Raw genomic sequence first — 55,285 nt, forward strand, 5'->3', positions numbered from 1 at the left:
GGTATCAATTATTTTAATTAAAAATAATTCTTCATTGCGTTGGTTGCACTTTGCTTTTTTTTATTACATGACGTAAACTCTTTTAGGTAAGAATGTTAGTTATCGAAGAGGACCGTTTTGTGTTAATATCGCCATTAAAAAAGAGACCATATTTGTCAAAGTGCTTTCTAGCACTTTTTATTATTCTATCGATTATGCTGCGCTTCAATAGTGGTTTTTTGGAGTTAATGGATACTGTTTTGGCCATTGTTGCCCAAGAAATTGCTAGTCATTTCTTATTTTTAGCAGGACCTGCGAATTTGTTGGGAAGCTTGTGGTTCATTTGGTTAATCAATATTTTTTGGGCGTTTTTTATTCGATCTTTGGGCTTTAAAATTGGCTCTTGGTGGGTGCTGAACGTGACTACGATTTTCTTTATCACTATGATTATTTGGTCGGCGCTGGTCTTTTTGACCTGGAATCATGGGTTGACCTTAGATCAAACGATGCCTGATTTATCATTGGCAATGTGGGCCTTGTTTTTCTTTGAATTTGATAATATCCTGGTTCGTCGATTTCATGTGGCTCACTGGGTCAAGACAGCCATTCAAACCGTCTTTGTGTTGACATGGATTGTGTTAGCTGGGAATAAAATGGTGGGCAGTGATTTGTCCTTTACCACTGTGCTGGGTGCTTTCTTATTGGCCTATACCTACTTCCGTTTAGCTGCTAGAGTTTACTTAAAGCACGTTAAAAGTTGGTTAGCTATTTTTGCAGTTGACGGTGATATTTAGGTTGTGTTAAGGTAAGAACAACAAACAAAGAGGTCGCAACGAAAATCAGTAACCCTGGGGAGTCTGGCCAAGACGAAGAATGAGGGTGAAAGGTGCTGTTGCCGAAAGGAAATTTTTGGGCCAAAGATTCTCCTTGGGCCGGTGAAGAAGATTCATCGGACTGTCGTTTTTAACGGTGCGCTTTGCTAATCATTGCTATCATTATTGAACGAATTTACCGCCTGTTTTGTTTTGTGACAAAACAGGTTTTTTATTGTTTGAAATTAATATGAAGGAGTCATGCAAATGGCTGAACAAGATCAAAATGCCATCCAGCAGGAATTGAAGACACGTCATGTCTCCATGATTGCCTTGGGTGGATCAATTGGAACGGGGCTCTTTTTGGCCTCTGGAGCAACGGTATCGCAAGCCGGGCCAATGGGGGCAATCACTGCCTACCTGGTGATGGGTGTCATGGTTTACTTCCTGATGACTTCCCTTGGTGAAATGGCAACCTATATGCCAACTACTGGTTCGTTTTCGGAATATGGAAACCGTTTTATTGAACCAGCGATGGGTTTTGCCCTCGGGTGGAATTATTGGTTTAACTGGGCGATTACCATTGCGGCTGAAGTCTCAGCAGTTGGTTTGGTTGCACAGTTTTGGTTGCCCCACGTACCGGCTTGGGTTTTCTCAGCGATTGTGTTGGCGTTGATTTTCTTGATTAATCTCTTTTCTGTTTCGACTTTTGGTGAAACAGAATTCTGGTTATCAACAATTAAGGTTGTGACCATTGTCTTCTTCTTGGCTGTCGGTGTCTTGACCATTTTTGGGGTCATTCACTCCAATCAAAACGTGATGCATAACCTGTCTGTTGGGAACCATGGTTTTGTTGGTGGTTTCCAAGGGGTCTTATCAGTATTCTTAGTTGCTGGTTTTTCATTTCAGGGAACGGAAATGGTGGGAATTACTGCCGGTGAAGCAAAGGACCCGTCAAAATCAGTACCAAAGGCGATTAACTCAGTCTTTTGGCGAATCTTGTTGTTCTATATCGGAGCGATTTTTGTGATTTCTGCTTTGGTTTATTACAAGGATCCCAATTTGTTGTCAGCTGCTAATAACAATGACATCACAGTTTCACCATTTACGATTGTCTTTAAGAATGCTGGCATTGCCTTTGCAGCTTCATTGATGAATGCGGTTATCTTGACATCGATTATTTCAGCTGCTAATTCAGCTACTTATGCTGCCAACCGGACTTTATATGCCTTGGCCAAGAAGGGCCAGGCACCAAAGGTATTTTCTAAGTTGTCAAAGTTTGGTGTCCCTTGGGCATCCCTATTGTTGACGGTTTTTGTTGGCATGTTTGCTTTCTTGTCAGACATTAAGGGCGGTAGTGAAGCCTACACTTGGTTGGTTGCTGCCTCAGGTTTGTCAGGTTTTATAGCTTGGTTAGGCATTGCCTTAGCACATTTGCGCTTCCGCCGTGCTTATGTTCGCCAGGGTAAGGATTTGAACAAGTTGGTTTACAAGGCTCGCTGGTTCCCATTTGGTCCGGTTTTAGCAATTGTTTTGTCAATCGTGGTGATTGTTTTGCAAGATCCATCTTCCTTTATTCACTTTGATTGGGAAAAGATTGGCATGACTTATTTGTCGGTGCCAATTGTCGTGATTCCATATATTGTCTATAAGATTGTTAAGAAGTCAAAGTTGATTCCGTTGGATGAGATTGATTTGGACTCAAAGGCGGAACATTAATAATCGGTTATTCGGCCGGACTTCGCTTGGGTAAGTTGTGTTTGTTAATTAATAAAAGAGCTTCCACTTTAAAGTGGAAGCTCTTTTTGTGAAAGTTCACGGCTTAGTCGCTCATTTCGGCTAAATCAAGGATAGAATTTGAGAAAAGATAGATAAAACGTTTAGCAAAAATGTCGGGTTTAACGGGTTCTTCTTGAGTAAGCCAGATGCTGATGGCGGCCATGACTTGGTTAATCGTGAGCTCGGCAAGGGTTTTTGAGGTTAGCTCGTGCTGGTTACCATTGGCACCATCAAAGTAGGGGATGAGCATGTCGATGTACTGTTGGTTTAAGTAGGGGCGCCAGGCTGGGTCTGCGACTTTTGAATAAAAAACACCGAGAAATTCATGTTTTTCATAGAGTGATGGGATAACGTTTTGAGCGAAAAAATTTAGTAATTCTTTGAAAGAACGGTTTTTGTCATGAAAGGCAAAACACTTTAACTGTTGGTATGGTTTATTATCAACGTAATAATGCAGTGATTGCGTTAGTTCTTCAATATTTTGAAAATGATTTTTGTAGATAGCTTGTCTGGAGACACCTAATTCTTCAGCGATTTTGGCTAATGAAATATCTTTTGTACTCTCAGCGACTCGGGCGACCTTCAGGTATGCGTAAAAAATGCGTTCGGTTGTCACGGGTTGGGGATTTTCCATGGTGTCCTTTCGGGTAAGTGAAAATTAATATTGTGGATTATTGAACATTATACCATCTCAGTGACCACCAAAATGGTCTTTTTCAACATAGTTTGATGGGTGAGGTTAACACCTGACAACCAAAATCCCTTGAAAAAAGAGGACAAAACTCGGTAAAATGTAACTGTTGTGACACTGCTATGTCTTTTGTTTTAGAGCAAAGAGGAGAGACTTTGCCAAGAGACAGAGCGGTCCGCGTGATGTCCGTGCGTCGTTTCACTTAATCTGCATTGGTGAGAGATGAAAGGTCCGGTTGGGGCAACGATAAAACTCCCTGGTCCTTTTAAGGTGAATAACTTTGTTGATTAGCAAGTCAGTAATTGGTGAACTGCAAGTATACATAGGTTTGGAAGTCCACAACAAAATATTTTTCAAGAATAAGATTGGTCGAAGATGAGAGCGGCCAATCTTATTCTTTTTGTTGTCTTGGGGACAAGCTTATCGAGCAATCAGTTTCAATATTTATCTTTTTTGATTTATTGAAAATACGGATTGAGGCGGATTTAACTTTTTTAATAACAATTCTGGCTGTTCCTTAAAGAAGGTGGTCTTGACGCTAATTGACAGAAACGGCCACTTTTCGTATAGCGGGTGTTTCGTAAAAACCTTAACAAGCTTGGTGAAGTAATGATAGTCCACCGGTTTCAAACAGAACGGGGTCTATCACTCGAACGCTGACAGTGGCTTTAGTTGATCATTGGATTATCCATGCAGAATATGCTGAAAGAGCTAATCGCGACGCTCACTACCTTTAAAAGCAGAGGCGAACTCGATTTGAGGCAAGTTTGGGTCTTGCTTTTTTCTTTGATAGTGGGTACAATAGTAATCAGAAACACTGTAAATAAATATGGCAGTTGGTGATCTCTTGTCCACTCAACGCCCTTATATCAGGCAATGCCCGCTCTTGGCGACAAAAACGTGGCTTGCTTTTTTTGTGCCTTATTGGCCGAAATAAGGGCTTGATTTCGCAAATTGTAATCAAATTGTAATATTTTCCCTAGTAAACAGTGAATAACAGACGAGGTGATACTGTGGCAGGACATTTAGTAAATTATGGTAAATATCGTACCCGCCGGTCATATGCCAGCATTAAAGAAGTGCTGGATCTTCCAAATTTGATCGAGGTACAACTGGCATCCTACCAATGGTTCTTAGATGAAGGAATCAAGGAGATGTTTAACGACATCATGCCAATCGAAGACTTCCAGGGTAACTTGTCTTTGGAGTACGTGGACTATCAATTGATGGAACCAAAGTACAACATCGATGAAGCTCGTGAACACGATGCGAACTACTCAGCACCATTGCACGTGACGTTGCGTTTGACAAACCATGAAACCGGTGAAATCAAGTCACAAGACGTCTTCTTTGGTGACTTTCCATTGATGACTGAACAGGGAACGTTCATCATTAACGGTGCCGAACGAGTAATTGTTTCACAATTGGTTCGCTCACCTGGAATTTATTACAACCAAGAAGCTGACAAGAATGGTCGCCCACACTTCGGGACAACAGTTATCCCCAACCGTGGTGCTTGGTTGGAATACGAAACAGACGCAAAGGGAATTGCCAACGTTCGTATCGACCGGACGCGTAAGTTGTTGATGACGGAATTGGTTCGTGCCCTTGGCTTTGGTTCAGATTCGGATATTATTGATATCTTCTCAGACGGTTACGACGCCTTGAACATGACTTTGGAAAAGGATGTTCACAAGAACATGTCTGATTCCCGTGTTGAAGAATCATTGAAGGACATTTACGAGCGTTTGCGTCCAGGCGAACCAAAGACGGCCGACTCATCACGTGCTTTGTTGGTTGCTCGTTTCTTTGATCCAAAACGTTATGATTTGGCACCAGTTGGTCGCTACAAGATCAACAAGAAGTTGTCATTGAAGACACGCTTGCTTAACCAGACTTTGGCTGAAACATTGGCCGACCCTGATTCTGGTGAAATTATTGCTGAAAAGGGAACGCTTGTTGATAAGGCTGTGATGGCCAAGTTGGCACCATTCTTGGATCGGGAAGACTTTAAGACAGTTACTTATACACCATCTGGTGATGCTGTCTTACAAGACGAAGTGGTTTTGCAAAAGATTAAGATTGAATCACCCGAAAATCCAGACAAGACTTTGCTTTTGATTGGCAACGGTCACTTGCCTGAAGACGAGCATAATGTTCGCCCAGCTGACATCTTGGCAGGAATGAACTACTTCATGAACTTGCAAGAAGGGGTTGGTCAAGTTGATGACATCGATCACTTGGGAAACCGTCGCATTCGTTCTGTTGGGGAATTGTTGCAAAATCAGTTCCGTATTGGTTTGACGCGAATGGAACGAGTTGTTCGCGAACGGATGTCAATTCAAGATGCTGCGACTGTTACGCCACAGCAATTGATTAACATTCGTCCAGTTGTTGCAGCAGTGAAGGAATTCTTCGGTTCATCACAGTTGTCACAGTTCATGGATCAGACGAACCCATTGGGTGAAATGAACCACAAGCGTCGTTTGTCAGCCCTTGGTCCTGGTGGATTGACTCGTGATCGTGCCGGTGTCGAAGTTCGAGATGTTCACTATACACACTATGGTCGAATTGACCCAATTGAAACGCCCGAAGGTCCTAACATTGGTTTGATCAACTCTTTGGCCACTTATGGTCGAATCAACAAGTATGGCTTTATTGAAACGCCATACCGCCGTGTTGATTGGGGAACTCATAAGGTTACCGAAAAGATTGATTATTTGACGGCCGATGAAGAAGATAACTATATCGTTGCCCAAGCCAACACGGAATTGGAAGACGATGGCTCATTTGTTCATAAGACTGCCATGGCCCGTTACGGTGAAGAAAACATCGAAACGCCAATCGAAAAGATTGACTATGTCGATGTTTCGCCAAAGCAGGTTGTTTCAGTCGGAACGTCGGTTATTCCTTTCTTGGAAAACGATGATTCCAACCGTGCTTTGATGGGTGCCAACATGCAGCGTCAGGCCGTGCCTTTGCTTGACCCACATGCGCCAATCGTTGGTACTGGTGTTGAATATAAGGCTGCCCACGATTCTGGTGCTGCCATTATCTCAACTGCAGCAGGTGAAGTTGAATATGTTGATGCCAAGGAAATCCGTGTCCGTCGTGAAGATGGTCAATTGGATACCTACGAGTTGATGAAGTTCCGCCGTTCAAACGGTGGTAAGAACTATAACCAAAAGCCAATTGTTAAGGTCGGGGAACAAATCGATGATGACCAGATTTTGGCAGATGGTCCATCAATGGAAAAGGGTGAACTGGCCCTTGGACAAAACCCAGTGATTGCCTTTATGACTTGGCATGGTTATAACTTCGAAGATGCCATTGTCTTGAACGAACGTTTGGTTCGTGAAGACGTTTATACATCAATTCACATCGAAGAATATGATTCAGAGGCTCGTGATACGAAGCTCGGCCCTGAAGAAATCACACGTGAAATTCCTAATACTGGTGAAGAACAGTTGAAGGACTTGGACGAAAACGGAATTATCCGTGTTGGTGCCGAGGTTAAGGATGGTGACATCCTGGTTGGTAAGGTAACACCAAAGGGTGTGACTGATTTGTCAGCCGAAGAACGTTTGCTACATGCTATCTTTGGAGAAAAGGCCCGCGAAGTTCGCGATACTTCTTTGAAGGTTCCCCACGGTGGTGGCGGAGTGGTTCAATCCGTTCGTATCTACACACCTGAAAATGGTGATGAATTGGCTCCAGGTGTTAACATGATGGTTCGTGTTTACATCGCTCAGAAGCGTAAGATTCAAGTCGGTGACAAGATGGCCGGTCGTCACGGAAACAAGGGTACTGTTTCAGTCGTTGTTCCTGAAGAAGACATGCCTTACTTGCCTGATGGAACACCAATCGACATCTTGTTGTCACCCATGGGTGTGCCATCACGTATGAACATTGGGCAGGTTTTGGAACTGCACTTGGGATTTGCCGCTAAGAAGTTGGGCATCCACGTTGCTTCCCCTGTCTTCGATGGTGCTTCAGACGATGAAATCGAAGAAGCATTGGCTGAAGCTGGTTTGCCACAAGATGGTAAGTCTGTTGTTTATGACGGACAAACTGGTGAAGCCTTTGATAAGCGTGTTGCCGTTGGTGTTATGCACTATATGAAGTTGGCCCACATGGTCGACGACAAGATTCACGCCCGTTCAATCGGCCCTTACTCTCTTGTTACGCAACAGCCATTGGGTGGAAAAGCCCAATTTGGTGGACAGCGTTTCGGAGAAATGGAAGTTTGGGCTTTGGAAGCCTATGGTGCTGCCTACACCTTGCAAGAAATCTTGACTTACAAGTCGGATGATGTTGCTGGTCGTGTAAAGGTTTATGAATCAATCATCAAGGGTGACGCAATCCCTAAGCCTGGTGTGCCAGAATCATTCCGTGTCCTGGTGAAGGAATTGCAAGCCTTAGGTCTGGATATGCGTGTCTTGGACCAAGAAGGTGAAGCCGTTCAATTGAAGCAGATGGATGAAGACGATTCAGTCTTACCAGTTGATGCTTTGGAAAAGTTGGCCCGTACGAACCCTGATTTGCTTAACCGCGATGATGAAGAAGTTAAGGTAGCCTTTGATAAGGTAGAAGAAGACGCTGGTCAAAACTCTACTGATGAACAAGAATAATTAAAAGAAAGGTGACCGAATAGATGGCAATCGATGTTAATAAATTCGAGAGTATGCAAATCGGTCTGGCCTCACCTGATCAAATCCATGACTGGTCTCATGGGGAAGTCAAGAAGCCAGAAACGATTAACTATCGTACTCTTAAGCCTGAAAAAGATGGTTTGTTCGATGAACGAATCTTTGGCCCAACAAAGGATTACGAATGTGCTTGTGGAAAGTATAAGCGGATCCGTTATAAGGGAATCGTTTGTGACCGCTGTGGTGTTGAAGTTACTTCTGCCAAGGTTCGTCGTGAACGCATGGGTCACATTGAATTAGCTGCCCCAGTTACCCATATCTGGTACTTCAAGGGAATTCCATCACGAATGGGATTGGTCTTGGACATGTCACCACGATCATTGGAAGAAGTGATCTATTTTGCTTCTTATGTCGTTGTTGACCCAGGGGATGCTCCTGTTGAAAAGAAGCAATTGCTTACTGAACGTGAGTACCGTGATTACAAGAAGGAATTCGGTGCAAACTTTAAGGCTGGCATGGGTGCTGAAGCTGTCAAGGAACTGTTGGCCAGTGTTGATTTGGCCGGTGAAGCTGATGCCTTGAAGCATGAATTACAAGAAGCAACAGGCCAAAAGCGTGTGCGCGCGGTTCGTCGTTTGGACATTATTGAAGCCTTCTTGCAATCAGACAACAAGCCAGAGTGGATGGTGATGGATGTTATCCCGGTTATCCCACCTGACTTGCGTCCGATGGTTCAATTGGAAGGTGGCCGTTTTGCCACATCTGATTTGAACGATTTGTATCGTCGTGTTATCAACCGTAACAACCGTTTGAAGCGTTTGTTTGACTTGCATGCTCCAGGAATCATTGTTCAAAATGAAAAGCGGATGTTGCAAGAAGCTGTTGATGCCTTGATGGATAACGGTCGTCGTGGCCGTCCCGTTTCTGGTCCTGGTAACCGTCCTTTGAAGTCTTTGTCTCACATGTTGAAGGGAAAGCAAGGCCGGTTCCGTCAGAACTTGTTGGGTAAGCGTGTTGATTACTCAGGACGTTCTGTTATCGATGTTGGTCCGTTCTTGAAGATGAACCAAATGGGATTGCCACGTCCAATGGCAATTGAATTGTTCCGTCCATTTATCATGCGCGAATTGACAAAGCGTGGCCTTGCTGGCAACGTTAAATCAGCTAAGCGTAAGATTGATAAGGCCGACGAAGACGTCATGGACGTTTTGGAAGACGTTATCAAGGAACACCCAGTGCTTTTGAACCGAGCACCGACATTGCACCGTCTTGGAATTCAGGCCTTTGAACCGGTTTTGGTTTCAGGAAAGGCGATGCGTTTGCACCCATTGATCTGTGAAGCGTATAATGCCGACTTCGATGGTGATCAGATGGCCATTCACGTGCCTTTGTCTGATGAAGCGCAAGCGGAAGCCCGGTTGTTGATGTTGGCTGCTGGTCACATCTTGGCACCCAAGGACGGAAAGCCAATCGTTGCTCCTTCACAGGATATGGTGATTGGTAACTATTACTTGACGACTGAAGAAGCTGGTCGTGAAGGTGAAGGCATGATTTTCTCATCGATTGATGAAGCTCGGATTGCTTTTGCTAACAAGCTAGTGCACTACCAAACTCGTGTTGGTATTCAAACTTCTTCATTTTCAGAAAAGAAGCCATTTACTGATGACCAACGGTCAAAGATCATGGTCACCTCAGTTGGTAAATTGATTTTCAATGAAATCTTGCCAGTTGAATTCCCATTCATCAATGAACCATCTGATGATAATTTCCAGGGAGTTTCCGATGACTTCTTTATGGAACCAGGGGAAAACATTCACGAATTTTTAGCTGACCGTGAAATCATTAAGCCATTCAAGAAGGGCTTCTTGTCTGATATCATCGCTGAAGTCTACAAGCGTTACAAGGTGACGGAAACGTCATTGCTTTTGGATCGCATGAAGGACTTGGGCTATGACATTTCAACGCAATCTGGTTTGACGGTTGCGATGACCGATGTAACTGAATTGGCTGACAAGCCAAAGATTTTGGCTGATGCACACGCCGAAGTTGAACAAGTAACGAAGCAATTCCGTCGTGGTTTGATTACAGATTCAGAACGTTACCAACGTGTTATTGATATCTGGTCAAAGGCTAAGGATGTTATCCAAGACGAATTGATGGCTACTTTCGACACTCGTAACCCAATCTACATGATGCAGGATTCAGGTGCTCGTGGTAACATCTCGAACTTCGTTCAGTTGGCTGGAATGCGTGGTTTGATGGCCGGGCCTGGTGGTAAGATTATCGAATTGCCAGTTACCTCAAACTTCCGTGATGGTTTGACTGTGATGGAAATGTTTATCTCAACCCACGGTGCTCGTAAGGGTATGTCTGATACGGCCTTGAAGACGGCCAACTCAGGTTACTTGACTCGTCGTTTGGTTGATGTTGCTCAGGACGTTATTGTTCGTGAATACGACAACGGTTCTGATCGTGGTGTGGCTGTTAAGGCAATCGTTGATGGTAGCTCAGTGGTTGAACCATTGTACGACCGAATTCTTGGTCGCTATGCTATGAAGACTGTCTTTGACCCAGAAACTGGTGAAAAGATTGTTGCTCGCAACGAAATGATTGATGAAGATGCCGCTAAGAAGATTGATGCTGCCGGTATTGAAGAAGTCACGATTCGCTCTGTCTTTACATCAACGACGGAACACGGCGTTTCTGTCTTGGATTATGGCCGGAACTTGGCTACTGGTGAAGAAGTCGAAGTTGGTGAAGCCGTTGGTACTGTTGCCGCTCAATCAATCGGAGAACCTGGTACGCAGTTGACCATGCGTAACTTCCACACGGGTGGTGTTGCCGGTGGAAACGATATTACACAAGGTTTGCCTCGTGTGCAGGAAATTGTTGAAGCTCGTATTCCTAAGGGACGTGCTGAAATTTCTGAAGTAACTGGTAAGGTTACCACGATTGAGGAAAACCCAGCCGAACGTACAAAGGAAGTCACAATTGAAGGTGAGACGGATACCCGGACTTACACCTTGCCTTTGGCTGCTCGGATGCGCTTTGGTGAAGGCGACATGATTAACCGTGGTGATGCGATTAATGAAGGACCAATTGATCCAAAGGAATTATTGGCCGTAACAGATACGTTGACTGCTGAATCATACATGTTGTCAGAAATCCAAAAGGTTTATCGTTTGCAGGGAATTGAAGTTTCTGATAAGCACATCGAAGTGATGATTCGTCAGATGTTGCGTAAGGTACGTGTCATGGATCCAGGTCAGACGGATTTGTTGCCTGGAACTTTGATGGATATTGCGGACTTCAAGCGGGCTAACGAACCAGCTTTGTTTGCTGGTAAGGTTCCCGCAACTGCTCGTCCTGTTTTGCTTGGAATTACAAAGGCTGCCTTGGAGACTAACTCATTCTTGTCAGCTGCCTCATTCCAAGAAACAACGCGTGTCTTGACGGATGCTGCTATCCGTGGCAAGAACGATCCACTTGTCGGTTTGAAGGAGAATGTTATCATTGGTAAGATTATCCCTGCCGGTACTGGAATGGCTGAATATCGTAAGATTAAGCCAGAAGTTGTTGGTGAAGTTGTTGACCAACCCGAAGAAAAAGACATTCAATCTTTGGACCAGGTTGCCCAAACAATTGATGGTCAAGACTAAAAGAATCAAGGGAAAACCAGCGAAAGCTGGTTTTTTTATTGTTCAAAGTCCCTGAGTAGGGTAGACTAGGAGTAGATTTAAAAACGAGGCGACCATGAAAAAAGTAAAGATTGACTGGATTGATTGGATCCAAAAGCTGAATAAAAAACAACTTTGGGCAATGGTGATCATCCCGACAGTGCTCCTATTAGTTTTGTTGTTGGTCCGCATTAAAACTGGGAACGAAGCCTATAATCAAAATTGGTTTGTTTATTTTTTTGCGGTCCTTTACGTTGTCGCATTTAGTCCAATTGGTGAACAAATCCAATTTCGTTTGTTTCCACAATCGATTCCTCATAACCAATACCAGGTGACCACTTGGTCGCAATGGAAACAGGCCATGATTACGGCTACTGTTTTGATGATTATTTCGCTTTTATTTTGGCCAATTCAAAAGCAAGGTGAAATTGCGACTCATTTGATTGCGGCCATCATCGTTGGTTTTTTGTCCATGTGGACGATTCGAATGGTGCAGGGAATGCGGCGAGAAAAGAATAGGCGCTAAGTCAATCACTCGTTATCAGTCAGCGAATTTTCGACTGAGGCGAGTGTTTTGCCTTTTGCAAGAAATGTTATTGAGGCCTTAATTTTGTAAAATCAGGACAAGATTAGCCTGATTACTTGTTGAGAGCTAACAAAATTGGTACTGTCTAGGTGTCGCTAGCCTAGTTGAGCCAAAACTGAAAGAGATATTGAATGGAACAACTTGACTATAAACAGATGAATGGGCTGTCTTTAGCTTACATCGGTGATGCGATTTATGAATTAACAGTCCGCAATCACCTGGTTGCCATGGGATTAACGAAAGTGAACGACTTACAAAAAAAGTCACGGCACTATGTCTCGGCCAAAGCGCACGCCGCCTTGTACCAATTGATGGAAGATGATCAATTGCTCAGTGAGAATGAGTTAACTTATTTTAAGCGTGGTCGCAATGCCAAGTCATATACCAAGGCTAAAAATACCAATGTTGTGGCATACCGGATTTCAACTGGTGTGGAAGCAATGATTGGTTACTTGTACTTGTCTAATCAAGAAGAGCGTTTACAAACGATGATGGAATGGATTTTCGACCAAGTGGAAAGCGGGAGAACGAACAATGTCTAATGAGCAAGCACCAGCCTTTATTTACGGTCACCATGCCGTTGTTGAGGCTTTAAAACAGAAAACAGCAATCAACAAGCTGTGGTTACAGCCTGGTTTGCAGCCAAAAGTAGAGCGGGAAGTGAGCCAATTAGCTAAGCAACAGGGCATTGTTATCCAACAAGCGCCCAAGGCAAAGTTGGATGAGTTAGCCGATGGGGGTAATCACCAGGGCTTGGTTTTGTCAGTGGCTGCCTTTACTTATGCTAGTCTAGATGACTTGTTTGACAAGGCTCAGAGTAAAAATGAGGATCCTTTTTTCCTGATTTTGGATGAAATTGAGGATCCCCATAACTTAGGATCAATTTTGCGAACGGCTGATGCTGCTGGTGTTCATGGTGTCATTATCCCCAAGCGTCGAGCAGTGCAACTGACGGGAACGGTGGCGAAAAGTTCTACAGGTGCAATTGAGCACGTCCCGGTTTGTCGCGTGACGAATTTGGTGCAAACAGTTAAGACATTGAAAGAACGTGGCGTTTGGATCTTTGGTACTGACATGGCCGGACAAGATTATCGGACATGGGATGCCAAAGGTGCTACGGCCCTGGTTATTGGAAATGAAGGGAAAGGAATTTCACCCTTACTGAAAAAACAGGTTGATGGTATGTTAACCATTCCAATGATTGGTCATGTTCAATCGTTGAATGCCAGTGTGGCTGCTAGTTTATTGATCTATCAAGGATATAGTTCAAGGCACCCTCTTTAAGGGGCCTTGTGTTCACAAAGCCCCCCGCTAAAGGAGGCTTTTTTGATGGAAAGAAGACCATTACGGGAAGGGAGCCACGAAGTGCTCCTAGCGCAACAGGGTGATGAAGAGGCTTTTGTGACCCTCTATCGTCGTCATGTGGGCATGGTATGGCTGGTCTACGGTAACTATTTGACGAATGTTTGTCGCGCAGATGATTGGGAAGCGGATGCTCTCGAAGCCATGTTGCACTGCCTAAGACGTTATGATGTGCAAAAGGCTCGGGCAAAGTTTTCAACATACTTAATGGCTGCTTTACGTAATCGGGCGATTGACTATATTCGGAAGCAAAATACAAAGCAGGAGCAGTTTAACCGTGCGATGACACGTTTTGATGCCAGCCAGGATTTGCCTGTTGTGGTTGCTGAACCGACGGGAACCCCGGAACAACAATGTATTGCCCGTGAAACTCTAGCGGAAGTTTTAAACTTTCGCAAAGGTGAAGTTGCTCATATTATTAGTTTTCTGATTGGTGATGGGCGAATTTTATTGCAACCACATGAATCGAGTCATCAAGTTACTAGGGTGCAATACCGGTTGAAGCAGGCTTATTTGCGGCGGCTCTATGAGTGAATGTTGAAAAGCAGGCCTAAAGATGCTATGATGCTAGTTAGTGAGGTAACTTTATGCCAAGTCAAAAAGCATCATTGGCCTGTGAGGTCTGTGGATCAAGAAATTATACCGTTACCCTGGCAAAGGGGCGGGTAGAGCGCTTGAGCGTCAAAAAGTTTTGTCCCCATTGCAAAAAGCATACGCTCCACCGAGAAACAAAGTGAGGTAGTGAACCATGATTACATACTTTAAAAATGTCGCTGCAGAAATGCGCAAAGTTTCTTGGTTGTCAATGGAACAAACAACAAAAGAAACGGTTGCTGTTATTAGTATCTCAATCGTTTTTGCCGTCATTATTGGTGCATCAGATTGGCTTTTGCAACAAGGTGTCAATTTGTTCTTGGCACGATAAGTCGGAATATAGTATACTAAAGGCAGTTAGAAGAGTCAGCGGACTCTTTTTTATTTGCAATTCAAGGAGGAAGGGCATTTGCCCGAAATAACCATGACTGAAGAAATCGAAAAAGCTTGGTTCGTTGTCCACACATATTCAGGTTACGAACACAAGGTTCAAGCAAACTTGGAATCACGAACACAAACAATGGGAATGGCCAATCAAATTTTCCGGATTTTGGTGCCAGAACAAGAAGTTTCGACTGTTCAAGATGGTGAAGTGAAGACTTCCATCGAAAATGATTTCCCTGGCTATGTCTTGGTTGAAATGGCCACTCCACAAGATGGTAATATGACTGATGAAGCTTGGTATGTTGTTCGTAACACGCCAGGTGTTACCGGATTCTTGGGTTCTCACGGAGCCGGATCAAAGCCAAACTCTTTGTTGCCTGAAGAAGTTGAATTGTTGATGAAGCGCATGGGAATGACTGGTCAAGCCACTGTTGATTTGGATATCGAAGTTGGTCAAACAATCAAGATTGTTGCTGGTCCATTTAACGGGATGGAAGGAATTGTCCGTGCCATTGACAATGAAAAGCAAGAAGTTGAAGCAACAGTTGAGGTCTTTGGTCGTGAAACGCCAACAGAACTTGGCTTCAACGATATCGATACAAATTTTTAATTAGAGTTTAGACCGAGTACAAATGCCTTTGTTGTTGGGTTTAAAGAAAAAACGTCCTTTACTTGGGACGTTTTTTTTGATATACTAATCTGGTATGTCAAAGACATGCGTGGAAGCAGCACTGAAGCTGCGCTCTACCACAACACGAGGAGGAAATATATCGTGGCTAAAAAAGTTATCAATGTTGTGAAACTGCAAATTGCCGCTGCCAAAGCAACTCCAGCTCCACCAGTTGGACCTGCCTTGGGACAAGCCGGTATTAACATCGCACAGTTCACTAAGGAATTTAACGCACGGACTGCTGACCAAGCTGGTTCAACAATCCCTGTCGAAATCTCAGTTTTCGATGATCGATCATTCGAATTCGTTACTAAGACTCCACCAGCAGCTGACCAATTGCGGAAGATTGTTGGTAAGGGTTCTGGTGAACCTAACCGTACTAAGGCCGGTAACGTAACCTTGGACCAAATTCGTGCAATTGCTGAAAACAAGATGGCAGATTTGAATGCCAACGACGTAACAGCAGCCATGAAGATGATCGAAGGAACAGCCCGTTCAATGGGTGTTACGGTCGACGGTGTGGACTTGACTGTTGAAGGAACAGCAATCAAGGAGGACGCAGAATAATGACACAAAAGCATGGTAAGAAGTATTTAGAAGCTGCTGCTAAGGTTGAAGCTGAAAAGGCTTACGCATTGGCAGACGGAATTTCTTTGTTAAAGGAAGTTTCATACGCAAAGTTCGACGCTTCAGTTGAAGTTACTTTCAAGTTGAACGTTGACACTCGTCAAGCTGATCAACAACTCCGTGGTGCTGTTGTTTTGCCTAACGGTTCTGGTAAGGACAAGACAGTTGTTGTCTTTGCTCAAGGCGACAAGGCAAAGGAAGCCGAAGCTGCCGGTGCTGACGTTGTTGGTGCTGCTGACTTGGTTCAACGCATCCAAGACGGTTGGTTAGACTTTGACGTTGCTGTGGCAACTCCTGACATGATGGCACAAGTTGGTCGCGTTGGTCGCGCATTGGGTCCTAAGGGATTGATGCCAAACCCAAAGACTGGAACTGTAACCATGGATGTTACCAAGGCTGTTTCAGATGCTAAGGGTGGTCAAGTGACTTATCGTACTGACCGTGACGGAAACGTTGCCGTTACTGTTGGTCGTGTATCATTTGACGATGCAAAGTTGGCTGAAAACATTAAGTCAATTGCTGAGACTGTTTTGAAGGCTCGTCCTGCAGCTGTTAAGGGAACTTACGTTTCAAACGTTGCTTTGTCTTCAACAATGAGTCCTGCAGTTACCTTGGACTTGGCTTCTCTTTAATTGACAGTCTAGCTGAAAACTGCTAAGATAAATAAGTAAATAAAATCAATTTTGCCTAAGACTCAGGTGGTGCTTGCACCTTAATATCCTGCCGAGGAAGTTAATCAATTAACTTTACCCGTCTGTCTTTTGCAGGCGGGTTTCTTTTGCAAAAAAATCTTTGAAAGGAGAATTTCATATGAGTGAACAAGCTATTGCAATCAAAGCACAGAAGGTTTCAGAAGTTGCCGATCAATTTAAGGCTGCTTCAGCCGCTGTTGTTGTCAACCCACGTGGTTTGACTGTTGCCGAATCAACCGACTTGCGTTCACAGTTGCGTGAAGAAGGCGTTGTCTTGGAAGTTATCAAGAACAAGGTTTTGGAACGTGCTGCTAAGGAAGCTGGTTTCGAAGAACTGAACGATTTGTTTGCTGGCCCATCAGCCGTTGCCTTTTCAAACGACGATGCTGTTGCCCCAGCTCGCATTTTGAAGAAGTTTGCTGACGAAAATGACAAGCTCGTTATTAAGGGTGGTGTTGTTGACGGAAGTATTGCTGGTGTTGATGAAATTAACAAGTACGCTTCATTGCCTTCTCACGAAGGTTTGCTTGGTCAGTTGATGGCCGAATTCCAGTTCCCTATCCGTTCCTTCGCTTATGCTGTTAAGGCATTGCAGGAAAAGAAGGAAGCTGAAGAAGCTACTCCAGCTGCTGAATAAGCATAACTATAAATTACAAACTATTTAAAAACTAATTGGAGGAATTAATCATGGCTTTTGATAAAGACGCGATTATCGCATCATTGAAGGATGCAACAATTTTGGACTTGGCTGACTTGGTTTCAGCTATCGAAGAAGAATTTGACGTTTCAGCTGCTGCTCCTGTAGCCGCTGCTGGTGCTGCTGGTGCCGATGGCGCAGCTGCCAAGTCAGACTTCGACGTAGAATTGACTTCAGCAGGTACTGCTAAGGTTAAGGTTATCAAGGCAGTTCGTGAAGCTACTGGTCTTGGCTTGAAGGAAGCTAAGGACATGGTTGACAACGCACCTTCTGTTATTAAGGAAGGCGTTGCTGAAGCCGATGCTAACGAATTGAAGGAAGCTTTGGAAGCAGCTGGCGCATCAGTTACTTTGAAGTAATCCTAGAAAAAGGGCCTTTAGAGGCTCTTTTTTTGTACATATTTTAGTAAAATAAGAACAGAGGACAACAACGCATGACGGAAAAAATTTCAGGTGAACAATACTTTACGGCACAACCAGATGCAGCTCATGATTATCAAGATTTTGATTTTGAACTTTTAGGTAATAATTTGCATTTCACGACCGATGCTGGTGTTTTTTCCAAAAGAACGGTTGATTTTGGGACACGGACGATGCTTGCTGTCGCGGCCAAAACTGATTTTCCAGCTGGTCGTATCTTGGATTTGGGCACCGGTTACGGTCCAGTGGGGATTGCTATTGCTAAGGCGCTGAACAAAAATGTTGATATGGTCGACGTCAATCAGCGAGCCCTTGATTTGGCCCAAAAGAATGCCAACAAAAACGGAGTGGGTAGCCAAGTGAAAGTTTTTCAGTCCAATATTTATGAGGGTGTTCAGGATCAATATGCGTTAATTTTGGTCAATCCGCCAATTCGCGCTGGTAAGCCAGTGGTGACAGCAATGCTCCAGGAAGCCAAAAACTATCTACTACCAGGTGGTAAGCTCCTAGCCGTTTTGCAAAAAAAGCAGGGCGCACCATCTGCTCAAAAGAATCTCGAAGCTGTTTTTGATAACGTTTCGATTGTAGGTAAAAATAAGGGCTACTATGTCTTGGAGGCGGTGCATGGCTGAAATTCCAACTTTAAGCTCTGAACAAGTGGCTTATTTTATGGATATTGCCATAGCAGAGGCGAAACAGGCTGGTGAAATTGGTGAGGTACCGATTGGTGCTGTAATTGTCAAAGATGGACAGGTGATTGCGACCGGTTCAAACCGGCGGGAAATCGACCAAGAAGCCAGTAGCCATGCTGAATTATTGGCCATCAACCGGGCAAATCAGGAGCTCGGTACGTGGCGGCTCGAAAATACAGCACTTTTTGTGACCTTAGAGCCCTGCCTGATGTGCGCGGGAGCCATCATTAATGCTCGGATTCCATTGGTCTATTATGGTGCCCAGGATCAAAAGGCTGGTGCTGTATCATCTTTATATAATGTCTTTGAGGACAAGCGGTTAAACCATCAAGTAAAAACTTATGTTGGTGTGAAGGCTGATCAATCCAAGGCTTTATTGAAGGCCTTTTTTCAAGAAATTCGACAAAAGCAAAAAGCGAAAAAACGGGCTGCCAAAACATTGAAAAAGTTGGCTGAAAGTGAGTAACCGTCAGGTTTTTAGACTGATTTTTCTTCTTGGAAATGCTTGCTAAAAACCTGATATTTCGCTATAATAACAGTGCAGGCAAGGGTTGCCTTTCGAACCGAGTCAGGACAGAAATGTAGCAGCTCTAAGATTGATTAACCTTGTGCTTGTGTACATAGCAAAACCGCCAAACGGCGGCTTTTTTTGTAAGGGAGGGGACCACCATGGCATATCAAGCACTTTACCGGGTGTACCGGCCAAGGACTTTTGAGCAAATGGTCGGCCAAGAAGTGATTACCAAGACGCTCGAGAACGCCATTGAGCAGAAACAAACAGGTCACGCATACCTATTCTCGGGTCCACGCGGAACGGGAAAGACCTCAGCGGCTAAGATTTTCGCCCGCGAAGTCAATGGCATTAGCCAGGACCAGGCAAATGAGTCCCACCCCGACATTATTGAAATTGATGCGGCTTCGAATAACGGAGTTGATGAAATCCGATCTATTCGAGATTCGGCTAATTACGCCCCAATCGAAGCACCATTTAAGATTTATATTATTGATGAGGCCCACATGCTATCGACGGGCGCCTTTAATGCACTTTTGAAGACTTTAGAGGAGCCACCGGCTCAAGTAAAGTTTATTTTGGCGACGACTGAAGTGCAAAAAATGCCTGCCACCATTTTGTCGCGGACACAGCGCTTTGAGTTTAAGCGGCTTTCTAACGAAACGATTAAGAACCGCATGATTGAAATTTTGCACCAGGAAGAGCAGCCATTTGAAGACCAGGCTTTAGAGGTTGTGGCCACTGCTGCGGAAGGTGGGATGCGCGATGCTTTGTCAATTTTAGATCAGGTAATTGCCTATGGTCCAGATAAAATTTCGCTCGAAAACGCCCTGACGGTAACCGGATCGGTCAAAATCGATCAGTTACTGACTTACTTAAATCAAATATTAGACCGCGACACGGCAGCTGCTTTAGCAACTTTGTCTGCAATTTTGTTAGCAGGAAAGGACGCTAATCGCTTTTTAGCTGACTTGATGGCTACCCTGCGAGATGTGATGCTCGTTGACTTAGCGCCGGATCTGGTGCAGGCAACTAGTAAGATAAAAGAGCTAAAAGCCTTTAAAGCCAAAATTTCCCAAGACCAATTGCAACAAATGCTTGTCGTTATCGATGATGTGAAGACCCAATTGGCTGCCTCATTGCAAAGCGATATTTACCTTGAAATCTTGACGGTTAAGCTAACATTAGCAGACGCAGATCAAAGTCAGTCAGCTTCCCGAGTTAATCAAGGAAAGTTGCATGAAGAACCTTTTACACGCAGGGAAAACACAAAAGAAGTAAAAATAGCTGCTAAGCCAGTTGATACAGACCAGACTAAGCCGGCTATTGTTGAGGCTGCGGCAACCAAACAAGCTGCAGTGACTGAGGACAAGGTCACTGAAAGAATTCAAGGAGAACCAGCTGCTAAAGAGGCAGCGGGTCGACAGGCTCAATCAGAGCAAAGACCACTGACAGGGTTAGAGCAGGATAATGATTTGTTAGGGGATACTGATTTTGCTGGTGAAGAGCGGCCTTCACCAATTGACCCGGCGGCAAATCAATCAACGGGAAAGTCACAGAACGACGCGTCTTACGCTCAAGTACAAGCAGCGCCAGCCAAAGAATCAGTTTCGCGAGAATTACCAACTGTTTATATCGGTCAAGAGCCCGTTCAAGCAGTTCTGTCTCAGGCAAAGCGAGATTGGCTGACAAAGGCGCAAAACGTCTGGCCTGACCTAGTCAAGGATTTTGCAGTTAAAGACCAAGCAGTCTTACAGACGGTCGAACCAATGGCTGCTTCCGACCGGGCCTTGATTTTAGCCTTTGATTTTCCAGCAATTATGGACGCTAGTATACAAAATACCGCTTTGTTGGCTAATTTGGCAGCTGCACTGCGCAAAAATCAGTTACCAGAAATTCTAGTCATCCGGAGCAAGGACGAATGGCAAAATGACCGAGCAGCTTACGTGACAGCCTTGCGGTCAGGGAAAAAAATCGAGATTGCTCTTGATGACTTGACTCCACTGGTCTTAGAACCAAAGTACGACCAGTCAGCGGCAGTGACTGAGACGGCCAACCAAGAAAAAGTTGACCAGGGTCCTGATTTAGTACAAGAAGCCAAAGCCCTCTTTGGGGACGATTTGGTCGTTGTGACCCAAACAGATGATGAAGGAAAATAGGACATGCAATATCCAGAACCAATTGCAAAATTAATCGATTCATATTCAAAGTTACCGGGAATTGGGGCAAAAACTGCCAGCCGATTAGCTTTTTACACATTGGGGATGGACCGAGAGGATGTCAATTCCTTTGCCAATGCCTTGGCAACAGCGAAAGAATCGGTTACATTTTGCGAAATTTGCGGTAATATAACAACAAAGGATCAAAATCCTTGTGCTATTTGTTCCGATGCTAGCCGTGATCAGAGTACAGTTTTGGTCTTACAAAACCCAAAGGATGTGATGGCAATGGAGCAGACTGGGGAATATCACGGACTTTATCATGTTTTAAATGGTGTGATTTCTCCTAGTGCCGGAACAGGGCCAGAGGATATTAATCTGCCATCTTTAATTAAGCGTCTTTCAAAGGATGAGCAGATTCAAGAAGTGATTGTTGGGACGAACGCCAATACCGATGGTGAAGCCACCGCGATGTACTTGGCCCGCCTTTTGAAGCCGGCTAATATTAAAGTGACTCGACTAGCAACCGGCTTAGCGGTTGGGGCCGATATTGATTATGCGGATCAATTGACTTTGATTAAGTCCATCGAAGGCAGAAATGAGCTCTAATGTTTAATAAAAAGAAAAAAGTGAATACTGGTTTCCTCAAAGAAAAATTTGATGCATTACTTTTAAGTCAAATTAATCAAGCACGTTTAGAATACCACCAAGCGCAAGAGTCCGAAACGGCATTGGTCGATTCGCGGGTTAACGGTCATATGATTCAAGCCCGAACGGCAGTCGACAAGGTGAAGTTCTCCTACCTTTACAATGAGGCTCGACGTCGCAAGGCAGTGGCGAAGCAACCGCTGATTTTCAAGCAACCACAGGAATAGGAGCTGCCCATGAGTGAAATGCATTTTTTGTCATTTGAGGGTCCGGAGGGGGCAGGAAAAACCACGGTGATTGAGGCGGTGCGTCCGTACTTAGCAGAACTGGCTCAGGCAGATGTCTTAGTAACTAGAGAACCAGGTGGAACACCGATTGCTGAAGGAATTCGAACGCTGCTCCAAGAAAAAACGGAGCCGGCAATGGATTCTTGGACGGAAGCATTGCTCTATGCCGCTTCTCGACGTGAGCACCTAGTCCAAACCGTTCAGCCGGCAATTGCTGCCGGAAAGGTGGTTTTGTCAGACCGGTACCTTGATTCATCATTGGCTTACCAAGGTGGTGGGCGTCAACTTGGGGTGAACCGGATTGCCGAACTAAACGCCTTTGCCACGCAGGGACGACTACCAGATTTAACGATTTATTTGGATTTGCCGGTCGAGATTGGGTTGAAGAGGATTTTTGCCAATCGAAAGGGTAAGATTGACCGACTGGATGAAGAGGAACTTTCTTTTCATCAGACAGTCCGTCAAACTTATTTGGAATTGGTGGAAAAAAGCCCAGAACGAATCAAGCTGGTCAATGCCAACCAAGATGTTCAAGCTGTAATTGAAGAAGTCAAGCAGGTCCTAGCGACCTATTGGAGGTAAGAAGATGAAATTAGTCAATGCCATTGTTCAAGATAAAGATGCAACAAAGTTAGCTAACGCCTTCGTGAAGGCCAAGATTCAAGCAACCCGTCTTGCCACATCAGGTGGCTTCTTGCGGTCCGGCAATACGACCTTTATCATTGCCATTGATGAGGACCGAGTTGAGGAAGTTCTGCAAATTATTAAAGATGTTTCACAGAAGCGTAAGCAGTTTATGGTGCCGCCAATTAGTGTTGAAGGAGAGCGGACGGGGGCTTTCCCAGTCGAAGTTGAAGTAGGTGGGGCCACTGTCTTCACGCAGACGATTGATGATTTCTACCAGTTCTAATTTTTAATGGCTAAAAGAAATAGTAACAAGGGTCAAACAGCCCAAAATACTGCAGCACCAGCTCTTGTTGACCAAGATTTTCAGGCAATGGCAGCAGCGGCCTATCCGGCTAATTACCGCCAGCTTGAGCAAGCGGTGGCTGAAGACCGTCTTTCACACCTCTATTTGTTAGCTGGTGTGGGCAATGCTGAAAAAATTGCCTTGGCGCAGTCGTTGGCTTCTTTTGTACTTGGTCAAGATGAGCTAACGAAGCAGCGACTGGCCGCTTTTGATCACCCAGATTTTGTGACCGTTTTACCCGAAAAGCCGGGAGCGGCGATTAAAATTGCACAAATCAGGGCCTTGGTCCCAGAACTGACAACAACTGCCTTGGAAGGACAGCGAAAAATTTTCGTGATTGACCAGGCGGATACGTTGACGACAGCAGCGGCTAATTCACTGTTGAAATTTATCGAGGAGCCGGTGGGTCCACAATTAATTTTGCTTTTAGCAAATCAGACCAGCGATGTGTTGGCAACGATTCGGTCGCGCGCCCAGTTAGTGAGCCTCCAGGCATCCGACCAAGTAAACCTTGGTAGTCAGGTTGCTCAAGAAGCTTTCGCCAAGGAGGCCCAACCGAAGGTTTTTAAGTGGTTTGAACTGGCGATGACAGAGGATGTGGCTTTAATGGCATACCTACAGGGACAACTTTTGCCCATGGTGACCGTCAAGGACCAGGAAAATCAGGTTCTATCCTGGCTTCAGTTGCTTGGTCGCGACTTAGCTGTTTATTCTTATGTTGACCAAGACCAATTGGCTTTTCCTCAGTTGCTTGGTTTTTATCAGGGAATGGTTAAGCGTTATCAGCCTGACCAGTTATTAGCGGTTGGGAAGCTGATTTTACAAACCGACCAGTTGAAGAATGTTAATATTTCTTGGCAAAGTCGGTTAGAAAAACTGGGACTCGAAATCACAATGGCCTTGGGATAGGATGATATGCAGGTACAAAAAAGTTTTGCAGAACAAACAACGGGGACACTCTACCTCGTTGCCACACCGATCGGTAACCTTCAGGATATGTCAAAGCGAGCCATTGAGGTGTTATCGACCGTAGATTTGATTGCAGCTGAAGACACAAGACACACACAGTTATTACTGAACTACTTTGATATTCATAACAAAAAGACGGCCCTTCATGAGCATAACTGGCAGGAAAAGGCTCCACTGATTGTTCAAGATTTGTTGGCAGGACAGTCGGTTGCCCAGGTTTCTGATGCGGGCTTGCCTTCCATCTCAGATCCGGGGAAAGAATTAGTAGCCCAAGCAATTGCTGCTGGAATTCCAGTTGTGCCTGTGCCAGGGGCCTCAGCCGGTATCACGGCGTTAATTGCCTCTGGCCTTGTGCCACAACCATTCTATTTTCATGGCTTCTTGCCACGAAAGAAGGGAGATCAGCAGAACGTTTTGGCGGACCTTGCTCGTCGACCCGAGACACTAATTTTTTATGAGGCCCCGCACCGCTTGAAGGCAACAATGGAAAATTTGCTTACTGTGTGTGGCCCTAGTCGACCAGTCGTCTTGGCCCGGGAGCTAACAAAGCGTTACGAGGAATTTTTGCGTGGGACCACGAAGGAGTTGGTCGACTGGCTAACTGAAAATCAGGCCCGTGGAGAATTTGTTGTGATGGTTGCCGGCGCTAGCACAGAAGACCTCAAAGAAATGGCCGAGCCACAGCAGGGGGATGCTAAGATTTTGGCTGAAACGGCTGACCTCCCTCTTGACCAAGCGGTGGCCAAGTTAGTCACGGCCGGTCAAAAGCCGAATCAAGCGATTAAGCAGGTCGCCAAAGAACGGGGATTGAACCGGCAAGAGGTTTATAAAATTTATCATCAAATCGAGGAAGATCATGGCTGATATTTTTTCAATTACACGACCTGTTGAGTATTATCAGGTTGATCTGACACGCAAGCTTTCCTTACCAATGGTCTTGAACCTGGCCATCCTATGCTCCAGGCTCCAGGGGGAACACTTGAACGTTGGTTATACTGAAACCGATAAGCGTGGTTTGGGTTGGGTTATTTTACAATATGATTTAAAGATTACCCGCCGGCCAAAATTAGGTGAGAAGATCACAATTGAGACCAAGGCTGGGGAGTGGTCTTCTTATTTTGCCATGCGTGGCTTTTACTTTAAGGACGAACATGGTGAAATAATTATTGACATTGATTCCCTTTGGGCCTTGATTGACTTAGAGACGAGGCGAATGAAGCGCCTACCTGAAGACCTTGTTGTTCCTTATGGTGGCCAAGAGGTGCGTCGTTTAGACAAGATGGTCAAGGTTGATAAAATCAAAGATGCAGATGTTCAGGTTAGGCGGCCCTATCAGGTACGTTTCTTGGACATTGATGGAAACCGCCACGTCAACAATTCTAAGTACTTGGAGTGGATGTTGGATGTGTTGCCCCTTGATTTTTTGAAAGGGCATGAGGCGGCTGAGCTGACCATTCGTTATGAAAACGAAGTCCATTATGGTCACCGAGTTGAATCACAAGCAATTTTAACAGATAATAAATCAAGACACCGGGTTGTCAAAGAAGATGGAATTTCGGCAGAGGCCGTGATTAATTGGATGGACCGGCCCAAACAAAAAAGTGAGGAAAAGTAGATGTCTGTATTAGTATTAGGTGGCGCTGGCTATATTGGTTCACATATGGTGCGGCGGTTGTTAGACCAAGGACAAGATGTTGTTGTTGTTGATAATTTAGTAAAGGGGCACCGAGCAGCGGTGGCACCGGAAGCTAAGTTTTATCAAGTCGACATTCGCGACAAGCAAGCCTTGTCTGAAGTTTTTGAAAAGGAAAACATCGATGCTGTCGTTCATTTTGCGGCTTTCTCAATTGTGCCAGAATCCGTTGCTGAACCATTGATGTACTTTGATAACAACACGGCGGGAATGGTGACTTTGCTGGAAGTGATGAAAGACTTTGATGTGAAGAAGATTGTCTTTTCATCAACGGCCGCTACTTACGGTAACCCAGTGAACATTCCAATCAAGGAAACAGACCCACAAAACCCAATCAACCCTTATGGGGAATCGAAGTTGATGATGGAAAAGATGATGGCTTGGGCCGATTCGGCTTATGACATCAAGTGGGTAGCCTTGCGCTACTTCAACGTGGCCGGTGCTATTGAAGATGGTTCAATTGGTGAAGACCATGGTCCAGAAACGCACTTGGTCCCCATCATCTTACAGGCGGCAGCCGGTCAACGCGAATACATCGAAATGTTTGGGGATGATTATAAGACGCCAGATGGTTTCAACGTTCGGGATTACGTCCACGTTGTGGACTTGGCAGATGCCCATATTTTAGCCTTGGATTACTTGGCCAAGGGTAACAAATCAGCTCAATTTAACTTAGGATCTGCCACTGGTTTCTCGGTTAAGGAAATGGTTGAGGCAGCCCGTGAAGCAACTGGCGTGAATATTGAGGCCAAGGTTGGGCCACGTCGTCCTGGTGACCCAGATATCTTGGTTGCAGATTCAACGCAAGCTCGAGAAGTTTTGGGTTGGCAACCAAAGTTTGATAATGTGAAGGACATCATCAAAACAGCTTGGAATTGGAAAGAAAAGCATCCAAATGGCTATGATGACCGCAAATAAAGTTTAAAAGGCCAAAGAGGCCTTTTTTTAGTATGATTTTGCAATATAATTAATAAAAAAGCAAAAAAAGTGTTGTTTGTTTGTCTGTAAGCGTTTACAATAAAGATAAGGAAACGTGTTGAATAGAATCAACCTCCGGTTCAAAACAAAGCGGAAAGGATGTTCGCCATGGCACTATTAGGAGCAATTGAAGGCGGCGGTACGAAGTTTGTTTTAGCTGTCTGTGATGAGGATATGAAGATTGTTGACCGTCAGTCGATTCCGACTGAAGACGGTGAAAAGACACTTGATGCGGTGATTGCCTACTTTGATCAGTTTGAGGATATCAAGGCAATGGGGATTGCGATGTTTGGACCGATTGATATTAATCCAGAGTCCAAAACTTATGGTCGCGTCTTAGATACACCAAAGCGTGGTTGGTCAGGTTATGATTTCATGGGTCGAATGAAGGCCTGGCGTGATATTCCTTACTACTGGACCACTGACGTCAATGGTGCGGCATGGGCTGAGTATAAGACGGGAGCCGTGAAAGAAAATCAATCGTTGGTTTATCTGACGATTGGAACGGGTGTTGGTGCAGGTATTATCAACCGTGGCCACTTTTTGGCAGGCTACGGCCACCCCGAGGCAGGCCACATTATGATTCAAAAGCATCCAAAGGATGACTATCGGGGCCATTGTCCATTCCATCAAGACCACTGCTTGGAAGGCTTGGCATCTGGACCGGCCATGGCTGAACGTTGGGGGATGACAGCTAAGGAATTACCTGATGACCATATCGCTTGGGAAATTGAAGCTGATTATTTGGCCCAAGCCGCAGTTGACTTTACGGTCATTCTCCGCCCCGACAAAATTATCTTTGGTGGCGGGGTTCCACACCGCGAGAACTTATTACCAATGATTCGTAAGGCTTTTGCCGATAAGTTCCGTAATTATTTGGCAACACCCGATTTTGAGGATTACATTGTCCCTGTTTCTACTGGCGATAACGCTGGTATCATTGGCTGCTTTTATTTAGCCCAAGCTAAGTTAGCGGAAGAAAAATAAATTAGAAAATTCCGCTTTTTTGGTAAAAAAGCTTGCCGACTGTTGCTATATATGTTATGATATCTTTTGTTGTGAAAGATATTCATGGTTAGTTAGCTCAGTTGGTAGAGCAACGGACTCTTAATCCGTGGGTCCAGGGTTCGAGCCCCTGACTGACCATCATAAAATAAAAGACTGGAATTTATTCCGGTCTTTTTTTGTATCGTAGGGTCATAGGGGGTTGCTAATGACAAATAAAAAACGAATCATAGTGTTGATTGTTGGCTTGATTTTACTAGTGATGATTACCTTTTTAGCATTGGGATTACACGGGCGAAACCAGGGCCATAAGACGAGCCGGTCACAGACAAAGGTAACTACCTCAAGCCTGCCAAAGGGTGTCAAGAGCACAGACTGGGATCTTGTCTTGATTAATAAGCAACATCCAGAAAATCAGGAAATTAGTTTTACCCAAGCTCAGGTTGGTGATAAGGTCGTTAACCAAAAGATTCAGCAGAGTGTCATTGATTTTATGGCTGGGGCCAAAGCAGCTGGTTACGAGACGACCTTGGTTTCGGGCTACCGTTCAATCGAATATCAGAAGGAAGTCTTTGCGAATGTTTTAGCAAACAACGAAAATAACGGAGAATCAGAGGAAAAGGCACTGGCTGAAACCAAGAAGGTTGTGCAAACACCAGGTTCATCGGAACATCAAACCGGTTTGGCTATTGATCTGGCTGGAAATGATGCTTTAGCAAAGTATCCAGGCTTGACTGGTGAGATGGACCAGTTTGCTTCGCAGCGTTGGTTGATTGACCATGCGCCTGAATATGGTTTCATTCTTCGGTACCCAAAGGACGAGGCGTCAATTAAGGAGACAGGCATCGATTATGAGTCTTGGCATTTCAGGTATGTTGGGGTTAAAAACGCACAGTATATAACGAAACATCATTTAACCCTCGAGGCCTATTTGAAGGCTCTGAAGGCGCGAGAGGCGTCTTAAAAATGAAGGTGGATAATTGGGAATTATGTTCCTAGTTATCCGCTTTTTTTGTGGTCATGATTTAGTAGATTGTACCTTAATTGAAATGCTGGCATGAATTTAAAAAATAACTGAAAAATAATATTTCAATCAATAAAATTATCGACTATACCAATTTTAGAATGTCTGTTCGGTTGATTTGCGGTAAAATGAATAGTCGAGTGACAAAATAGCTTTTAAATTCGACTTTTCTGAAGGAAAAGGCGATATGCAGCGCTTTAGCATAAGGACAACTTTAGACTATGGGATAAAAAGACGAATATTCACATGAACGCGAGGGGAACAGATGTGCTTTTTTGTTCGTAAAAAGGGGAATGGGGAAAAATTTGGATAAGTTTTCCAAAACCCCAGTCTGATGGCTTTTCTCTTTTTGGAAAAGTAACACCCAAAACCTGTGGATAAGTGGTGCGTTTGGGGATAAATCACTAGAAATTGGTCTATATTGGCTGATTTTTTGGGTATAAGTCTGGGGAATAGTGGATAAAAGAGTGGATAAGTTGAATGAAAGGGACTAAGTTTTGTTTTTAGACCAAAACAAGTGGTGAAATTAAAATGAAAATTAAAGTATTAACAGTTGGAAAATTAAAAGAAGATTATCTGAAAAAGGGAATCGCGGAATACGCCAAGCGGTTGAATCGCTTTGGTACCGTCGAAATGGTGGAAGTTTCTGATGAAAAAACGCCTGAAAAAGCGTCAGCAGCTGAAAATCAACAAATTATGGTGAAGGAAGCGGAGCGAATTCAGAGTAAAATTGGTGAACGCGACTTTGTCGTTGTTTTAGCGATTGAAGGACAGGAGCTGGCCTCAGAAGACTTCGCGGAAAAATTGGAAGCTGCCAAGAACACGGGTCATGGTACCTTAACCTTTATTATTGGTGGATCACTGGGACTGGATCCCGTCGTTAAAAAGCGGGCCAACCTTTTACTCTCTTTTGGAAGATTGACACTACCACACCAGCTGATGCGTTTGGTGCTGGTTGAACAGATATATCGAGCAATGATGATTTCAGCGGGATCTACTTATCATAAATAAGCAGTAGTCAAATGCGACAAAAAAAGCCAAACTCCATGGAGTTTGGCTTTTTCATATTAGCACCAGTATAACTGGTCACTGTTACTGTTTATTAATTGAAAACTGAAAGTCATCCGGGACAACAATCCCAATTTCTTTGACTAGCACCTGTCCAGCAGACTTTTTTCCTGGATTTTTGGTGACACCGACTTTAGTAAAGCCAAAGGAAATCGTTGTCTTGGCCTTTAGGGCAGCCCCCATGATTTGGCCAGTGGTACCATTCACGCCAGTGGGCAGATCAAGTGCAACAACGGTACTTTCGATGTGATTAGCTGCCTTGACCATCTTTTGCAGGCCCTCGGGTAAATCTTTATTTAATCCGGTACCAAAGATGGCATCGATGATTAATGAGGCTTGCTTGAAGTCTGATTTTTCAGAACGTGGAACCCCGCAGGCTTCGGCAATTTGCAGTTGGTGCTTGACCGCGGGCTTGGCCTTATTGGCATTACCGACAAACTGTAATGAAACGGGAATGTGCAGCTGATGCAATAGGCGTGCCAGAGCGATCCCATCGGCACCATTGTTGCCCAAGCCCACTAAGACCAAAACGTTGGAGAGGTCATAGGCTCCGGCGCCAAGGACGTCTAGAGCGGCCAAAGCGGCACGTTCAATCAAAACCTCTTCTGACAAGCCAATGGTTGCCATCGTGTATTGGTCTAGTTCCTGCATTTCTTCTGTTGTCACGAGTTGTGTCATTCAAATCACCTTAGTATAATAGATATATTCAATTATAATATAGAACAGCAAAAAAGAGTAATGAAAGGCGGCCACAAAATGGATAACATGGAAGTTGCTGATGATTATCAACAGGTAAAGGACCAGGTGGCGATTTTGAATGCCCGCGGGGAAACAGTCACGGAAGAAGAAATGATTGAGCGGACTCTTTTGCGTGGCTTGGAAGAAATTTTGGACTACCGGATGGATGGAACCTTTTACACGGTTAAGTGGAACGATCAGAAAGAATTGGAGCTTTATGATGTCTATCATGAGCTTTCCGCAACTATCAAGGCCAAGGGTAGCTCTTTGATTGAAGATTTTAAGCAAGATGACCAAGGATTGTGGGACAACTTTAATTTGTCTGTAATGGCAATCGAGAACCGTTAAAAATGCTTGCTGTAACAAACATTATCTGTTATGATATTATCTGTTACGGAGAAGTACTCAAGAGGCTGAAGAGGCGCCCTTGCTAAGGGTGTAGACGTGTTAAAGCGTGCGAGGGTTCGAATCCCTTCTTCTCCATGAGTACCATCAGGGAACGTCAAGAGGCGTCACAAATCCCAGTCTTAAGCGATTTTGATTTTTTGAGTAATCAAGAGAAGTCAAGAGTAAATTACAAAAATGGTACTTTTTTGGCACAAGAAAAGTACGGCTAAAGGACAAAAAAGCTTACGATTTTAAATCGTAAGCTTTTTATTGAATCTTTATTACGGTTGAAATCCAACATTGTCTTTAACAATCTCGATAATTAAAGCTTTTTCGTCATGTTATACCAAGTCTCACCAGCATGTTGAGAATTAGAAATGCCGTCGACTTGATAACCGTTTCTTTCATAAAATGGAACCAATTTTTCTAAACATGTTAGGGTTATTAACTGTCGTCCTTGTTGCTCAGCAACTATGGCCAACTGTTGCAATAATTGACTTGCAATGCCCATTTTTTGTTTGTCTGGTGATACTACCAAACTAAGAATTGTTTGATAAGGTGCATGCACTGAATTTGGAACTGAAGTTTCAAATAGGTTGTCTGTAATATAACGTTCCGTCGAAGCCGGACCGACAATATAACCTGCAGGATCTTCCTGTTCATCATAGGCAACAATAAAAGTATCTGGGATAACTTTTATTCGTTCTAACATGCTGTTTGCAGTAGCCGCTTCAGCTTCAGAAAACCCTGAATGTTCAATATTCATAATTTTATCTAGATCATTTTTATTTGGTTTACCAAAAGTAATTGCCATACGTAGTCTCCTGTACTGGGCCGTGACATGGATTGTCACTGATTAAGTAGTTTGGTTAAAAAATGTTCGTAAAGGGCCACAACCCGAATTAGAGTAGTGGGCATTTAATATCATCGATTCAATCTTTTTATTGCTGACTGGCAAACCAGTCTTCTTGAAAAATAACGTAGTGGTCGAAGTCGACCCAATTACCAGCATAAAAGACTTCATTTTTTGAAGTGCCTTCTTTAACAAAACCAGCCTTAGTATAGGCCCTTACAGCCCCCGTGTTGAAAGGGAAAACTGACAATTTTATTTTATGCATGTTTAAGTTATTGAAACCATAGTCTAATATCAAGGACAGTGTTTCTTGACCGTATCCTTTAGACCGATCTTCTTCCTTTGGAAAACCAATACCTAGTTCACAAGAATGGTTACGAATACTGATGTTTGATAGACTAACAAACCCAATTAAGCTATCATCATCGACCGTGCGAACAGTAAACTCAACAGTTTCGTTACTTCTAGAAGAATTACGAAAAATCTTTTCCCAATCCTCTGCCGTAAAAGGGTGAATGACGTCATCAGACAGTGGATTAATAAAGTTTTCATCCCATTGCCAGCTGGCGAAGTTATCGCCATCACCCTCATGATAATGTGATAATTTTACATTTTTTCCTATAAACATAATTTTTCCTTTTCAATCTCGTATTGTCGCTATGATAGACAAAAATCGACTCGATGGTTGCCTTTTTTAAATCAGTAAAACCTGACTCTTAAAGTTGCTTTGCTTAATATTACAAACAGTATAACTTAAAACGGATTAGTTTATGTGGGTGGTTGGCATTCAATTTACTGATAGCAAAAAGACGAAAAACAAAATCTATTGTTTTTCGTCTTTTTTTGCTGACAGCCAGTCAACAAAATGTTCATATAAATTCTGGTCACGGTCACGCAGTTGGCCGGTATACATGTCGATCTTATGGTTCAGCAAGTCGAGGTTTTCTTGGTATCGTTGTAATTTGTCTGCTACTTGTTTTCGATGACGTACTAAAATATGTAAAATTTCTTCTTCATAATCGCTACCATACCGCCGCAATTTGACAAAGTGTTTCAAATCCTCGATTGACATATCGGTAGAACGCATGTGTTCAATAAAAAGTAACCAATTGACATCGTCTTCGCTATAAATTCGAATATTAGAAGGGGTCCGATCAGGAACAATCAGTCTCTCTTTTTCATAGTAGCGGAGTGTGTACTCAGTTAAACCGGTTTTTTCCGCAACGTCTTTGATTTTAAAAGTTTGTTTTTTGTTAGCCATGCAAAAATTATAGCACAACCATTGACCTAGAGTTAACTCTAGGGATTAAAATAACCATATCAATAGGAGGACTACTATGAAAGATAAAGTAACAGCAGGTCGTGATCAACTGGGCCAGGTTGCTCCTGATTTTGCCAGATATAATGATGATATTTTATTTGGTGAAGTCTGGGCCGATGATACCTTGAATCCAAAGACGAGAAGTATAGCAACCAATTCGGCTTTGATTTCGATGGGAGCTTTTGAGCAATTACCGTTTCACATGGCGAAAGCCAAAGAAAATGGTGTTAGTGAAGAAGAGATGGCTGCGTTGATTACGCAATTAGCCTTTTATACAGGTTGGCCAAAAGGGTGGTCGGCCTTTAGTATTCTGAAAAATGTATACGGGGGAGAACAATGACAAAATTTAATGAATTGGAAAATGGTGGTATTTTTGGCAAAGGAATCCTAAACCCATATGGGCAATTCTTTATTGGTGATACGTTTTTAAATGGTTTAACCACTAGTCCCGATGAAAAAATTTCAGTTGGGACGGTTACCTTTGAACCTGGGTCACGAAATAACTGGCATATTCACCATGATGGGTATCAAATTTTGCTCGTTACTGACGGAAAAGGCTGGTATCAAGAAGAAGGTCAACCTGCTCAATCTTTGAAACAGGGGGATGTGATTGTGACTAAAGATGGTATTAAGCATTGGCATGGAGCGCAGGCGGACTCTTGGTTTGAACACATTGCGATTACGGCTGGAACACCTGAATGGTTGGAGCCTGTTGATGATAAAACATACCAAAATTTATAGGAGAAATTCAGTTGTTAGAAGAAACATATCAATTATCAAATCAAGTAAAGATTCCTAAGATTGCCTTTGGTACTTGGCTACTTGATAATCAAGAAGTTGTTGGAGCAGTTGAGAATGCTATCAAGGTTGGTTATCGCCACATTGATACGGCCTCTGCTTATGGTAATGAAGAGGGCGTTGGTCAGGGGATTCGAAATGCTGGTATCAAGCGTTCAGAAGTATTTGTGACAACGAAATTAGCTGCTGAGGTCAAGGATTATAAAACAGCTAAAGCCGAAATCGATAATGCTTTAAGCAGGCTCAAGGTTGACTATATTGACCTCTTGTTAATTCATTCGCCAAAGCCTTGGGCTGATTATAAGGGGACTGATCATTATTTTGAGGGGAATTTAGCGACATGGCAAGCTATGGAAGAGGCATACGCTGAGGGTAAGGTCAAAGCAATTGGTGTGGCAAACTTTGAACAGGTGGACCTGCAAAATTTAATTAAGAACGGTCACATTAAGCCGATGGTGAATCAAGTCTTGGCACATATTGGGCACATGCCACTTGAATTAATCAATTATGCTCAGCAGCATGACATCTTAGTTGAGGCACATTCACCATTCGGTCATGGTGATTTGATGAATAATGTCGAAATTAAGCAACTGGCTAGCAAACTAAATGTTACGGTTCCTCAATTAGCAGTCCGATACCTATTGGAATTGGGCTTGTTACCTTTGCCAAAGGCATCGACTGTGGAACATATGAAGATGAACGCTGCCACTGATTTTGTGATTCCAACTGAAATGATGCAGAAATTAACGGAGTTTTCTGGATTGAAATATTCAGACAGCACTTCTGTTTTCCCTGTTTATCAGTGATTTTTATGGAGTTGTTGGATAAAGAGTTTCCAAGGGATTAATTAATTCTTGGTATGAACCGGCTGAATGGTTAACATTCAGCTTTTTTCATTCACACATCTTAGCCAATAGCCATTCGCTATCTTGAGTTCCATCTGCCAGAATCTGGTTATCATTCTTGTTTAAGAAAACAAAGTACTCATCTGGCTGGTCATCATCAATGGTGAATTTTAAAGTATCCAGATAAAAGAGTCTTGATTGGTTAAGGTTTCAGACGGATAACTCGGGGATGGTTTTATTGAATTTCGTTGTTTGCTGTTTTAATCGAATAATTCCAAAGTAAAGATTGCTTGCAAATTTTGTCATGATTTTGTCAATATAAAATTACGTTCGATTACGGCTCCTTTGCACTTTTATACATCAATTTACATTAGAAAAAAATATTGTAGAATAGAAAAAGGTATAAATTAATATCTAAATGTCTAACGTTTGGATGGGTGATGGTAGAGATACTAGAGAGAATTTTTAGCAAAGTCTTTAATTGCTAAAAAATGTAATCAGCAGATTTAGTATTTTTTTCCATAACTTGAACAACGTGCGCAAAAACACGCTAAGAGCGAGGGAGAAACTATGAATGGATTTTTTGCCATGCTATTTTTCGTGTCCCTGATTTGGCTAATGGTCGAATGGGTGAAAAATAAGCGAGCAGGGTTAAAGTTGCAAAAGCGTGGTAAGTGGCTGCTGGTCGTAACGCTGGCTTTTTTTGTAATTGTTTTGGGAACGGCACCTACCAATCAATCACAGGCTGATGACAAGCAAAAGGTTAAAAAATCAGCTACAACGACATCGCAGTCAAAGAAGAAGTCTTCTACTTCAGGTAGTGCTGTAAGTAATCAAAGTTCGAGTGCCAATGTTGACCATAAACAGCAAACGGCTAGTGGCCTCTTAGCCTTTACCGGTAAGCGGCAAATGGTCATGGGTAACTTAGATCGATTGGGCCGAGCAACTTATTCTCATATTCAATTGCAGGATAAGGATGAACCAAAAGTAAAGCGGGCAGCAAAATTAAAGTACAATCCTGTTGGATGGCATAATTTTAAGTTTTATTATGGTGATGGGACCAAGCAGGCTTGGGTCATGAATCGTGGTCATTTGGTTGGCTACCAATTTAGTGGCTTGAATGATGAGCCTAAGAACTTAGTACCAGAAACGGCTTGGATGAATGCTGGTGATTACCAGGGAATGAACGATAGCAATCAGGATTCGATGCTTTTTTATGAAAAGCGTCTTGATTCTTGGTTGGCTAACCATCCCAATTATTGGCTAGATTATCAAGTAACGCCAATTTACCAGGGGGATGAATTGATTCCCCGTCAGGTCAAGTTGGATTATGTTGGTTTAGACAGCTCGGGTAAGATGCTTGCGATTAAGTTGGGGTCTGATAAAGAATCAACTGATCATAATGGTGTTACCCATGTCGTTTTGGATAATAGCACACCAAATGGGACGATTGATTACGCTAGTGGACGAGCAACAAATACAGTTGCTAAGGCCGGTACGAGTTCTCCAACACAGAAAAGTGAGTCAGATTCCTCAACGACCAAAAAGCAGGAACAGAGTACGGCGGAACCTGCTGTGCAATCCACCCAGCCTGATCAAGGTAATAGTGGTGAATCTGATAGAACAGTTTATGTCACCGGTGGTGGCAAGTCAGACGTATACTGGTATAGTACCGCGTCAATGCCAGCACGCACTAATAAAAACAATATTATTACGATGACCGAAGCTCAGGCGAAAGCACAGGGGAAGCGTGCCTCGTTAAAGTAGTAAGAAAAAATCGGCCAAAATAAAATCCTTTCTTCAACCCTATTCCACCTTGCATGCCTCTCCTTGCTTGCGTACAATGGAGGCTAACAGGAATAGAGAAGGAGAACAACGTAAATGACTATGGGCGCTGCTTTCAAAAGCTTTTGGAAAAACTATTTTAATTTTACTGGAACTGCAACTAGAGCAGAATATTGGTGGATGGTTTTACTTGGATCTATTTTGACAATCCTTTGGATAGTTGCCACCATTTTTTTTGCGGTTGTGGCCGGGCTGTCACCAATTCAGGAAAATCTCAATATCTGGCATTGGTTAATGACTTTATCAGGGGGACTCATCGCCTGGTTAGTTATCTCAGCGTTGATTTTTTTGGCGGTTTTGATTCCTGCTTTATCATTAGAGGTCCGTCGTATAAGAGATACGGGGTTGAATGCAGTCCTGGTTTGGATTGTTTTTGCCATCGATATCTTGTCTGATGGTTTTGGCTCAAACGGAGCGTTGAACGATATTGTGTCCTTGCTAATCTTGTTGATCATGGTCTTTCCAACCGATAAGTTAGCGAACGTTCGAATGATTGGTAAAAATCAGCGATAAAACAGGCCAACATCAATAAAGACAATTTTGCGAAAGCAATTCAGACTCTGAATTGCTTTTTTAATTGCTAGTAAGGTAGAAATGTTAACAAATTTAGACAAATGTCAGGTTTTCTGTTATGGTTGAAATATAAGTACTTTGACATTTCCTGCCGTTGAATCAGCTAGAGTTGCCATCGCGGCGCCCTGGCTGATTTTTTGTTGGAAAAATATAATCGATGAAAGGAAACTGATTAGATGAAATCGTTATCCAAATTTTTACATAAGCTTTTGCACCACCCCAATACTCTTGCTTGGGTTTTTCCAATCGTGATGGTTGCCATCATGTCCACATATAATACTGTTATTCGTTTTGGTTTTTCCGAAAAAAAGTTGGAGCGCGTTTGGCTCATGTACCCTGTTATTGTGGTCTTTATTTATTGCCTGCGCACGTTTGTGACCTTGCCAATTACCATGCGGCTTCATCAGCATTATCCGAAATTTATTAAAAATCATTTATCCGAAAGTTACACGGTGCCATTAACCGTGATGATGCTTAATGTTTCCATCATGATGCTCTGGTTGACTGAAATGTACCATCGTCTGTATCCACAATTCTTGCCTGGTTACTTGATGAATTGGGTGAAAACGTTCTTTGTTGCTGTACCAATCTTCTTCTTGATTGTCCGACCAATCATCTTAGCAATTTTTGATTACCTCAGAAAGCGCTTCCCGGTCGAACCATTAATTGAAAAATTGGAAGATACATTGGAAACGGGTCACCAGGCCTAACAACCAGTGGCAGAACGGGTAAATCATTTTAGAGTAAAAGCAGAACGTTTGTCTTCTTTTGCTCTTTTTGTTTGTTTTTAGGTGGCCAATATAAGAAAAGACTTAATTTTTTTTCATTATTTTGTTATGTTAGCTAACAAAGTTTGTCAGATTTTAGGACGTTGACCCGTAAGATGGAAATAAGCTTGGTCTACTTATGGTCGACTAGAATAAATGTTGTAAGGAGAAAAACGATGTCAATGATCGAATTCAAAAATGTACAAAAGTACTATGGTGACTTTCATGCCCTTCATGACGTCAATTTAAAAATTGATGCGGGTGAGACTGTTGTCTTAATTGGCCCTTCTGGGTCAGGAAAGTCGACTTTGATTCGAACCGTCAACGGTTTAGAAGAAATCGAAGACGGGCAGTTGATTGTGGATGGTCAAGACCTTCACGACCCCAAAACTGACATTAATAAAATCCGTCGAGATGTCGGAATGGTCTTCCAACACTTTAATTTGTATAACAATAAAACAGCGTTAGAGAACATCATGTTGGCACCGCGTTTAGTTTTGGGTCGGGAAGAAGCCGAAAACAAGCGAATTGCAATGGAGCTGCTCGAAAAAGTTGGTTTGGCTGACAAAGCAAACAACATGCCATCTGCCTTGTCAGGTGGTCAAAAGCAACGGATTGCCATTGCTCGGTCTTTGGCAATGAAGCCAAAGGCGCTCTTGTTCGATGAACCAACCTCTGCATTGGATCCCGAAATGATTGGGGATGTTTTGGATGTTATGCGTGATATCGCTAAAGACTCATCCATGACTTTGTTGGTGGTGACTCACGAAATGGGCTTTGCCAAGGCGGTAGCCGATCGGGTCATCTTTATGGCCGACGGTCGCATTCTGGAAGATAATTCGACAGCTAGTTTCTTTGAAAACCCTCAAGAACCGCGGGCGAAGAAGTTCTTAAGCCAGGTGGAACACCACTAAGAAGACGGGAAAGGGGAATTGCTTTATGGAAAAAGCAAAGAAGCGCCGCTTTGGGTTAATCGCGACCATTATTTTAGCCCTGGCGATTGTTTTCGGTCTATTCTGGGCGCAACAAACAGTGGCTCAGAATGCCAAGCACCAGGATACCCTCACTCGGGTAAAGAAGAGCGGCAAGATTGTCTGGGGAATCAAAGCTGATACTAAGTTGTTTGGTTTGATGGACACAAAGACTGGTCAATCTGAAGGATTCGATGTCGATATGGCCAAGGCCGTCACCAAGCAAATTAGTAAGCAATTGGGCGAAAAGTTGACACCATCCTTTGTGACGGTTTCAACCGCTTCCAAGATTCAATTACTAAAGAATACCAACATCGATGGTGTCTTTGGTGTCATGACGATTACCCCAGAACGGGCAAAAATTGTTGACTTCAGTCAACCATATTTCCCTGCGGGTCAGTCACTTTTGGTTAAGAAAGATTCGGGTATCAAGTCAGTGAATGATTTGAACGATCCAAGTAAGACTGTTTTGGTGGTTGTCGGAACAACCGCTGCACAAAACATTAAGAAGTTTGCACCGAAGGCCAAGACAATTGCCTTGCAGGACTATGCCTCAGCCATGCAGGCATTGAAGGCCGGTCAAGGACAAGCTATATCAACCGATAATGCTATCTTGTACGGTTTGGCTACAGAAAATCCAGACTACCAGGTTGTGGGTGGTACGTTGACTAATGGTCCTTATGGGGCGGCCTTTGATCATGATCAAAAGCCAATGGTTGACCAAGTGAATCAGGCAATCAACACCATGAAGAAAAACGGTGTTTACAATCAATTAATCAAGAAGTGGTTTGGCCAAGTACCCGGTTTGGATTGGCATGATTTGGAGGTGCACGAATGAGCTTGTTTGAACAGAATTTCTCAGTCTTCCTCCAAGGATTTGGTTACACTCTGTTGGCTAGTATCTTTGCCTTGGTGGGATCACTAATTTTGGGAACAATTTTTGCGATTATGCAGGTCATGAATTCAAAAGTTGCCCGTTCAATTGGTAATATCTATGTTCAAGTTTTCCGGAATATTCCCCTGTTGATTATCACGCTCTTCTTTTACTTAGCGGTAGCCAAGGTGATCAAGATGACAGGTTTTACGGCTGGAACAATTGCTTTGACACTGTATACTTCAGCCTTCATTGCTGAATCTGTTCGAGCAGGCATTCTTTCTATTGAAGCCGGTCAAATGGAAGGCGCACGAGCAAATGGATTAACGTTTGGTCAGGCCATGCGAGTGATTATCTTGCCTCAGGCCTTTAAGGTGGCGATTCCTTCATTGGGCAATCAGTTTATTAACCTGGTTAAGAACTCATCGATTCTGGCCTTTGTTGGTGGTTTGGACTTGATGTATCAAGGAAACATCGTGGCAGCAAACTCCTTTGACACTTTTACGACTTACATTATCATTGGACTCTTCTACTTGTTGATTACCTTGCCATTAAGTTACTACATCCAACACCTTGAACATAAATTGAAGAAGAACGCATAAGGAGGCCGCAGAATGTCAGGATTTTTTAGTGCCTTTACAGAGGCAAACCTCGGCTACTTGATGGGCGGTCTAGGAATTACCGTTGGGGTTTCAATCATCTCGGTTATTTTGAGTCTGATTTTTGGTTCCATTATTGGAATTGTTTTCTTTGAAAAGATTCCTTACTTCTCAAGCTTCGTTGGAACAATCAATAATATCGTCCGTAACTTGCCGTTGCTGTTAATCATTTTCTTTACCTACTTTGCCTTGCCACAGTTAGGTCTGCACTTGCCAATTTTTTGGGCAACGGTTGTGGCTATGACTGTTTTCCAGTCAGCCATGCTAGCTGAGATTGTCCGCGGCGGATTGGAAGCTGTTGATGTCGGCCAATTTGAGGGGGCACGTGCCAATGGTTTGTCTAACATGCAGACGATGTGGCACATTGTTTTGCCACAAGCCTACAAGAAAATGATTCCACCGATTATCTCGCAATTGATTTCCTTAGTGAAGGATACGAGTTTGGCGTCTGGAATTGTTCTTGCGGAATTGACTTATCGTGGTCAAATTATCTATGCACAAAACACGAATTTCATCGTGCCTGTCTTGGTTGTGATGACCTTGGTTTATTTTTTGTTAAACTACGGTCTGTCATTGATTGCCAAGTGGTTTGATCATAAGTTGGCATAACTGTTTACTTAATACAAATATAGATGAAGAAAAACCGTTCACTTTGCTGAATGGTTTTTTCTTTCGAACAAATTAGGAATCATTAGTTCGGCTACTTGGCAATAAGCTAATAGAAGTTGGTGAGTTTCAAGATTTTTAGTCAAAATGCCTAACGTAGAGGGGCTATAAATGGTAAAATGTACGTATTAATCTTAACGCCTTTTCCTGCAGTTAGGAAAGGGCGACTTTTTTGTCGAGGAGAAAAGCGATGTCAATGATTGAATTCAAAGATGTACAAAAGTACTATGGGGATTTTCATGCCTTACATGATGTGAACTTGAAAATTGACGCGGGTGAAACGGTAGTCCTGATTGGCCCATCTGGTTCCGGAAAGTCAACTTTGATTCGCACAATCAACGGTTTGGAAGAAATCGAAGAGGGACAATTGTTGGTTGATGGTTTTGACCTGCATGATCCCAAGACAGATATTAATAAAATTCGTAAGAACGTTGGGATGGTTTTCCAGCACTTTAACCTTTACAATAATCAGACGGTTTTGGAAAATATTATGTTGGCACCGCGCTTGGTTTTGCATCGCGATGAAGCTGAAAATAAGCGAATTGCCATGGAATTGTTGGAACAGGTTGGTTTAGCCGATAAGGCCAATAGCATGCCGGCTGCGTTATCAGGAGGACAGAAGCAACGAGTGGCCATTGCCCGTTCACTAGCAATGAAGCCAAAGGCCTTGCTGTTTGATGAGCCAACTTCTGCTTTGGACCCCGAAATGATTGGGGGTGTACTTGATGTTATGCGCGATATTGCGCGTGATTCGGAGATGACCTTGCTGGTGGTGACTCATGAAATGAATTTTGCCAAGGCGGTTGCTGATCGGGTGATTTTTATGGCTGATGGCCGAATCTTAGAAGATAGTTCAACCGAAGCATTCTTTGAGAACCCAACAGAACCACGGGCCAAGAAGTTCTTGAACCAGGTAGAACATCACTAAAATGGAAGGAAGGGTCTGGCTAAATTGACGTTAGTTAGACAAAGCGTATGGAAAAGATTAGACGACGCCGTTTTGGGATCATTGCCTCGCTGGTTTTGGCTACCCTGATTTTGCTGGGAGCCTTTTGGGCCAGCGTGACGATTGAGAAAAACAAAGCGCACCAAGATACCTTGGCCCGGGTTGAAAAGAAGGGGCAAATAACATGGGGTGTCAAAGCCGATACGAAACTCTTTGGCTTGATGGATACTAAGACTGCCCAACCAGCTGGTTTTGAAATTGACTTGGCCAAGGCGATGACCGCCCAAATTGCTAAACAAACAAATACGAAACTTTCAGCAGCTTTTGTGCCGGTTACTTCTGCTTCACGAATTCAATTGCTGAAAAATACGAATATCGATGGACTGATTTCCACGTTGACGATTACACCGGAAAGAGCAAAAATTGTAGACTTTACGAACGTCTACTTTAACGCTGGTCAATCATTACTGGTTAAAAAAGACTCAGGTATTCAATCTGTTAAGGATATGAACGATCCGAAGTACACCGTTTTAGTTGTCGTCGGAACGACTGCCGCCCAAGAGACGAAAAAGTACGCTCCAAAGGCTAAAATTATTGCCTTGCAGGATTATGCTTCTGCCATGCAGGCCTTGAAATCGGGTCAGGGACAGGCACTTTCAACGGATAATGCCATCCTTTATGGTCTAGCGACCGAAAATCCAGACTACCACCTTGTTGGTGGAATCTTTACGCAGGCACCATATGGAATGGCCTTTGATCATAACCAAAAACCAATGACAAAGCAGGCTAACCGAGCGTTAAAGGTCTTGCAGGAAAATGGTACCTACAACCGTTTGGTTGAAAAGTGGTTCCGTAATGTTCCTGGTTTGGATTGGCATGATTTGGAGGTAAACAAATGAGCCTTTTAAATCAATATTTTTCAGTTTTTGTCCAAGGATTTGGCCACACACTGTTGGCCAGTATCATTGCCTTAATCGGTTCGCTCATTTTGGGAACCCTCTTTGCCATTATGCAGGTCTCCTCTTCGAAGATTAACCGCGCCATTGGGAATATCTATGTTCAAGTTTTCCGGAATATTCCGCTCTTGATTGTTACGCTCTTCTTGTACTTGGCGGTTGCAAAGGTCATTAAGATGACGGGTTTTGTCGCTGGAACGGTCGGGTTGACGCTGTACACATCCGCTTTTATTGCCGAATCGGTTCGTGCCGGCATTCTGTCCATTGAAGCCGGCCAAATGGAAGGAGCTCGCGCTAACGGGTTGACCTTTAACCAATCTATGCGGGTGATCATTTTACCCCAGGCCTTTAAGGTGGCGATTCCTTCATTGGGAAATCAGTTGATCAACCTGGTCAAAAATTCTTCCATTTTAGCCTTTGTTGGTGGTTTGGACTTAATGTACCAGGGGAATTTGGTAGCGGCAGCGTCCTTTGATACCTTTATGACCTATATCATTATTGGTGTTTTCTATTTGGTGATTACGATGCCTTTGAGTTACTACGTCCAGCACTTGGAAACCAAGTTGAAGAAGAATGCTTAAGGAGGAAAAGTCCATGTCTGAATTTTTTAACGTTTTTACCTCAGCGAACATGGGCTATCTGTTCGGTGGCCTAGCTATTACTGTTGGCGTTTCAGCTCTTTCGGTTGTCTTGAGTCTTCTGTTTGGTTCCATTGTGGGGATTATTCAATTTGAAAAGATTCCATTTTTTTCATCCTTTGTTGGCACGTTGAACAACATTGTCCGCAACTTACCACTGCTGTTAATTATCTTTTTTACTTACTTTGCCTTGCCGCAATTAGGCCTGCACTTGCCAATTTTTTGGGCGACTGTGGCAGCGATGACGTTCTTTGAGTCGGCCATGTTGGCTGAAATTGTGCGTGGTGGCCTGGAAGCAGTTGATCGAGGACAATTTGAGGGTGCTCGAGCAAACGGCTTATCCAACATGCAGACGCTGGGACATGTTGTTTTGCCGCAGGCCTATAAGAAGATGATTCCACCAATTATTTCGCAGCTGATTTCCTTAGTGAAGGATACGAGTTTGGCATCTGGAATTGTCCTGGCTGAAATGACGTACCGGGGCCAAATCGTTTATGCTCAGAATACGAACTACATTATTCCTGTTCTTGTGGTCTTGACGGTGGTATACTTTTTGCTAAACTATGGTTTGTCATTAATCGCTAAGTACTTTGACAAAAAATTAGCTTAAAACACGACAAGAGGACAATTCTGTATGTTTGATCCAAATAAAAAATCAAAAATTATTGCGATTGTGGCCTCGGCTTTTTTTGCTATGTTGATCACCTTTTCTGTGGTTAATCATATTAAGTCGCCGGCCGTCTTTGCATCGGATGTGAGCTTGGCTGTCCAGAAAAGTATCGCGGGGGACCAGCGAGGCCTAAACAATATGGTTGATGAAGTATGGGCGCAAGCTGCTCGTGATAACTTCGATAATGACTAAAAGCGCTGATTGTTAGTATCCAAAAAAGACAGCACCTAATCCATGTGCTACTATCTGATTTGAAAGGTAGTGCTAATCATGATGCCGGTGATGTCTTTTATTTTTGACTAGGATTGTAGTAGTTGTTAATTAGCTATTTTTTATGTTAACAAGCAGGTGAGCTTGTTTAGCAATTCAGCCTGCATGGAAGTCCGAAGATACCCAGCCAAGCCTTATGATGCTGATATTTTTGCAATGAATTTAATATAGTTCTTTACTGGTTGGGACTTGATTGGTACCAGTCAATGCTGCTAGATGACCACTGAATTAGCGTTTGTTGAAATAAAAGTAAAATAGTGGTAAAAATGAACTAATGAAAAGCATGATTTTTCCTTGTATATTCCTGCTAAGCGAGTTAAACTCTCCTTTGATTGGTAGAAAAAAAGTTGCGCGACAAAAGTGCTCTTGATGTTGGAAAAACGATTTGAAAACCAAGAAAATAGATTGAAAAATACTTTTATCTAAATTAGATTAGTTCTTTGAGGCACTCAACAGTCATGAAGAAAGTGACCATCAATAGCTGATTTTATAGGAGAGAAGAAATGACTGATTCAGCAAAGAAGCGGTTAAAGTATGGTGGTTTCTTAATCGCCTTAGGCATTGTCTACGGTGATATTGGAACGTCCCCACTATATACCATGAATGCGATTATTGCCGGTAATGCACATACCGATAATATGAAGGACTTGGTAATTGGGTCAATTTCCCTTGTTTTTTGGACTTTGATGTTAATTACGACGATTAAGTATGTCTTAATTGCCTTGCAGGCCGATAACCACGGTGAAGGTGGTATCTTCTCCCTGTATAGTAAAGTCCGCAATCGAAACATGAAGTGGCTCATCATCCCGGCGATGGTCGGTGGGGCGGCTCTTTTGGCCGATGGCGCTTTGACACCAGCGGTGACGGTTACGTCTGCTGTGGAAGGGTTAGAGGGGCAAAAGTTTGGTTCCTTGATCTTTCCAACGGGAATTGATTTCGTTGTGCCGGTGGTGTTGACGATTTTGTTGGTCGTCTTTACCCTCCAACGCAAGGGAACGACCAAGATTGGTCGAATGTTTGGTCCAATGATGCTAATTTGGTTTACCTTTATTGGTTTCTTTGGCCTGTTACAAGTCTTTCAATATCCAGAAATTTTAAAGGCTCTTTCGCCTGTTTATGCTGTACAGACGCTGTTTAGTCCAGATAACCGTCTAGGTATTTTTATTTTAGGAAATATCTTCTTGGCGACGACTGGTGCTGAAGCGCTGTATTCAGATATGGGACATGTAGGGAAGCGCAATATTTATTTAAGTTGGCCATTTGTTTATGTCACACTGGTTTTGAATTATATGGGGCAAGGTGCATGGGTGATTATGCACAATGCAAGTGGTTCAAACTTGAACCTTTTCTTTGATATTCTACCGAACCAGTGGCGGTTGGTCGGCGTTGTCTTGAGTACACTTGCAGCCGTCATTGCTTCGCAGGCTTTGATTACAGGGGCCTTTACTTTGGTATCGGAGGCCATTTCGCTGAAAATTATGCCCCGGTTGCGGATTACTTATCCAAACGACTTCCGCGGTCAAATGTATATCTCAATTGTCAACTGGATGCTCTTTGTTGCCGGCGTAATCGTTGTGGTGCTTTTCCGGACTTCTCATAATATGGAATCAGCCTATGGTTTGGCAATCACGGTTACGATGCTGATGACGACGACGTTGTTGTTCGAGTTTATTCGCTTTAAGACTCGTACAAGCCTGGCTATTTTGTTTGCCGTTCCCTTTGGCTTGCTGGAAACCCTCTTCCTGATTGCCAGTCTGGGTAAGTTCATTCATGGTGGATACTTCACAGTGATTTTGATGCTGCTAATTTTGTCGGTCATGGTTTTCTGGTTCTATGGAAACAAGCGTCGTGAAGCACTGTCTTATAACAATGATTATTTGTCCTTGAAAGACTACCGCCGCCAGTTGATGCAGCTCTCCAACGACTCAGAAGAGCCTTTGATGGCGAAAAACTTAGTTTATATCGTGAACGTTCATGATGATTATCAAATTAAGAAGTCAGTCATCTACTCGCTATTGGGGGCAAGGCCAAAGCGGGCCAAGGTTTACTGGTTTGTCACGATTCGAGAATCCATTAACCCATACGAAAAGAGTTATTCAGTCGATTTGATGGGAAGCCAAAATATGGTTCGAGTTGTTTTAAACCTTGGTTTCAAGGTTGACCCACAAGTTGAATATTACATTCACCAAATTGCCAAGGTTTTGGTTAAGCAGGGTGTTCTTGAGCCACAAAAGATTCGCTATGGGCTCGATAAAAACCGCAGTATTGGTGACTTTAAGTATGTGATTACTAATAACTACTATACTGATTTGAAGGCTGTCTCCAAGATTTCATCATGGGATCGATTCTTAATTGGTGGTCGAATTTGGTTGCAGTCACATTCTGTCCACCTCCGTTATTTTTACCGCTTGCGCTTGAGTGATACGGTTGAAGAGGTTGTTCCGCTCTTTATTGAGCATAAAACCGTTTCGAAACTGCGGCAGTTGGAAGTTAAAAATCAGATGCCTAAGATGGATCGCTGGAACCGCCGAATCGATGATCCAGTGAACCCAGTCGATAGGAAGCGCCGCCAAGATGGGGATGATCACCATCTTGATCGTGGTTCTCACCATCAATAAATGAATTTTAGTAAAAACGCCTAAGTGGCTTCTTCAGAAGTCTACCTTAGGCGTTTTTTGTATGTCGGTAATGAATGTCTGCATTAGATGCTTAATTTCTGTTGCGGTTTTTTGGAAAAAATCAGTGATTTCTTCATCGGAGCCAGTTACCCTGGCAGGGTCTGCTAATGGAAAATGAATTGTTTGGACGGAGTCGGTTGTGATTGGGCAATTATCTCGAGCATCACCGCAAAGGGTCACAATGTAGTCAGATGAATTGAAAAAGTTATCATCGATCGAATCAGAGGTTAGATGAGTGGTATCAAAGCCTTCCTGGTTTAATACCATAATTGTTTGCGGATGGACGCCACGGGGGTTGGTGCCAGCACTTTTGATTGACCAATCTGTTGGTGCATAGTAACGGGCGTAAACCTCGGCAAACTGGCTTCGTGACGAGTTACCAGTGCATAAAAAGTAAAGCTGCATTGTTTTTCTCCAAATTATAGTATCTAATATTATACAAGATTGGCAATCAAAAAATCCCGTTCAATTAAGCGGGATTTTTCAAAAGTAATCACTTTTCAAAGAGGACGGAGCGAACTCTTTTTAACTCTGTAGGAATCATCTCACAACAGCCACTATCAGGACGGCGGCTGTCGTCCATTTTTGCCATTGTTTCATGAATTACTGTCCACCGATCCCCAAATTTTTTCGGCCGTATCGACAACTAATTTAATCTTGGCCCATTGTTCATCTTCTGTTAGGTGGTTTCCTTCTTCAGTGGAAGCAAAACCGCATTGCGTACTCAAAGCCAAATTTTCCAAAGGAACGAATTGGCTAGCTTCCCTGACCCGGTCAATCAAAACTTGAGGGTCTTCTAGTTCAGGTTTTTTGGAGGTTACCAAGCCCAAAACAACTTGCTTGCCGGCAGGAACCTTCGCCAATGGTGCAAAGTCACCAGAACGGTCGTCATCAAATTCCAAGTAGAAGGATTCAACGTTTTCCTTTGTGAAAAGAGTATTGGCAACGGTTGCGTAACCGCCTTTTGCTGCCCATGTAGAAGCATAGTTTCCACGGCAAACGTGTGTGCTGATACGAAGATCTTCAGGCAAGTTTTCCAATGATTGATTATTAATCTTCAAGTATTCTGCTTGGAGTTCATCAACGCCCTTTTGATCGATATTTTGTTCTGCCCAGAAATCAGTATCGGCGAGCATACCCCAAGTACAGTCATCCAACTTAATGTCGCGACAACCAGCTGCATAAAGAGCTAAGTAGAGGTCGTGGTAGGCAGTGGTCAAATCATGGATAAGGTCTTCGTGCTTTGGGTAAAACTTCTTCAAAATAGCAATGTTTTCCTCGCCACGAACTAATTCAGCATAGGCTTGTGCAGGAGATGGGATGCTTTGACGGGGGATAACATCCAAATCTTTGGTAATTTCTTTCAAGTACAAGAAGGCTTTCAAATCAGGATGGTCGTCGGTGAAGCGAATCTTGCCATCAACTTGGGCTGACTCAGCCCGTGTTTCAACATCGTGGAAAAGGTATCCGTGGTCGACATTTGTCTTTTTAATGCCTTCAAAACCCCAGAAAGTATCCAAGTGCCACCAGTGGCGACGGAATTCACCATCTGAAACGTAGTGAAGGCCAGCCTTGACTTCCTTTTCGACTAAATTCTTGATTTCTTCATCTTGAATTTTGGTCAGGTCTGCTTGGCTGATTTTGCCGTCATTTAAGTCTCGTTGAGCCTGCTTCCAGCGCTCTGGGCGGAGGAATGAACCCACGATATCAAAATGAACGGGGGCTTTTGTCAATGTTGCTACTGCTGTTTCTGCCATGTCTGTTCTCCTTTTTCTAGACACTAAAAAGCGCCCCCAGGTTTAGATTTTTAAATCTTAACCTAGAGGCGCATGTGAACGCTGTACCACTCTACTTTGCCGGTCTTATCACCAGCCTTAGTCGATACACCAATGGGGGCTATATCGCAACATGATAACGGTTGTTAACCGTAGCCAGCTTATCACAGAGGACTCACCAAACTATGAACCGCTCCTGGACCATTTTCATCCGTAGCCAAGCCACCGTGTCTCATCAAATCACGGTTTTCTGTAGAATTGCTTGCGAATTACTCATCCATTCACTGCAGTTGTTATCTTGCTTATGAGTATAACATTAAAAAAGTATGAGTCAACAGTGAGTTTAAAATTTATTGTTTTGTGCAAGTTCAAAAGTTTATAATAGGCACCAAGACAAAAAGCCGCGAGAGCTCTTTTGTAATTGACTTTGTTGATCTCGTAAATGGATCTTTTGATTTTTAAGAAGGCCCTCTAATTACTGGAGAAAAAATGAAAAAAATTGCTGTAATTGTCGGAAGTAATCGAACAAAAAGTGTGAGCCGGCGCTTAGCTTACTGGTTGGCTCCTTTGCTAAGTGGTCAAGAGGTGCAGGCTGACGTAATCGACTTAGCGACCGTCGCTTTGCCATTTTTGGATGAGCCTGAACTACCATCTGCAGGCCATTATCAAAATCAGTCAACAATTGATTGGTCGAAGCAAATTCAAAGTTATGATGGAGTTGTATTCGTAGCGCCTCAGTATAATTGGGGCTATCCCGCCGTTTTGAAGAATGCCATTGATACGCTCTATGCTGAGTGGCGTGGGTTGCCGGTTGCGACTGTTTTCTTCGGTGGCCATGGTGGCTTCCAGGCTGATTTGGCCTTTTCACTAGTCTTACAGGGCGTGAAGGTTAATCGCTTACCTGTCAACCTTCGATTGAACTTGGCGGTTGGCCAGGTAACGGAAGAAATGACAGCAGCGGAACTAGCAGAGCTCTTGTTACCGTATCAAAGTCAGGTTGCCTTGATGCAGCAGGCCTTCCAAGATTTATGGCAGCACCATGAATAAGCGCTTCTTTGGTTTCAAAGGAGTGGCCATGGTCGGTGTTGATATTGGGACTGTTGGTACCTGCGCTCATTATCACTCAGATGTTGATATTGCCGGCCTTCTTTGTGCTCGATGCGAGGAATACTTTGCTTGCTACCAGTGCCATGATGCCTTACGAGACCATCCCTTTGCACCGGTGGCAAAGATTTCAGCTGGGCCTGCAGTTCTTTGCGGTCGCTGCGGTCAAGAATTGACCTATCAAGAATATAAGACGGGTGCTTGTCCGAACTGTTTTGCCCTCTTTAACCCACGTTGCGAAATCCACGAAAAGCGGTATTTCTGCTGAGTGGGTTTTTATATTGTTTAGTCTGGACAACGAGTAGGAGCATCGCTATAATCATTGTCAAGTGAAAACGTGAAAAGGGGGGGCGTGGGATGGAAGATACATTAACCGCTCAGGCAGGTTGGCGAGATGCCTTGCCAACCGTTTTTGGTTATATCGGCATTAGTATGGCCTTTGGCATCGTGGCCAAGGCGGCGGGGCTGAGCACTTGGCTGATTGTGCTGATTTCAGCACTTGATTATGGTGGCTCGGCTCAGTTCGTTTTAGTCACGATGGTCGGGTCTCACAGTTCGATAGCAGCGATTGTCTTTGCTGTTTTTTTGGTTAATGCGCGGATGATTTTAATGAGCATGACGCTAGCACCCTATTTCAACCGGTATTCGCTTTGGCATAATATTTGGCTGGGCACCTTTGTCACGGATGAGAGTTTCGCTTTGGGGATGAGTAAGGTTAATGTTAGCCAAAATCGACTTAGCTTTCCTTGGTTGAACACGGTTAACTTAGTTTCGTATGCAAGTTGGCTATTAGGTACTTTTTTGGGTGCTGTCTTGGGCGGATTGGTAACGGATCCTGGTCGATTTGGCTTAGAATTCGCCATTACAGCAATGTTTATTGGTCTATTAACGGCGCAAATTAGTACGGATAAGACGATTAAATTCGCCTTACAAGTAGTCGTGCTTCTCTTTGTGTTGGTCCTGCTTTACCTGCTTTTGATTTTTGTACCAAAAAACTTGGTTGTCTTGCTAGTAACAATTGGCGGATGCTTATTTGGGATGGTGGTGAAACGTGTCTTTGTCTAACTATATTCTAGTAACGATTATTGCTTGTGGACTGGTGACCTGGGTATCGCGGATATTTCCCTTTATCATGCTGAAAAAGTTTAATTTACCGGAAGGGGTGCTCGCATTTTTGAGTTTTGTTCCAATCACTATTATGGCTGGTCTTTGGTTTGAAAGCCTTTTTGTGCAACACATAGGGCACCTTCCCAGTATTAATTGGCCGAATTTTTGGGCCTCTTTACCAACGCTAGTTACGGCTGTGGCCACGAAGAACCTCTTGATCACGGTAGTGGTTGGTGTAATTTCCTTCGCAGTCATCAACTCTATTGGACTTTAAATTAAAATTTCCTCATAAAACCCTTGACGGCCGTGTTTTGAATGATTATTATTGGCACAACAACAGAAAAGGGGAAATGTCGATGCGAAAAATTGGAATTATAGGAATGGGCCACGTTGGTTCTACGGTGGCCCATGGTTTGATTGCCGAAGGCGTAGCAGATGAGTATGTTTTCATTGATAAAAATGAAAAGAAGGTCCAAGCCGATGCCTTGGATTTTGAAGATGCGAAAACAAACTTGAACAACAGTTTTTCTGTGACTGTCAATGACTATCAAGCATTGGGTGATGCGGATGTCATTATTTCAGCCATTGGTAAGATTGAATTGCAATACGATAACGTCGAACATGATCGCTTTATTGAATTGCCTCACAATGTTGAGCAGGTAAAAGAAGTTTCGGCCAAGTTGAAGGAAACTGATTTTGCCGGGGTTTTGGTAGTAATCACCAATCCTTGTGATGCGATTGCTGCTGTTTATCAGTCAGAGACCGGTTATCCTCAGGAAAAGGTACTTGGAACTGGAACACTTTTGGACACAGCGCGGATGCATCGGGCAGTTGGTTCGGCCTTCAATGTTGATCCACGATCAGTTGCGGGCTACAACCTCGGTGAACATGGAAATTCACAATTTACGGCCTGGTCAACGGTGTCTTTGAGGGGACAACCAATTACCGAATTAGCGGCTGAACAGGGAATCGATTTGGCTGCTATCGAGGAAGACTCTGTGGTTGGTGGTTATACGGTGTTTGATGGCAAGGGCTATACCTCTTACGGGATTGCGACGGCTGCCATTCGCTTGGCTAAGACCGTCGTCCAAGATGCAAAAACCGAGATGCCGGTTTCTCACAAGCGTCCAGAATTTGCTTCTTATCTTTCTTATCCTGCAATTGTCGGTCGTCAGGGAGTTGTTTCTTATTCACAATTAGACTTGACGGAAGAAGAATTAGCAAAGTTGCAAAAGTCAGCAGACTCGATTCAAACGCAATTTGAGAAGGTTGTAACGCAATAAAAGCGCTTTTATACCAATAATGATTCTAAAAATTAAATAATTTTAATAAAAGGCTTGACTAATTATTAGACGTTACGTATTATAAACGTATGGTAATTAATTGCTCCGTAGTTCAGTTGGTAGAACGCCGCACTGTTAATGCGAGGGTCGCTGGTTCGAGTCCAGCTGGGGCAGTCCTAGCCAAATAAGTGTTGGTTGTCAGTTGACAACCAACACTTTTTTATTTTATAACTTAGAATAGAAGAGGTTGGTGAAATTTTTGTTGTGAACTTTTCTTGAAAAGATGATGAACGATAAATTAAAAATATCTCATAAAACACTTGACTAATGTTTAGACATTACGTATTATAAACGTATGGTAATTAATTGCTCCGTAGTTCAGTTGGTAGAACGCCGCACTGTTAATGCGAGGGTCGCTGGTTCGAGTCCAGCTGGGGCAGTAGTGGGTAAAGTAAAAGACGGTGGTTGCTTTCTAGCAACCACCGTCTTTTGGCGTGATTTTGAAAACTGATTTTATAAAGAAGGCCTGCCAGGTTGGGCTTTCCGATACCAATACCAGGTACCATAGAGGGCATTTAATAAGATGATGACTTGCAAAACAAACATGGAGCTTGCATAAGTGTCGTGAATTAAAAAGATGTTGCGGTACCAGACAACGACTTGAATAATGTCAGAGACCAACCAGGCAATCCACTGCGATCGGAACCCGTAAGTCATGAGAATCTGACCAACAATGTTTAATGGGAGGACGGCAGAATCCAGGTAAACTTGCAGGCCATTAAAATGCTTGGAAAAAGTAACGACCGTGATATAGGAAGCAAGTGTGATTAAAGTTGTGATCAGGGCGGTATGCAATGTTAATTGACGGGAAGGAAGTTCCTTTTCGGCACCGCCGCGATAACGAGCCCAGGCCGCAATACCGATGAACTGCATGATAAATGCGAATCCCTGAGAGGTAAAATCACCATAAGTTCTTGAAAAAAGGGCGACAATCATCCATGTTGCTGTACCGATTAATCCCCAGAAGTAATTGCTTTGTTTTCCTTGATCGACTAAGGCCAGGTTGATTAGTGAACTAACTCCGGTTGAGACAGTCAACCAGGCCATTTTATTAAAACTTCCACCAATTAAAAAGGTGGTAACTTGAGCAACAACCATTAATAATAAGAGCACTTTTGTCATCTTACTGAGGTTGAGCAAATCTTGTGTGATCCGTCTGGGTGACATTGTTTCCTTAAAAATGTGCCAGAAGCTCACGTTGTTCTCTACATTCTCCATCATTGTTTTCTCCTTGTTGTTTTTTAGGTGCCGTGACGGAAGCAACGCACCGATTTGTAACCACCCCAGTATACTCCTGAAAAAAGCGAACGTACCGACTGATTTAGTGAAAACGTTCGGTTTAAATGAAGATTAAACCGCTATAGGACGGGGCGGAGATGTGTTTTGCGTGCTATAATTGGTATGTTTGAAGAAACCGTGATTTTTAAATTTAAGGGAGTATCACATCATGTATTTGTTCATCAACATCATCGGTCTTTTGGTGTTTATCGCCTTGGCCGTCTTGTTATCAAAAAACCGGTCCGCTATTAATTGGAAGTCGGTTTCAATCATGGTTGTCACCAACTTGGTGTTAGCTTGGCTTTTGACAGGTTTTCCATTGGGCCGGACCATCGTCAAGGGAGCTGCTTCTGGCTTTGACAGTTTGATTTCTGCTGCCAGTGCCGGAATTGACTTCGCTTTGAAACCAACTGGAATGGCATTGCCAGCAAACTTCGTTGTTTCGGCGTTGTTGCCAATTCTCTTGGTTGTGCCATTGTTCGACATTTTGACTTATGTCGGGGTTTTGCCATTTATTATCAAATGGGTTGGCCGCGGTTTGTCAAAGCTTTCTGGGCAGCCTAAGTTCGAATCATTTTTCTCAGTTGAAATGATGTTTTTGGGAAACACGGAAGCGCTCGCGGTTTCTGGTATCCAATTGAACCAGATGAAGGCTTCTCGTAACTTAACGTTGGCCATGATGTCCATGTCTTGTGTGACGGCTTCAATCCTTGGTTCTTATATGCAAATGATGCCTGCACAGTATATTTTGACTGCTGTGCCAATCAATGTCTTAAACGCTTTGATTGTAACGTCAATTTTGAATCCTGTTGAAGTAACAGAAGCAGAAGATACGATTGCAACGATTGAAGCAGCGGCCCCTGCAGCTGAAACCGCTGAATCTGGTTCACAAGAATTAGCACAAGAAGAAATTGAAAAGGCTGAAAAGCCGGCACGCGAACCGTTCTTCTCATTCTTGGGTGATTCAATTTTGGGCGCCGGTAAGTTGATCTTGATTATCGCTGCTAACGTTATTGCCTTTGTTGCCTTGGCGGCCCTTGTTGACAAGATTTTGGCTTGGGTAAACCCATGGTTGTCGCTGGAGCACATCTTGGGAATTGTCATGTTCCCATTTGCTTGGTTAATGGGCTTTAGCAACCAGACAGCCTTCGATTTGGCACAATTCATGGGAACGAAATTGGTTACCAATGAATTCGTTGTCATGGGTAAGGTAACTGGTGAGATTGCTCATTATGCACCGCACTATAAGGCAGTGTTGACGGTTTTCTTAACGTCATTTGCCAACTTGTCAACTATCGGTATGATTATCGGGGCCTTCAAGGGCTTGGTTAACAAAGAAAAGAACGAAGTGATTGCTAAAAATGTTCTTTACCTGTTGTTGTCTGGAATTTTAGTTTCACTCTTCTCAGCGGCAATGGTTGGACTCTTTGTTTGGTAAAATTTTGTTTCAAGAGCACCCGGAAGGGTGCTTTTTCTTTTGCTGAAAATTGGCTCTTTTCACCAAAGCCTGCTAGAATAAGAGAGTGAAGCTAGTTTAGCTAGCCAGAAATTTTCAGACAAATGGCAGACATTTGTTTGATGCTTTAGAAGCAATGTCAAGT

Annotated in this window: 61 protein-coding genes, 4 tRNA genes, 1 other RNA gene, 1 riboswitch and 1 other annotated feature (1 of these 68 cut by a window edge); of the genes, 58 read left to right on the plus strand and 8 right to left on the minus strand. The window is 43.3% G+C overall.

Annotated features, from left to right (window positions below):
• The 3 genes from trpS to ACSYSR_RS03460 all read left to right on the plus strand — a co-directional run.
• On the plus strand, window positions 1–21 hold the 3' portion of the coding sequence (gene trpS / locus ACSYSR_RS03450) for a tryptophan--tRNA ligase (RefSeq protein ID WP_252773350.1). It extends 996 nt beyond the left edge of the window; the window shows 21 of its 1,017 coding nt (coding positions 997–1,017); its start codon lies off the left edge, out of view; the stop codon is at window positions 19–21.
• 131 nt (window positions 22–152) lie between these two features.
• Window positions 153–773, plus strand: coding sequence for a hypothetical protein (locus ACSYSR_RS03455; RefSeq protein WP_489816131.1), 621 nt, complete (start codon window positions 153–155; stop codon window positions 771–773).
• Window positions 774–792: 19 nt separating this feature from the next.
• Window positions 793–964: riboswitch (Lysine riboswitch) on the plus strand.
• A 94-nt stretch (window positions 965–1,058) separates the two neighbouring features.
• Window positions 1,059–2,510 (plus strand): amino acid permease, encoded by a 1,452-nt coding sequence (locus ACSYSR_RS03460; protein WP_252773352.1) that lies wholly within the window; start codon window positions 1,059–1,061, stop codon window positions 2,508–2,510.
• Window positions 2,511–2,613: 103 nt separating this feature from the next.
• Here ACSYSR_RS03460 and ACSYSR_RS03465 read toward each other — a convergent pair whose 3' ends face one another.
• On the minus strand, window positions 2,614–3,204 hold the full coding sequence (locus ACSYSR_RS03465; RefSeq protein WP_489816130.1) for an HTH domain-containing protein: 591 nt from the start codon (window positions 3,202–3,204) through the stop codon (window positions 2,614–2,616).
• A gap of 1,070 nt (window positions 3,205–4,274) precedes the next feature.
• Here ACSYSR_RS03465 and rpoB point away from each other — a divergent pair.
• The 29 genes from rpoB to rlmH all read left to right on the plus strand — a co-directional run bounded on the left by rpoB (window position 4,275) and on the right by rlmH (window position 29,565).
• Window positions 4,275–7,892, plus strand: coding sequence for a DNA-directed RNA polymerase subunit beta (gene rpoB / locus ACSYSR_RS03470; RefSeq protein WP_252773354.1), 3,618 nt, complete (start codon window positions 4,275–4,277; stop codon window positions 7,890–7,892).
• A gap of 23 nt (window positions 7,893–7,915) precedes the next feature.
• Window positions 7,916–11,569 (plus strand): DNA-directed RNA polymerase subunit beta', encoded by a 3,654-nt coding sequence (rpoC, locus tag ACSYSR_RS03475; RefSeq protein ID WP_252773355.1) that lies wholly within the window; start codon window positions 7,916–7,918, stop codon window positions 11,567–11,569.
• Between the two features lie 94 nt (window positions 11,570–11,663).
• Entirely contained in the window at window positions 11,664–12,113 is a 450-nt protein-coding gene (locus ACSYSR_RS03480) for a hypothetical protein (protein ID WP_489816129.1), read from the plus strand.
• 191 nt (window positions 12,114–12,304) lie between these two features.
• Entirely contained in the window at window positions 12,305–12,715 is a 411-nt protein-coding gene (locus tag ACSYSR_RS03485) for a Mini-ribonuclease 3 (RefSeq protein WP_252773357.1), read from the plus strand.
• Complete coding sequence (rlmB, locus tag ACSYSR_RS03490) at window positions 12,708–13,457, plus strand: 23S rRNA (guanosine(2251)-2'-O)-methyltransferase RlmB (RefSeq protein ID WP_252773358.1); 750 nt, start codon at window positions 12,708–12,710, stop codon at window positions 13,455–13,457. Before ACSYSR_RS03485 ends, rlmB begins: the two co-directional genes overlap by 8 nt.
• A gap of 45 nt (window positions 13,458–13,502) precedes the next feature.
• Window positions 13,503–14,069 carry an RNA polymerase sigma factor gene (locus tag ACSYSR_RS03495; RefSeq protein ID WP_489816128.1) on the plus strand — a complete coding sequence of 189 codons (567 nt, stop codon included), beginning with the start codon at window positions 13,503–13,505 and terminating at the stop codon, window positions 14,067–14,069.
• A 53-nt stretch (window positions 14,070–14,122) separates the two neighbouring features.
• Window positions 14,123–14,272: a 50S ribosomal protein L33 gene (gene rpmG / locus ACSYSR_RS03500; protein WP_252773360.1), complete on the plus strand. Its 150-nt coding sequence runs from the start codon at window positions 14,123–14,125 to the stop codon at window positions 14,270–14,272.
• Window positions 14,273–14,283: 11 nt separating this feature from the next.
• Window positions 14,284–14,460 (plus strand): preprotein translocase subunit SecE, encoded by a 177-nt coding sequence (secE, locus tag ACSYSR_RS03505; protein ID WP_252773361.1) that lies wholly within the window; start codon window positions 14,284–14,286, stop codon window positions 14,458–14,460.
• A gap of 93 nt (window positions 14,461–14,553) precedes the next feature.
• On the plus strand, window positions 14,554–15,123 hold the full coding sequence (gene nusG / locus ACSYSR_RS03510) for a transcription termination/antitermination protein NusG (protein WP_047974799.1): 570 nt from the start codon (window positions 14,554–14,556) through the stop codon (window positions 15,121–15,123).
• Between the two features lie 162 nt (window positions 15,124–15,285).
• The gene (rplK, locus tag ACSYSR_RS03515; protein ID WP_047974798.1) at window positions 15,286–15,750 is read left to right on the plus strand and encodes a 50S ribosomal protein L11; all 465 of its coding nucleotides are present in this window, start codon (window positions 15,286–15,288) and stop codon (window positions 15,748–15,750) included.
• On the plus strand, window positions 15,750–16,442 hold the full coding sequence (rplA, locus tag ACSYSR_RS03520; protein WP_252773362.1) for a 50S ribosomal protein L1: 693 nt from the start codon (window positions 15,750–15,752) through the stop codon (window positions 16,440–16,442). Before rplK ends, rplA begins: the two co-directional genes overlap by 1 nt.
• 36 nt (window positions 16,443–16,478) lie before the next feature.
• Window positions 16,479–16,598: a sequence feature (ribosomal protein L10 leader region), on the plus strand.
• Between the two features lie 22 nt (window positions 16,599–16,620).
• On the plus strand, window positions 16,621–17,139 hold the full coding sequence (gene rplJ, locus ACSYSR_RS03525; protein ID WP_489816127.1) for a 50S ribosomal protein L10: 519 nt from the start codon (window positions 16,621–16,623) through the stop codon (window positions 17,137–17,139).
• A gap of 50 nt (window positions 17,140–17,189) precedes the next feature.
• The gene (gene rplL, locus ACSYSR_RS03530; RefSeq protein ID WP_047974795.1) at window positions 17,190–17,558 is read left to right on the plus strand and encodes a 50S ribosomal protein L7/L12; all 369 of its coding nucleotides are present in this window, start codon (window positions 17,190–17,192) and stop codon (window positions 17,556–17,558) included.
• Between the two features lie 74 nt (window positions 17,559–17,632).
• Window positions 17,633–18,250: a class I SAM-dependent methyltransferase gene (locus tag ACSYSR_RS03535; RefSeq protein WP_489816126.1), complete on the plus strand. Its 618-nt coding sequence runs from the start codon at window positions 17,633–17,635 to the stop codon at window positions 18,248–18,250.
• Window positions 18,243–18,776, plus strand: coding sequence for a tRNA adenosine(34) deaminase TadA (gene tadA / locus ACSYSR_RS03540; protein ID WP_489816125.1), 534 nt, complete (start codon window positions 18,243–18,245; stop codon window positions 18,774–18,776). Before ACSYSR_RS03535 ends, tadA begins: the two co-directional genes overlap by 8 nt.
• A gap of 70 nt (window positions 18,777–18,846) precedes the next feature.
• An RNA gene (gene ffs, locus ACSYSR_RS03545) (signal recognition particle sRNA small type) lies at window positions 18,847–18,933 on the plus strand.
• 46 nt (window positions 18,934–18,979) lie between these two features.
• Window positions 18,980–20,980 carry a DNA polymerase III subunit gamma/tau gene (gene dnaX / locus ACSYSR_RS03550; protein WP_489816124.1) on the plus strand — a complete coding sequence of 667 codons (2,001 nt, stop codon included), beginning with the start codon at window positions 18,980–18,982 and terminating at the stop codon, window positions 20,978–20,980.
• A gap of 3 nt (window positions 20,981–20,983) precedes the next feature.
• Window positions 20,984–21,589 carry a recombination mediator RecR gene (gene recR, locus ACSYSR_RS03555; protein ID WP_489816123.1) on the plus strand — a complete coding sequence of 202 codons (606 nt, stop codon included), beginning with the start codon at window positions 20,984–20,986 and terminating at the stop codon, window positions 21,587–21,589.
• Entirely contained in the window at window positions 21,589–21,855 is a 267-nt protein-coding gene (locus ACSYSR_RS03560; RefSeq protein WP_489816122.1) for a DUF2508 family protein, read from the plus strand. Before recR ends, ACSYSR_RS03560 begins: the two co-directional genes overlap by 1 nt.
• 9 nt (window positions 21,856–21,864) lie before the next feature.
• Window positions 21,865–22,497 (plus strand): dTMP kinase, encoded by a 633-nt coding sequence (tmk, locus tag ACSYSR_RS03565; RefSeq protein WP_489816121.1) that lies wholly within the window; start codon window positions 21,865–21,867, stop codon window positions 22,495–22,497.
• A gap of 4 nt (window positions 22,498–22,501) precedes the next feature.
• Window positions 22,502–22,825, plus strand: coding sequence for a cyclic di-AMP receptor DarA (gene darA / locus ACSYSR_RS03570; RefSeq protein ID WP_252773370.1), 324 nt, complete (start codon window positions 22,502–22,504; stop codon window positions 22,823–22,825).
• Window positions 22,826–22,831: 6 nt separating this feature from the next.
• Complete coding sequence (locus ACSYSR_RS03575; protein ID WP_489816120.1) at window positions 22,832–23,794, plus strand: DNA polymerase III delta subunit-related protein; 963 nt, start codon at window positions 22,832–22,834, stop codon at window positions 23,792–23,794.
• Between the two features lie 6 nt (window positions 23,795–23,800).
• A complete protein-coding gene (gene rsmI / locus ACSYSR_RS03580; protein WP_489816119.1) occupies window positions 23,801–24,718 on the plus strand; it encodes a 16S rRNA (cytidine(1402)-2'-O)-methyltransferase in 918 nt (305 codons plus the stop codon).
• On the plus strand, window positions 24,711–25,469 hold the full coding sequence (locus ACSYSR_RS03585; protein ID WP_489816118.1) for an acyl-[acyl-carrier-protein] thioesterase: 759 nt from the start codon (window positions 24,711–24,713) through the stop codon (window positions 25,467–25,469). Before rsmI ends, ACSYSR_RS03585 begins: the two co-directional genes overlap by 8 nt.
• A complete protein-coding gene (gene galE / locus ACSYSR_RS03590; protein WP_252773374.1) occupies window positions 25,470–26,465 on the plus strand; it encodes a UDP-glucose 4-epimerase GalE in 996 nt (331 codons plus the stop codon). It abuts the gene before it with no gap.
• 168 nt (window positions 26,466–26,633) lie between these two features.
• Window positions 26,634–27,512 (plus strand): ROK family protein, encoded by an 879-nt coding sequence (locus ACSYSR_RS03595; protein ID WP_252773375.1) that lies wholly within the window; start codon window positions 26,634–26,636, stop codon window positions 27,510–27,512.
• Between the two features lie 86 nt (window positions 27,513–27,598).
• Window positions 27,599–27,671 (plus strand) — tRNA-Lys (locus ACSYSR_RS03600).
• Window positions 27,672–27,738: 67 nt separating this feature from the next.
• Window positions 27,739–28,494 carry a M15 family metallopeptidase gene (locus ACSYSR_RS03605; RefSeq protein ID WP_252773376.1) on the plus strand — a complete coding sequence of 252 codons (756 nt, stop codon included), beginning with the start codon at window positions 27,739–27,741 and terminating at the stop codon, window positions 28,492–28,494.
• Window positions 28,495–29,085: 591 nt separating this feature from the next.
• Window positions 29,086–29,565: a 23S rRNA (pseudouridine(1915)-N(3))-methyltransferase RlmH gene (gene rlmH, locus ACSYSR_RS03610; protein ID WP_252773377.1), complete on the plus strand. Its 480-nt coding sequence runs from the start codon at window positions 29,086–29,088 to the stop codon at window positions 29,563–29,565.
• Window positions 29,566–29,646: 81 nt separating this feature from the next.
• Here the strand turns inward: rlmH and ACSYSR_RS03615 are convergent, their stop codons facing one another.
• Window positions 29,647–30,300, minus strand: coding sequence for an NAD(P)H-hydrate epimerase (locus tag ACSYSR_RS03615; protein WP_252773378.1), 654 nt, complete (start codon window positions 30,298–30,300; stop codon window positions 29,647–29,649).
• Between the two features lie 78 nt (window positions 30,301–30,378).
• Between ACSYSR_RS03615 and ACSYSR_RS03620 the strand changes: the two genes are divergently transcribed.
• Both ACSYSR_RS03620 and ACSYSR_RS03625 read left to right on the plus strand, forming a co-directional pair.
• Window positions 30,379–30,708 (plus strand): hypothetical protein, encoded by a 330-nt coding sequence (locus ACSYSR_RS03620; protein WP_489816117.1) that lies wholly within the window; start codon window positions 30,379–30,381, stop codon window positions 30,706–30,708.
• Window positions 30,709–30,755: 47 nt separating this feature from the next.
• Window positions 30,756–30,843, plus strand: a tRNA-Ser gene (locus ACSYSR_RS03625).
• Between the two features lie 226 nt (window positions 30,844–31,069).
• Here the strand turns inward: ACSYSR_RS03625 and ACSYSR_RS03630 are convergent.
• From ACSYSR_RS03630 to ACSYSR_RS03640, 3 genes are all read right to left on the minus strand, one after another.
• Window positions 31,070–31,561, minus strand: a complete 492-nt coding sequence (locus tag ACSYSR_RS03630; RefSeq protein ID WP_489816116.1) for a GNAT family N-acetyltransferase — start codon at window positions 31,559–31,561, stop codon at window positions 31,070–31,072.
• 127 nt (window positions 31,562–31,688) lie between these two features.
• On the minus strand, window positions 31,689–32,228 hold the full coding sequence (locus ACSYSR_RS03635; RefSeq protein ID WP_489816115.1) for a GNAT family N-acetyltransferase: 540 nt from the start codon (window positions 32,226–32,228) through the stop codon (window positions 31,689–31,691).
• A 195-nt stretch (window positions 32,229–32,423) separates the two neighbouring features.
• Window positions 32,424–32,861 (minus strand): MerR family transcriptional regulator, encoded by a 438-nt coding sequence (locus tag ACSYSR_RS03640; protein ID WP_489816114.1) that lies wholly within the window; start codon window positions 32,859–32,861, stop codon window positions 32,424–32,426.
• A 76-nt stretch (window positions 32,862–32,937) separates the two neighbouring features.
• Here ACSYSR_RS03640 and ACSYSR_RS03645 point away from each other — a divergent pair, with 76 nt between their 5' ends.
• The 16 genes from ACSYSR_RS03645 to ACSYSR_RS03720 all read left to right on the plus strand — a co-directional run bounded on the left by ACSYSR_RS03645 (window position 32,938) and on the right by ACSYSR_RS03720 (window position 47,017).
• Complete coding sequence (locus ACSYSR_RS03645; protein ID WP_252773389.1) at window positions 32,938–33,261, plus strand: carboxymuconolactone decarboxylase family protein; 324 nt, start codon at window positions 32,938–32,940, stop codon at window positions 33,259–33,261.
• Window positions 33,258–33,662 carry a cupin domain-containing protein gene (locus tag ACSYSR_RS03650; protein WP_489816113.1) on the plus strand — a complete coding sequence of 135 codons (405 nt, stop codon included), beginning with the start codon at window positions 33,258–33,260 and terminating at the stop codon, window positions 33,660–33,662. Before ACSYSR_RS03645 ends, ACSYSR_RS03650 begins: the two co-directional genes overlap by 4 nt.
• A gap of 11 nt (window positions 33,663–33,673) precedes the next feature.
• Entirely contained in the window at window positions 33,674–34,525 is an 852-nt protein-coding gene (locus ACSYSR_RS03655; RefSeq protein ID WP_489816112.1) for an aldo/keto reductase, read from the plus strand.
• A gap of 609 nt (window positions 34,526–35,134) precedes the next feature.
• Window positions 35,135–36,331, plus strand: coding sequence for a DNA/RNA non-specific endonuclease (locus ACSYSR_RS03660; protein ID WP_489816111.1), 1,197 nt, complete (start codon window positions 35,135–35,137; stop codon window positions 36,329–36,331).
• Between the two features lie 114 nt (window positions 36,332–36,445).
• Window positions 36,446–36,922 carry a DUF805 domain-containing protein gene (locus tag ACSYSR_RS03665; protein WP_252773392.1) on the plus strand — a complete coding sequence of 159 codons (477 nt, stop codon included), beginning with the start codon at window positions 36,446–36,448 and terminating at the stop codon, window positions 36,920–36,922.
• A gap of 236 nt (window positions 36,923–37,158) precedes the next feature.
• Entirely contained in the window at window positions 37,159–37,692 is a 534-nt protein-coding gene (locus tag ACSYSR_RS03670) for a hypothetical protein (protein ID WP_252773393.1), read from the plus strand.
• Window positions 37,693–37,925: 233 nt separating this feature from the next.
• Complete coding sequence (locus ACSYSR_RS03675; protein WP_274705167.1) at window positions 37,926–38,663, plus strand: amino acid ABC transporter ATP-binding protein; 738 nt, start codon at window positions 37,926–37,928, stop codon at window positions 38,661–38,663.
• A 25-nt stretch (window positions 38,664–38,688) separates the two neighbouring features.
• Window positions 38,689–39,558 (plus strand): transporter substrate-binding domain-containing protein, encoded by an 870-nt coding sequence (locus ACSYSR_RS03680; protein ID WP_252773394.1) that lies wholly within the window; start codon window positions 38,689–38,691, stop codon window positions 39,556–39,558.
• On the plus strand, window positions 39,555–40,196 hold the full coding sequence (locus ACSYSR_RS03685; protein ID WP_489816110.1) for an amino acid ABC transporter permease: 642 nt from the start codon (window positions 39,555–39,557) through the stop codon (window positions 40,194–40,196). The genes ACSYSR_RS03680 and ACSYSR_RS03685 overlap by 4 nt, the downstream gene beginning before the upstream one ends.
• 12 nt (window positions 40,197–40,208) lie before the next feature.
• Entirely contained in the window at window positions 40,209–40,862 is a 654-nt protein-coding gene (locus ACSYSR_RS03690; protein ID WP_489816109.1) for an amino acid ABC transporter permease, read from the plus strand.
• Window positions 40,863–41,109: 247 nt separating this feature from the next.
• On the plus strand, window positions 41,110–41,847 hold the full coding sequence (locus ACSYSR_RS03695; RefSeq protein WP_274705168.1) for an amino acid ABC transporter ATP-binding protein: 738 nt from the start codon (window positions 41,110–41,112) through the stop codon (window positions 41,845–41,847).
• Between the two features lie 47 nt (window positions 41,848–41,894).
• The gene (locus tag ACSYSR_RS03700) at window positions 41,895–42,764 is read left to right on the plus strand and encodes a transporter substrate-binding domain-containing protein (RefSeq protein WP_489816108.1); all 870 of its coding nucleotides are present in this window, start codon (window positions 41,895–41,897) and stop codon (window positions 42,762–42,764) included.
• Complete coding sequence (locus tag ACSYSR_RS03705) at window positions 42,761–43,402, plus strand: amino acid ABC transporter permease (protein WP_489816107.1); 642 nt, start codon at window positions 42,761–42,763, stop codon at window positions 43,400–43,402. The genes ACSYSR_RS03700 and ACSYSR_RS03705 overlap by 4 nt, the downstream gene beginning before the upstream one ends.
• Window positions 43,403–43,415: 13 nt before the next feature.
• Window positions 43,416–44,069 (plus strand): amino acid ABC transporter permease, encoded by a 654-nt coding sequence (locus tag ACSYSR_RS03710; protein ID WP_489816106.1) that lies wholly within the window; start codon window positions 43,416–43,418, stop codon window positions 44,067–44,069.
• A 24-nt stretch (window positions 44,070–44,093) separates the two neighbouring features.
• Window positions 44,094–44,321, plus strand: a complete 228-nt coding sequence (locus ACSYSR_RS03715; RefSeq protein ID WP_252773400.1) for a hypothetical protein — start codon at window positions 44,094–44,096, stop codon at window positions 44,319–44,321.
• A gap of 581 nt (window positions 44,322–44,902) precedes the next feature.
• Complete coding sequence (locus ACSYSR_RS03720) at window positions 44,903–47,017, plus strand: KUP/HAK/KT family potassium transporter (RefSeq protein WP_489816105.1); 2,115 nt, start codon at window positions 44,903–44,905, stop codon at window positions 47,015–47,017.
• Window positions 47,018–47,050: 33 nt separating this feature from the next.
• Here the strand turns inward: ACSYSR_RS03720 and ACSYSR_RS03725 are convergent, their stop codons facing one another.
• A complete protein-coding gene (locus tag ACSYSR_RS03725) occupies window positions 47,051–47,482 on the minus strand; it encodes an arsenate reductase ArsC (protein ID WP_489816104.1) in 432 nt (143 codons plus the stop codon).
• A 191-nt stretch (window positions 47,483–47,673) separates the two neighbouring features.
• Window positions 47,674–48,834, minus strand: coding sequence for a 5-methyltetrahydropteroyltriglutamate--homocysteine S-methyltransferase (locus ACSYSR_RS03730; RefSeq protein ID WP_489816103.1), 1,161 nt, complete (start codon window positions 48,832–48,834; stop codon window positions 47,674–47,676).
• A 507-nt stretch (window positions 48,835–49,341) separates the two neighbouring features.
• Here ACSYSR_RS03730 and ACSYSR_RS03735 point away from each other — a divergent pair.
• The 7 genes from ACSYSR_RS03735 to ACSYSR_RS03765 all read left to right on the plus strand — a co-directional run bounded on the left by ACSYSR_RS03735 (window position 49,342) and on the right by ACSYSR_RS03765 (window position 52,786).
• On the plus strand, window positions 49,342–49,899 hold the full coding sequence (locus ACSYSR_RS03735; RefSeq protein WP_252773404.1) for an NADPH-dependent FMN reductase: 558 nt from the start codon (window positions 49,342–49,344) through the stop codon (window positions 49,897–49,899).
• Entirely contained in the window at window positions 49,892–50,224 is a 333-nt protein-coding gene (locus tag ACSYSR_RS03740; RefSeq protein WP_489816102.1) for a CHY zinc finger protein, read from the plus strand. The genes ACSYSR_RS03735 and ACSYSR_RS03740 overlap by 8 nt, the downstream gene beginning before the upstream one ends.
• Window positions 50,225–50,313: 89 nt before the next feature.
• A complete protein-coding gene (locus ACSYSR_RS03745) occupies window positions 50,314–51,021 on the plus strand; it encodes an AzlC family ABC transporter permease (protein WP_489816101.1) in 708 nt (235 codons plus the stop codon).
• Complete coding sequence (locus ACSYSR_RS03750) at window positions 51,008–51,337, plus strand: AzlD domain-containing protein (RefSeq protein WP_489816100.1); 330 nt, start codon at window positions 51,008–51,010, stop codon at window positions 51,335–51,337. Before ACSYSR_RS03745 ends, ACSYSR_RS03750 begins: the two co-directional genes overlap by 14 nt.
• A gap of 82 nt (window positions 51,338–51,419) precedes the next feature.
• Window positions 51,420–52,346, plus strand: coding sequence for an L-lactate dehydrogenase (locus ACSYSR_RS03755; protein WP_489816099.1), 927 nt, complete (start codon window positions 51,420–51,422; stop codon window positions 52,344–52,346).
• Window positions 52,347–52,447: 101 nt separating this feature from the next.
• Window positions 52,448–52,520 (plus strand) — tRNA-Asn (locus tag ACSYSR_RS03760).
• Window positions 52,521–52,713: 193 nt separating this feature from the next.
• Window positions 52,714–52,786, plus strand: a tRNA-Asn gene (locus ACSYSR_RS03765).
• Window positions 52,787–52,859: 73 nt separating this feature from the next.
• Here ACSYSR_RS03765 and pnuC read toward each other — a convergent pair.
• Window positions 52,860–53,627 carry a nicotinamide riboside transporter PnuC gene (gene pnuC / locus ACSYSR_RS03770; RefSeq protein WP_489816098.1) on the minus strand — a complete coding sequence of 256 codons (768 nt, stop codon included), beginning with the start codon at window positions 53,625–53,627 and terminating at the stop codon, window positions 52,860–52,862.
• A 226-nt stretch (window positions 53,628–53,853) separates the two neighbouring features.
• Between pnuC and ACSYSR_RS03775 the strand changes: the two genes are divergently transcribed.
• Entirely contained in the window at window positions 53,854–55,122 is a 1,269-nt protein-coding gene (locus ACSYSR_RS03775) for a NupC/NupG family nucleoside CNT transporter (protein WP_489816097.1), read from the plus strand.
• The last annotated feature ends 163 nt before the right edge of the window (window positions 55,123–55,285 follow it).

This window comes from Fructobacillus sp. ESL1096, assembly GCF_058511985.1.

What these genes read in the sequence shown, in the direction of transcription:
- ACSYSR_RS03665 (WP_252773392.1), top strand. Translation starts at nt 36,446, where the DNA reads ATGACTATGGGCGCTGCTTTCAAAAGCTTTTGGAAAAACTATTTTAAT.
- ACSYSR_RS03595 (WP_252773375.1), top strand. Translation starts at nt 26,634, where the DNA reads ATGGCACTATTAGGAGCAATTGAAGGCGGCGGTACGAAGTTTGTTTTA.
- ACSYSR_RS03745 (WP_489816101.1), top strand. Translation starts at nt 50,314, where the DNA reads ATGGAAGATACATTAACCGCTCAGGCAGGTTGGCGAGATGCCTTGCCA.
- rpmG (WP_252773360.1), top strand. Translation starts at nt 14,123, where the DNA reads ATGCCAAGTCAAAAAGCATCATTGGCCTGTGAGGTCTGTGGATCAAGA.
- rplL (WP_047974795.1), top strand. Translation starts at nt 17,190, where the DNA reads ATGGCTTTTGATAAAGACGCGATTATCGCATCATTGAAGGATGCAACA.
- ACSYSR_RS03495 (WP_489816128.1), top strand. Translation starts at nt 13,503, where the DNA reads ATGGAAAGAAGACCATTACGGGAAGGGAGCCACGAAGTGCTCCTAGCG.
- ACSYSR_RS03775 (WP_489816097.1), top strand. Translation starts at nt 53,854, where the DNA reads ATGTATTTGTTCATCAACATCATCGGTCTTTTGGTGTTTATCGCCTTG.
- ACSYSR_RS03670 (WP_252773393.1), top strand. Translation starts at nt 37,159, where the DNA reads ATGAAATCGTTATCCAAATTTTTACATAAGCTTTTGCACCACCCCAAT.
- ACSYSR_RS03620 (WP_489816117.1), top strand. Translation starts at nt 30,379, where the DNA reads ATGGATAACATGGAAGTTGCTGATGATTATCAACAGGTAAAGGACCAG.
- ACSYSR_RS03465 (WP_489816130.1), bottom strand. Translation starts at nt 3,204, where the DNA reads ATGGAAAATCCCCAACCCGTGACAACCGAACGCATTTTTTACGCATAC.
- galE (WP_252773374.1), top strand. Translation starts at nt 25,470, where the DNA reads ATGTCTGTATTAGTATTAGGTGGCGCTGGCTATATTGGTTCACATATG.
- ACSYSR_RS03460 (WP_252773352.1), top strand. Translation starts at nt 1,059, where the DNA reads ATGGCTGAACAAGATCAAAATGCCATCCAGCAGGAATTGAAGACACGT.
- ACSYSR_RS03705 (WP_489816107.1), top strand. Translation starts at nt 42,761, where the DNA reads ATGAGCCTTTTAAATCAATATTTTTCAGTTTTTGTCCAAGGATTTGGC.
- ACSYSR_RS03725 (WP_489816104.1), bottom strand. Translation starts at nt 47,482, where the DNA reads ATGCAGCTTTACTTTTTATGCACTGGTAACTCGTCACGAAGCCAGTTT.
- rlmH (WP_252773377.1), top strand. Translation starts at nt 29,086, where the DNA reads ATGAAAATTAAAGTATTAACAGTTGGAAAATTAAAAGAAGATTATCTG.
- rplA (WP_252773362.1), top strand. Translation starts at nt 15,750, where the DNA reads ATGACACAAAAGCATGGTAAGAAGTATTTAGAAGCTGCTGCTAAGGTT.
- rplJ (WP_489816127.1), top strand. Translation starts at nt 16,621, where the DNA reads ATGAGTGAACAAGCTATTGCAATCAAAGCACAGAAGGTTTCAGAAGTT.
- ACSYSR_RS03640 (WP_489816114.1), bottom strand. Translation starts at nt 32,861, where the DNA reads ATGGCTAACAAAAAACAAACTTTTAAAATCAAAGACGTTGCGGAAAAA.
- dnaX (WP_489816124.1), top strand. Translation starts at nt 18,980, where the DNA reads ATGGCATATCAAGCACTTTACCGGGTGTACCGGCCAAGGACTTTTGAG.
- ACSYSR_RS03535 (WP_489816126.1), top strand. Translation starts at nt 17,633, where the DNA reads ATGACGGAAAAAATTTCAGGTGAACAATACTTTACGGCACAACCAGAT.
- pnuC (WP_489816098.1), bottom strand. Translation starts at nt 53,627, where the DNA reads ATGATGGAGAATGTAGAGAACAACGTGAGCTTCTGGCACATTTTTAAG.
- tadA (WP_489816125.1), top strand. Translation starts at nt 18,243, where the DNA reads ATGGCTGAAATTCCAACTTTAAGCTCTGAACAAGTGGCTTATTTTATG.
- ACSYSR_RS03630 (WP_489816116.1), bottom strand. Translation starts at nt 31,561, where the DNA reads ATGGCAATTACTTTTGGTAAACCAAATAAAAATGATCTAGATAAAATT.
- secE (WP_252773361.1), top strand. Translation starts at nt 14,284, where the DNA reads ATGATTACATACTTTAAAAATGTCGCTGCAGAAATGCGCAAAGTTTCT.
- ACSYSR_RS03755 (WP_489816099.1), top strand. Translation starts at nt 51,420, where the DNA reads ATGCGAAAAATTGGAATTATAGGAATGGGCCACGTTGGTTCTACGGTG.
- ACSYSR_RS03715 (WP_252773400.1), top strand. Translation starts at nt 44,094, where the DNA reads ATGTTTGATCCAAATAAAAAATCAAAAATTATTGCGATTGTGGCCTCG.
- ACSYSR_RS03735 (WP_252773404.1), top strand. Translation starts at nt 49,342, where the DNA reads ATGAAAAAAATTGCTGTAATTGTCGGAAGTAATCGAACAAAAAGTGTG.
- rsmI (WP_489816119.1), top strand. Translation starts at nt 23,801, where the DNA reads ATGCAGGTACAAAAAAGTTTTGCAGAACAAACAACGGGGACACTCTAC.
- rlmB (WP_252773358.1), top strand. Translation starts at nt 12,708, where the DNA reads ATGTCTAATGAGCAAGCACCAGCCTTTATTTACGGTCACCATGCCGTT.
- ACSYSR_RS03730 (WP_489816103.1), bottom strand. Translation starts at nt 48,834, where the DNA reads ATGGCAGAAACAGCAGTAGCAACATTGACAAAAGCCCCCGTTCATTTT.
- ACSYSR_RS03740 (WP_489816102.1), top strand. Translation starts at nt 49,892, where the DNA reads ATGAATAAGCGCTTCTTTGGTTTCAAAGGAGTGGCCATGGTCGGTGTT.
- ACSYSR_RS03560 (WP_489816122.1), top strand. Translation starts at nt 21,589, where the DNA reads ATGTTTAATAAAAAGAAAAAAGTGAATACTGGTTTCCTCAAAGAAAAA.
- ACSYSR_RS03720 (WP_489816105.1), top strand. Translation starts at nt 44,903, where the DNA reads ATGACTGATTCAGCAAAGAAGCGGTTAAAGTATGGTGGTTTCTTAATC.
- darA (WP_252773370.1), top strand. Translation starts at nt 22,502, where the DNA reads ATGAAATTAGTCAATGCCATTGTTCAAGATAAAGATGCAACAAAGTTA.
- ACSYSR_RS03680 (WP_252773394.1), top strand. Translation starts at nt 38,689, where the DNA reads ATGGAAAAAGCAAAGAAGCGCCGCTTTGGGTTAATCGCGACCATTATT.
- rpoC (WP_252773355.1), top strand. Translation starts at nt 7,916, where the DNA reads ATGGCAATCGATGTTAATAAATTCGAGAGTATGCAAATCGGTCTGGCC.
- ACSYSR_RS03485 (WP_252773357.1), top strand. Translation starts at nt 12,305, where the DNA reads ATGGAACAACTTGACTATAAACAGATGAATGGGCTGTCTTTAGCTTAC.
- ACSYSR_RS03695 (WP_274705168.1), top strand. Translation starts at nt 41,110, where the DNA reads ATGTCAATGATTGAATTCAAAGATGTACAAAAGTACTATGGGGATTTT.
- ACSYSR_RS03615 (WP_252773378.1), bottom strand. Translation starts at nt 30,300, where the DNA reads ATGACACAACTCGTGACAACAGAAGAAATGCAGGAACTAGACCAATAC.
- recR (WP_489816123.1), top strand. Translation starts at nt 20,984, where the DNA reads ATGCAATATCCAGAACCAATTGCAAAATTAATCGATTCATATTCAAAG.
- ACSYSR_RS03690 (WP_489816109.1), top strand. Translation starts at nt 40,209, where the DNA reads ATGTCAGGATTTTTTAGTGCCTTTACAGAGGCAAACCTCGGCTACTTG.
- nusG (WP_047974799.1), top strand. Translation starts at nt 14,554, where the DNA reads ATGACTGAAGAAATCGAAAAAGCTTGGTTCGTTGTCCACACATATTCA.
- ACSYSR_RS03700 (WP_489816108.1), top strand. Translation starts at nt 41,895, where the DNA reads ATGGAAAAGATTAGACGACGCCGTTTTGGGATCATTGCCTCGCTGGTT.
- ACSYSR_RS03480 (WP_489816129.1), top strand. Translation starts at nt 11,664, where the DNA reads ATGAAAAAAGTAAAGATTGACTGGATTGATTGGATCCAAAAGCTGAAT.
- ACSYSR_RS03660 (WP_489816111.1), top strand. Translation starts at nt 35,135, where the DNA reads ATGAATGGATTTTTTGCCATGCTATTTTTCGTGTCCCTGATTTGGCTA.
- ACSYSR_RS03675 (WP_274705167.1), top strand. Translation starts at nt 37,926, where the DNA reads ATGTCAATGATCGAATTCAAAAATGTACAAAAGTACTATGGTGACTTT.
- ACSYSR_RS03635 (WP_489816115.1), bottom strand. Translation starts at nt 32,228, where the DNA reads ATGTTTATAGGAAAAAATGTAAAATTATCACATTATCATGAGGGTGAT.
- ACSYSR_RS03685 (WP_489816110.1), top strand. Translation starts at nt 39,555, where the DNA reads ATGAGCTTGTTTGAACAGAATTTCTCAGTCTTCCTCCAAGGATTTGGT.
- ACSYSR_RS03645 (WP_252773389.1), top strand. Translation starts at nt 32,938, where the DNA reads ATGAAAGATAAAGTAACAGCAGGTCGTGATCAACTGGGCCAGGTTGCT.
- ACSYSR_RS03585 (WP_489816118.1), top strand. Translation starts at nt 24,711, where the DNA reads ATGGCTGATATTTTTTCAATTACACGACCTGTTGAGTATTATCAGGTT.
- ACSYSR_RS03650 (WP_489816113.1), top strand. Translation starts at nt 33,258, where the DNA reads ATGACAAAATTTAATGAATTGGAAAATGGTGGTATTTTTGGCAAAGGA.
- tmk (WP_489816121.1), top strand. Translation starts at nt 21,865, where the DNA reads ATGAGTGAAATGCATTTTTTGTCATTTGAGGGTCCGGAGGGGGCAGGA.
- ACSYSR_RS03605 (WP_252773376.1), top strand. Translation starts at nt 27,739, where the DNA reads ATGACAAATAAAAAACGAATCATAGTGTTGATTGTTGGCTTGATTTTA.
- ACSYSR_RS03710 (WP_489816106.1), top strand. Translation starts at nt 43,416, where the DNA reads ATGTCTGAATTTTTTAACGTTTTTACCTCAGCGAACATGGGCTATCTG.
- ACSYSR_RS03575 (WP_489816120.1), top strand. Translation starts at nt 22,832, where the DNA reads ATGGCTAAAAGAAATAGTAACAAGGGTCAAACAGCCCAAAATACTGCA.